The 57,671-nt window shown below is 45.2% G+C and carries 55 protein-coding genes (1 of these 55 running past the window's edge); 40 read left to right on the top strand and 15 right to left on the bottom strand.

The genetic code is table 11. The features are described 5' to 3' along the window. Nucleotides 1-635: the 3' portion of a carbohydrate ABC transporter permease gene (locus tag GRP75_RS01440; RefSeq protein ID WP_023990874.1), read on the top strand. Its footprint begins 190 nt before the window's first position; only the last 635 of its 825 coding nucleotides appear in the window; the start codon falls outside the window, past its left edge; the stop codon is at nucleotides 633-635. Between the two features lie 108 nt (nucleotides 636-743). On the opposite strand, the gene GRP75_RS01435 is transcribed toward GRP75_RS01440, so the two are convergent. The 3 genes from GRP75_RS01435 to GRP75_RS01425 all read right to left on the bottom strand — a co-directional run bounded on the left by GRP75_RS01435 (nucleotide 744) and on the right by GRP75_RS01425 (nucleotide 4,241). Then, a complete protein-coding gene (locus GRP75_RS01435; protein WP_160788422.1) occupies nucleotides 744-2,429 on the bottom strand; it encodes a DUF4179 domain-containing protein in 1,686 nt (561 codons plus the stop codon). Further along, nucleotides 2,389-2,949 carry an RNA polymerase sigma factor gene (locus GRP75_RS01430; protein ID WP_053326350.1) on the bottom strand — a complete coding sequence of 187 codons (561 nt, stop codon included), beginning with the start codon at nucleotides 2,947-2,949 and terminating at the stop codon, nucleotides 2,389-2,391. Before GRP75_RS01430 ends, GRP75_RS01435 begins: the two co-directional genes overlap by 41 nt. A 284-nt stretch (nucleotides 2,950-3,233) precedes the next feature. Then, on the bottom strand, nucleotides 3,234-4,241 hold the full coding sequence (locus GRP75_RS01425) for an acrylyl-CoA reductase family protein (protein WP_160788421.1): 1,008 nt from the start codon (nucleotides 4,239-4,241) through the stop codon (nucleotides 3,234-3,236). 357 nt (nucleotides 4,242-4,598) lie between these two features. Here GRP75_RS01425 and GRP75_RS01420 point away from each other — a divergent pair, with 357 nt between their 5' ends. From GRP75_RS01420 to GRP75_RS01410, 3 genes are all read left to right on the top strand, one after another. Continuing rightward, nucleotides 4,599-6,008 (top strand): MATE family efflux transporter, encoded by a 1,410-nt coding sequence (locus tag GRP75_RS01420; protein WP_075154902.1) that lies wholly within the window; start codon nucleotides 4,599-4,601, stop codon nucleotides 6,006-6,008. Between the two features lie 224 nt (nucleotides 6,009-6,232). Further along, entirely contained in the window at nucleotides 6,233-7,246 is a 1,014-nt protein-coding gene (locus tag GRP75_RS01415; protein WP_023990869.1) for a LacI family DNA-binding transcriptional regulator, read from the top strand. 9 nt (nucleotides 7,247-7,255) lie between these two features. Then, nucleotides 7,256-7,432: a hypothetical protein gene (locus GRP75_RS01410; protein ID WP_155765236.1), complete on the top strand. Its 177-nt coding sequence runs from the start codon at nucleotides 7,256-7,258 to the stop codon at nucleotides 7,430-7,432. Here GRP75_RS01410 and GRP75_RS01405 read toward each other — a convergent pair. Beyond that, complete coding sequence (locus GRP75_RS01405; protein WP_160788420.1) at nucleotides 7,429-8,385, bottom strand: sugar kinase; 957 nt, start codon at nucleotides 8,383-8,385, stop codon at nucleotides 7,429-7,431. The genes GRP75_RS01410 and GRP75_RS01405 overlap by 4 nt on opposite strands. A 340-nt stretch (nucleotides 8,386-8,725) precedes the next feature. Between GRP75_RS01405 and kduI the strand changes: the two genes are divergently transcribed. From kduI to GRP75_RS01365, 8 genes are all read left to right on the top strand, one after another. Then, the gene (kduI, locus tag GRP75_RS01400) at nucleotides 8,726-9,556 is read left to right on the top strand and encodes a 5-dehydro-4-deoxy-D-glucuronate isomerase (protein ID WP_023990866.1); all 831 of its coding nucleotides are present in this window, start codon (nucleotides 8,726-8,728) and stop codon (nucleotides 9,554-9,556) included. A 78-nt stretch (nucleotides 9,557-9,634) separates the two neighbouring features. Further along, a complete protein-coding gene (locus tag GRP75_RS01395) occupies nucleotides 9,635-10,279 on the top strand; it encodes a bifunctional 2-keto-4-hydroxyglutarate aldolase/2-keto-3-deoxy-6-phosphogluconate aldolase (RefSeq protein ID WP_025683172.1) in 645 nt (214 codons plus the stop codon). Nucleotides 10,280-10,328: 49 nt separating this feature from the next. Beyond that, nucleotides 10,329-11,105 (top strand): 2-dehydro-3-deoxy-D-gluconate 5-dehydrogenase KduD, encoded by a 777-nt coding sequence (gene kduD / locus GRP75_RS01390; protein ID WP_028540798.1) that lies wholly within the window; start codon nucleotides 10,329-10,331, stop codon nucleotides 11,103-11,105. A 247-nt stretch (nucleotides 11,106-11,352) separates the two neighbouring features. Then, entirely contained in the window at nucleotides 11,353-12,591 is a 1,239-nt protein-coding gene (locus GRP75_RS01385) for a CynX/NimT family MFS transporter (protein WP_160788419.1), read from the top strand. Then, the gene (locus tag GRP75_RS01380) at nucleotides 12,572-13,723 is read left to right on the top strand and encodes a winged helix-turn-helix domain-containing protein (protein ID WP_160788418.1); all 1,152 of its coding nucleotides are present in this window, start codon (nucleotides 12,572-12,574) and stop codon (nucleotides 13,721-13,723) included. Before GRP75_RS01385 ends, GRP75_RS01380 begins: the two co-directional genes overlap by 20 nt. A 92-nt stretch (nucleotides 13,724-13,815) precedes the next feature. Then, nucleotides 13,816-15,177, top strand: a complete 1,362-nt coding sequence (locus tag GRP75_RS01375) for an MFS transporter (RefSeq protein WP_160788417.1) — start codon at nucleotides 13,816-13,818, stop codon at nucleotides 15,175-15,177. Nucleotides 15,178-15,239: 62 nt separating this feature from the next. Then, nucleotides 15,240-15,830, top strand: a complete 591-nt coding sequence (locus GRP75_RS01370) for a GNAT family N-acetyltransferase (RefSeq protein WP_071558084.1) — start codon at nucleotides 15,240-15,242, stop codon at nucleotides 15,828-15,830. Nucleotides 15,831-16,143: 313 nt separating this feature from the next. Beyond that, complete coding sequence (locus GRP75_RS01365) at nucleotides 16,144-17,331, top strand: cation:proton antiporter (protein WP_068939041.1); 1,188 nt, start codon at nucleotides 16,144-16,146, stop codon at nucleotides 17,329-17,331. Between the two features lie 158 nt (nucleotides 17,332-17,489). Here the strand turns inward: GRP75_RS01365 and GRP75_RS01360 are convergent, their stop codons facing one another. Then, nucleotides 17,490-18,125: an NAD(P)-dependent oxidoreductase gene (locus GRP75_RS01360; protein ID WP_160788416.1), complete on the bottom strand. Its 636-nt coding sequence runs from the start codon at nucleotides 18,123-18,125 to the stop codon at nucleotides 17,490-17,492. 260 nt (nucleotides 18,126-18,385) lie between these two features. Between GRP75_RS01360 and GRP75_RS01355 the strand changes: the two genes are divergently transcribed. The 4 genes from GRP75_RS01355 to GRP75_RS01340 all read left to right on the top strand — a co-directional run bounded on the left by GRP75_RS01355 (nucleotide 18,386) and on the right by GRP75_RS01340 (nucleotide 23,581). After that, a complete protein-coding gene (locus tag GRP75_RS01355) occupies nucleotides 18,386-19,339 on the top strand; it encodes an alpha/beta hydrolase (RefSeq protein ID WP_160788415.1) in 954 nt (317 codons plus the stop codon). 206 nt (nucleotides 19,340-19,545) lie between these two features. Next, a complete protein-coding gene (locus tag GRP75_RS01350; RefSeq protein ID WP_023990856.1) occupies nucleotides 19,546-20,103 on the top strand; it encodes a glycerol-3-phosphate responsive antiterminator in 558 nt (185 codons plus the stop codon). A 56-nt stretch (nucleotides 20,104-20,159) separates the two neighbouring features. Beyond that, complete coding sequence (glpK, locus tag GRP75_RS01345) at nucleotides 20,160-21,650, top strand: glycerol kinase GlpK (protein ID WP_068939037.1); 1,491 nt, start codon at nucleotides 20,160-20,162, stop codon at nucleotides 21,648-21,650. Nucleotides 21,651-21,877: 227 nt separating this feature from the next. Beyond that, the gene (locus tag GRP75_RS01340) at nucleotides 21,878-23,581 is read left to right on the top strand and encodes a glycerol-3-phosphate dehydrogenase/oxidase (protein WP_160788465.1); all 1,704 of its coding nucleotides are present in this window, start codon (nucleotides 21,878-21,880) and stop codon (nucleotides 23,579-23,581) included. Between the two features lie 115 nt (nucleotides 23,582-23,696). Here the strand turns inward: GRP75_RS01340 and GRP75_RS01335 are convergent, their stop codons facing one another. Next, nucleotides 23,697-24,374, bottom strand: a complete 678-nt coding sequence (locus tag GRP75_RS01335) for a CidB/LrgB family autolysis modulator (RefSeq protein WP_075154895.1) — start codon at nucleotides 24,372-24,374, stop codon at nucleotides 23,697-23,699. Further along, nucleotides 24,371-24,742 (bottom strand): CidA/LrgA family protein, encoded by a 372-nt coding sequence (locus GRP75_RS01330; RefSeq protein ID WP_013312485.1) that lies wholly within the window; start codon nucleotides 24,740-24,742, stop codon nucleotides 24,371-24,373. Before GRP75_RS01330 ends, GRP75_RS01335 begins: the two co-directional genes overlap by 4 nt. Before the next feature lie 131 nt (nucleotides 24,743-24,873). Between GRP75_RS01330 and cidR the strand changes: the two genes are divergently transcribed. Further along, nucleotides 24,874-25,773, top strand: coding sequence for a cidABC operon transcriptional activator CidR (cidR, locus tag GRP75_RS01325; protein ID WP_023990853.1), 900 nt, complete (start codon nucleotides 24,874-24,876; stop codon nucleotides 25,771-25,773). Nucleotides 25,774-25,878: 105 nt separating this feature from the next. Here the strand turns inward: cidR and GRP75_RS01320 are convergent, their stop codons facing one another. Together GRP75_RS01320 and GRP75_RS01315 are read right to left on the bottom strand one after the other, a co-directional pair. Then, a complete protein-coding gene (locus tag GRP75_RS01320; protein WP_013312483.1) occupies nucleotides 25,879-26,052 on the bottom strand; it encodes an aspartyl-phosphate phosphatase Spo0E family protein in 174 nt (57 codons plus the stop codon). 134 nt (nucleotides 26,053-26,186) lie between these two features. Next, on the bottom strand, nucleotides 26,187-27,263 hold the full coding sequence (locus tag GRP75_RS01315; RefSeq protein ID WP_160788414.1) for a GGDEF domain-containing protein: 1,077 nt from the start codon (nucleotides 27,261-27,263) through the stop codon (nucleotides 26,187-26,189). Between the two features lie 168 nt (nucleotides 27,264-27,431). Here GRP75_RS01315 and GRP75_RS01310 point away from each other — a divergent pair, with 168 nt between their 5' ends. Genes GRP75_RS01310 through GRP75_RS01300 form a run of 3 tightly spaced genes read left to right on the top strand, consistent with a single transcriptional unit; the run spans nucleotide 27,432 to nucleotide 30,949 of the window. Continuing rightward, nucleotides 27,432-29,804 (top strand): ATP-dependent DNA helicase, encoded by a 2,373-nt coding sequence (locus tag GRP75_RS01310; RefSeq protein WP_160788464.1) that lies wholly within the window; start codon nucleotides 27,432-27,434, stop codon nucleotides 29,802-29,804. After that, complete coding sequence (locus tag GRP75_RS01305; RefSeq protein ID WP_013312480.1) at nucleotides 29,794-30,303, top strand: MarR family winged helix-turn-helix transcriptional regulator; 510 nt, start codon at nucleotides 29,794-29,796, stop codon at nucleotides 30,301-30,303. The genes GRP75_RS01310 and GRP75_RS01305 overlap by 11 nt, the downstream gene beginning before the upstream one ends. Nucleotides 30,304-30,340: 37 nt before the next feature. Beyond that, nucleotides 30,341-30,949, top strand: a complete 609-nt coding sequence (locus GRP75_RS01300; protein WP_160788413.1) for a pentapeptide repeat-containing protein — start codon at nucleotides 30,341-30,343, stop codon at nucleotides 30,947-30,949. A gap of 80 nt (nucleotides 30,950-31,029) precedes the next feature. Here the strand turns inward: GRP75_RS01300 and GRP75_RS01295 are convergent, their stop codons facing one another. Continuing rightward, nucleotides 31,030-31,623: a hypothetical protein gene (locus tag GRP75_RS01295; RefSeq protein WP_028540784.1), complete on the bottom strand. Its 594-nt coding sequence runs from the start codon at nucleotides 31,621-31,623 to the stop codon at nucleotides 31,030-31,032. 211 nt (nucleotides 31,624-31,834) lie between these two features. On the opposite strand from GRP75_RS01295, the gene GRP75_RS01290 reads away from it, so the two are divergent. Then, nucleotides 31,835-32,791: a nucleoside hydrolase gene (locus GRP75_RS01290; protein WP_013312477.1), complete on the top strand. Its 957-nt coding sequence runs from the start codon at nucleotides 31,835-31,837 to the stop codon at nucleotides 32,789-32,791. Nucleotides 32,792-32,930: 139 nt separating this feature from the next. Here GRP75_RS01290 and GRP75_RS01285 read toward each other — a convergent pair whose 3' ends face one another. Next, the gene (locus GRP75_RS01285; RefSeq protein WP_160788412.1) at nucleotides 32,931-34,115 is read right to left on the bottom strand and encodes a sensor histidine kinase; all 1,185 of its coding nucleotides are present in this window, start codon (nucleotides 34,113-34,115) and stop codon (nucleotides 32,931-32,933) included. Between the two features lie 372 nt (nucleotides 34,116-34,487). Between GRP75_RS01285 and GRP75_RS01280 the strand changes: the two genes are divergently transcribed. From GRP75_RS01280 to GRP75_RS29080, 12 genes are all read left to right on the top strand, one after another. After that, nucleotides 34,488-35,093 (top strand): hypothetical protein, encoded by a 606-nt coding sequence (locus tag GRP75_RS01280; RefSeq protein WP_160788411.1) that lies wholly within the window; start codon nucleotides 34,488-34,490, stop codon nucleotides 35,091-35,093. Beyond that, nucleotides 35,077-35,607, top strand: coding sequence for a hypothetical protein (locus GRP75_RS01275; RefSeq protein WP_075154891.1), 531 nt, complete (start codon nucleotides 35,077-35,079; stop codon nucleotides 35,605-35,607). The genes GRP75_RS01280 and GRP75_RS01275 overlap by 17 nt, the downstream gene beginning before the upstream one ends. Beyond that, nucleotides 35,604-35,981, top strand: a complete 378-nt coding sequence (locus GRP75_RS01270; protein WP_023990845.1) for a DUF4280 domain-containing protein — start codon at nucleotides 35,604-35,606, stop codon at nucleotides 35,979-35,981. Before GRP75_RS01275 ends, GRP75_RS01270 begins: the two co-directional genes overlap by 4 nt. Before the next feature lie 51 nt (nucleotides 35,982-36,032). Continuing rightward, entirely contained in the window at nucleotides 36,033-38,789 is a 2,757-nt protein-coding gene (locus GRP75_RS01265) for a C40 family peptidase (protein WP_160788410.1), read from the top strand. 89 nt (nucleotides 38,790-38,878) lie between these two features. Further along, the gene (locus tag GRP75_RS01260; RefSeq protein WP_160788409.1) at nucleotides 38,879-40,339 is read left to right on the top strand and encodes a discoidin domain-containing protein; all 1,461 of its coding nucleotides are present in this window, start codon (nucleotides 38,879-38,881) and stop codon (nucleotides 40,337-40,339) included. Further along, the gene (locus GRP75_RS01255; protein ID WP_071558087.1) at nucleotides 40,339-41,781 is read left to right on the top strand and encodes an NADase-type glycan-binding domain-containing protein; all 1,443 of its coding nucleotides are present in this window, start codon (nucleotides 40,339-40,341) and stop codon (nucleotides 41,779-41,781) included. Before GRP75_RS01260 ends, GRP75_RS01255 begins: the two co-directional genes overlap by 1 nt. A 24-nt stretch (nucleotides 41,782-41,805) precedes the next feature. Further along, nucleotides 41,806-42,996, top strand: coding sequence for a hypothetical protein (locus tag GRP75_RS01250; protein WP_160788408.1), 1,191 nt, complete (start codon nucleotides 41,806-41,808; stop codon nucleotides 42,994-42,996). A gap of 26 nt (nucleotides 42,997-43,022) precedes the next feature. Beyond that, on the top strand, nucleotides 43,023-44,210 hold the full coding sequence (locus GRP75_RS01245; protein WP_160788407.1) for a hypothetical protein: 1,188 nt from the start codon (nucleotides 43,023-43,025) through the stop codon (nucleotides 44,208-44,210). Then, complete coding sequence (locus GRP75_RS01240; protein WP_237448887.1) at nucleotides 44,207-45,358, top strand: hypothetical protein; 1,152 nt, start codon at nucleotides 44,207-44,209, stop codon at nucleotides 45,356-45,358. Before GRP75_RS01245 ends, GRP75_RS01240 begins: the two co-directional genes overlap by 4 nt. Before the next feature lie 17 nt (nucleotides 45,359-45,375). Continuing rightward, entirely contained in the window at nucleotides 45,376-47,403 is a 2,028-nt protein-coding gene (locus tag GRP75_RS01235) for a polysaccharide deacetylase family protein (RefSeq protein WP_160788406.1), read from the top strand. A gap of 21 nt (nucleotides 47,404-47,424) precedes the next feature. Beyond that, nucleotides 47,425-48,819 (top strand): hypothetical protein, encoded by a 1,395-nt coding sequence (locus GRP75_RS01230; RefSeq protein ID WP_023990840.1) that lies wholly within the window; start codon nucleotides 47,425-47,427, stop codon nucleotides 48,817-48,819. Between the two features lie 27 nt (nucleotides 48,820-48,846). Further along, complete coding sequence (locus GRP75_RS29080; RefSeq protein ID WP_023990839.1) at nucleotides 48,847-48,993, top strand: hypothetical protein; 147 nt, start codon at nucleotides 48,847-48,849, stop codon at nucleotides 48,991-48,993. Between the two features lie 64 nt (nucleotides 48,994-49,057). On the opposite strand, the gene GRP75_RS01225 is transcribed toward GRP75_RS29080, so the two are convergent. The 4 genes from GRP75_RS01225 to GRP75_RS01210 all read right to left on the bottom strand — a co-directional run bounded on the left by GRP75_RS01225 (nucleotide 49,058) and on the right by GRP75_RS01210 (nucleotide 51,232). Continuing rightward, nucleotides 49,058-49,402, bottom strand: coding sequence for a hypothetical protein (locus GRP75_RS01225; RefSeq protein ID WP_023990838.1), 345 nt, complete (start codon nucleotides 49,400-49,402; stop codon nucleotides 49,058-49,060). A 47-nt stretch (nucleotides 49,403-49,449) separates the two neighbouring features. Next, nucleotides 49,450-49,794 (bottom strand): hypothetical protein, encoded by a 345-nt coding sequence (locus tag GRP75_RS01220; protein WP_023990837.1) that lies wholly within the window; start codon nucleotides 49,792-49,794, stop codon nucleotides 49,450-49,452. 194 nt (nucleotides 49,795-49,988) lie between these two features. Continuing rightward, nucleotides 49,989-50,345, bottom strand: coding sequence for a hypothetical protein (locus GRP75_RS01215; protein ID WP_023990836.1), 357 nt, complete (start codon nucleotides 50,343-50,345; stop codon nucleotides 49,989-49,991). Between the two features lie 533 nt (nucleotides 50,346-50,878). Further along, the gene (locus GRP75_RS01210; RefSeq protein WP_023990835.1) at nucleotides 50,879-51,232 is read right to left on the bottom strand and encodes a hypothetical protein; all 354 of its coding nucleotides are present in this window, start codon (nucleotides 51,230-51,232) and stop codon (nucleotides 50,879-50,881) included. 80 nt (nucleotides 51,233-51,312) lie between these two features. On the opposite strand from GRP75_RS01210, the gene GRP75_RS01205 reads away from it, so the two are divergent. The 7 genes from GRP75_RS01205 (at nucleotide 51,313) to GRP75_RS01175 (ending at nucleotide 57,661) form a co-directional block, all read left to right on the top strand. Further along, nucleotides 51,313-52,776 carry a lipase family protein gene (locus tag GRP75_RS01205; protein ID WP_023990834.1) on the top strand — a complete coding sequence of 488 codons (1,464 nt, stop codon included), beginning with the start codon at nucleotides 51,313-51,315 and terminating at the stop codon, nucleotides 52,774-52,776. A 37-nt stretch (nucleotides 52,777-52,813) separates the two neighbouring features. Next, a complete protein-coding gene (locus GRP75_RS01200) occupies nucleotides 52,814-53,110 on the top strand; it encodes a WXG100 family type VII secretion target (protein WP_028540769.1) in 297 nt (98 codons plus the stop codon). A 384-nt stretch (nucleotides 53,111-53,494) separates the two neighbouring features. Further along, a complete protein-coding gene (locus tag GRP75_RS01195) occupies nucleotides 53,495-53,839 on the top strand; it encodes a hypothetical protein (RefSeq protein ID WP_023990832.1) in 345 nt (114 codons plus the stop codon). 175 nt (nucleotides 53,840-54,014) lie between these two features. Further along, entirely contained in the window at nucleotides 54,015-55,088 is a 1,074-nt protein-coding gene (locus GRP75_RS01190; protein WP_104497685.1) for an ABC transporter substrate-binding protein, read from the top strand. After that, the gene (locus GRP75_RS01185) at nucleotides 55,088-56,017 is read left to right on the top strand and encodes a nucleoside hydrolase (protein WP_160788405.1); all 930 of its coding nucleotides are present in this window, start codon (nucleotides 55,088-55,090) and stop codon (nucleotides 56,015-56,017) included. The genes GRP75_RS01190 and GRP75_RS01185 overlap by 1 nt, the downstream gene beginning before the upstream one ends. A gap of 27 nt (nucleotides 56,018-56,044) precedes the next feature. Then, nucleotides 56,045-56,866, top strand: coding sequence for an ABC transporter permease (locus tag GRP75_RS01180; protein ID WP_013312457.1), 822 nt, complete (start codon nucleotides 56,045-56,047; stop codon nucleotides 56,864-56,866). Between the two features lie 6 nt (nucleotides 56,867-56,872). After that, nucleotides 56,873-57,661, top strand: a complete 789-nt coding sequence (locus GRP75_RS01175; RefSeq protein WP_013312456.1) for an ABC transporter permease — start codon at nucleotides 56,873-56,875, stop codon at nucleotides 57,659-57,661. The last annotated feature ends 10 nt before the right edge of the window (nucleotides 57,662-57,671 follow it).

Genomic DNA, 57,671 nt, shown 5'->3' with positions numbered 1-57,671 from the left:
ACTTCTTCAGCGCTTTTCAGAACAGTGTGATGGTCACGACATCGACGGTCATACTCACTTTGCTAACCAATTCGATGGTCGCTTATGCGATTGCCCGTAATATGCAGCGACGCTTTTTTAAGGGATTATATTTTTACTTTGTGAGCGCCATGTTTATACCGTTCCCGATCATCATGCTGCCGATTGTAAAACTGGCCTCGGGCCTTCATATGACTAATCTGTTGGGTCTTATTATGCTGCATACGGTGTATGGTTTGGCGTTTAATGTCTTCGTGTATGTCGGTTATATTCGCTCCATTCCGGTGGCATTGGAAGAGGCAGCCACGGTAGATGGTGCGACGACATGGGGTACTTTTTGGCGCATTATATTCCCGCTGATGGCGCCGATTAGTGCTACGGTGGGAATTCTCACTTGTCTGTCCACATATAACGACTTCCTGCTGCCGCTCATTATTATCAGCGATGCAGAGCAGTATACACTGCCGCTCGTTCAGTATGTGTTCCAGGGGCAGTTCAATACCGACTTTAATCTGGCTTTTGCTTCGTACCTGATGGCCTTGCTGCCGATGATTATTGTCTATCTGATTGCACAAAAATGGATTATCAATGGCGTTACGCAAGGTTCTGTGAAGTAGGGCGGGAGTCAATCGTCTCAGGCAGACTGTGCCTTACTAGGAAAATAAAAAGGGGTTCCCTATACCACGGTTCACACAGGTATAGAGGACCCTCTTTTTATAACATTGCTATTTAGCTGCTTTGCTGTTGCTTGTCAGAGGCCGCAAGGGTATGGTTGTCTCTGCTTCTGGGTCGTCCGTTGTATAATAGAACATATAGATAGAAGCTTCCTTCCCTTTGAAGTTCTTGTAGACATCCACTGCCTTGTTATTGCCGTCTCCGGCGAAATTGGCTGTGATTGGCTTGCCGATAATCCGTTCTTTACCCAGGCCAATATGCGTCTGGTTGATCCCTCCAAAGTGAGCATCCTCGCTTTCGGTTTCTACGAATAAGTCCGATCCCTGTTTGTAGTAGGTCCACTTCACAGGATAGCCACCGATTTGCGTCGTTAGCGTCTGCTTTTGCTCAGAAATATCAGTTAAACGCTGTGGCGTTTTGTCATCCGAATGGGTCGTAACCTTGTATTTGCCTGTAAAAGTAACAGGAGTGTCCTTGGTAATCACAAGACTGGACGGTCGTTCAAAACGGATCGTGTTCAGATCGTGTTCCTGATCAGGTGAAGACCAACGACTACCCTCCAGCGTTGTGCCGTTCACAGAAAGAAAGTATTTTTGATAAGGTAACATGGCGAATTTCTTTTCGCTTCTGATCGTGACACGGATTTGTGTAGGTGTGACAATCATTTGTTCTAGCGTAAAATTTCGATTGCCGTTCTCCAATGGGGTGTTCAGCACGCTTTTAATCGTTCCGCTTTCCATTTTCTTCTTGCTTAGCTGCAGATCAAGGTTTATGGGTTCATTTATACTTTTCTCAGTTTGCGCATATTGCAGTTTGAAAGTAGTCTGTCCTTCCGGTATATCTGCTTTAGTAAAATACTGCTGGGCTGTGTATTCCCCATTCTCTCCGGGTGTACCAAAAGCTCCTCCAGGCTGAGGCCGCACAGGTTCTCCACCTTTGTAGGCAATGATTTGTGGATTGTCCCATTCCTTCGGCTTGGACGAATCGAAGGTAATTGCCGAGGACAGCATTAGCTTATCCTTCCCTTGTTCGAATACCTGTACCTTCAAATCTTGTAAGCCGTTACGATCCAGCTTGAACGTCTGCATCTGAGGCGATTTGATATCGAGTGGCAAATCCAGTTCCTGAACGCTGGTGAGCTCAATATGATCTACGGTCAGTCGCACGTTCTCTGTTTCTTGCTGCGGTGTCCAATCGCTTTCAAAGTAGCCGTTATAACGTTGGTTTTTCTCGTCCCATTGTTGAAAGCTATACTCGCCCGCACTGCTTTTCCCCGCAGCACTTTTAAGTGATACGTCTTTGACATTCCAAAACTCGTTGTCTGCGCGTTTTCCGACCTCCAAGCTGTACAGAATCACGGTCCGGTTCTCATCGACAATAGCGGTATGCAGCGTCAGCTTCACTCCGTCTCTGGTTACGGATTGCTCCAAGGGCTGTCCAAGGTCTTGATTTAGTGCCGTCTGAATGCCGCTTCTTCCGTGCAGCAGATCGCCCCAATTATAGTGGATGGCGGCATAGACGGGAACGGCAACGAGAAGTGCACTCAGAGAGGCGGCGATAGCTATTTTGCGCCAATTTCTGTGTCGGTGCGGAGTGAATGAATCGGAAGTGTCGGTTAGCGTAGGGGCAGTATGCCCTGTCTGTTCCATCCGGTTCCACATCTCATCGAAGTCAGGATAGGCCATTTCCGAATCATCATTTAACTTGCGCTTCAATGCCTTTTCTATGTTGTTCATAGTTCTCTCCTTCCATCTCGGGAATTTGTACACCTGCATCCCGCAGTATTTTCTCCATTAACTTTAGCCCTTTGTGAGTCCTCGATTTGACGGTTCCCAGCGGAATTTCTAGCAGTTTTGATATTTCCGCCAGCGTGAAATCATGCATATAGCGGAGTGTCAGCACAGCGCGGATTTTGGCTGGAAGACGATTCATATAAACGGCCCATTCCTCTGCCGATTCGCGTTCTTCCACCAGCCTGTCTACAGGCTTACCTTCCGCCCCGCTAAATAGATAGGGATTAGCCGATACCTTCAAATGCAGGCTTTTCTGGCGTTTAAGGTAATTCAGACAATGATTGACCGTAATCTTCATAATCCAGGCTTTTAGTTGTTCGATCTGTTCACGATTGCTGCGAAACAGGATGATAAACACTTCCTGTGTTAAATCCTCTGCATCGGATGCATTATGTACCATGTAGTAGCAGGTTCGGTATACATCTCGTTGATACAAATCAAACAACTCTCGATTACTCTCCAATGATGTGCTCTCCTTTCTCGTGCAGTTTATCTATATAACAACTGAGGTCCTCAAAAGGTTCATTTGGTTGCGAAAAGTAAACCGTCTGCTTCAAATGTACCATGATGTATCTATGTTGTTTGCTCATCTATGGATAAGGAAGTAGCAATAAACGAAAAGAAGCCTGTAAATCTCAAAAACTGCAGATTTACAGGCTTCTTACATTTTCCGAAGCTAGAGCTTACGGAATGAACATTCCTTCACGCGAAACCGCGTCAACGGATTAGCTTGCGGACCTACTCCGCTTAGTCAACCAGTCGTACTAGCGTTCTTCCTTGCGAGCGGGCTGCAAGGATGTCTTCGAGCGCGCTTGGCAGGTCAGCCAATCCGACTTCGCGCTCAACGAGCTGCTCCAGCTGTTCCGGCTTCCATTCGCTGCCGAGTCGCTTCCAGATCGCTATGCGGGTGTCGTATGGGCAGAAGACAGAGTCTATGCCCAGCAGACTTACGCCCCGCAAAATAAACGGCAGCACCGTCGTAGGCAGCTTGGTGCCTGCCGTCAGGCCGCTCACGGCTACAGAGCCGTTGTAGGCGATTTGGCTGAGTAGCGAAGCGAGCGGCTTTCCGCCTACAGGATCAACAGCCGCTTGCCAAAGCTGCTTGCTCAGCGGGCGGATGCTCTCCGCACCGTCGTAGACCTCCTCGCGGGAAATGACCTCGGCTGCTCCGAGCGCCTTGAGGTAATCGTGAGCATCAGCCTTGCCACTGCTGGCTACGACATGATAGCCTCTCTTGTTCAGCAGGGCAATGGCTGCCCCGCCTACGCCGCCCGTCGCTCCGGTGACGAGTACCTTGCCCTGCTCCGGAGTAACGCCGTTTTGCTCCAGCCGATATAACGACAGGGCTGCGGTGAATCCAGCTGTCCCGAATATCATCGCCTCTCTCGGCGTGAGTCCGTCTGGAAGTGGAACCACCCAGTCCGCAGGCACACGTGCATATTGGCTGAATCCCCCGAATTGAGACACACCCAGCCCGTATCCGGTAACGAGCACCGCTTGTCCTTCGCTAAAGCGGCTATCCTCCGAAGAGACGACGGTTCCCGAGCAATCTATGCCTGGTACGAACGGATAGGATTTGACAATATTTCCATCCTTGTGGGCAGCAAGCCCATCTTTATAATTGATGCTGGAATAAGCGACACGAATCAATACTTCTCCAGCAGGTAAACTGCTAGCTTCCAGAGAACGTACCTCTGCTTGAACTTCACCGTCCTGCGTCTGATCGACGACAAGAGCTTGAAATGATTGAGTCATCTGTAAAAGCCTCCTTTATTACCTTTTAACCCTATGAATGTCCTATATATTCCATCTTCAATTCACAAATTATGCTTAGGAAGCATACAACAATCTTCACAACCTGTCAGCGGCAATGCTCACAGGCTCGTATTCTATTATACTCTTTAGCTCATAATTACGTCGAAAAGACCAGATTCCTGGTATATTCTTGCAATATTCTGTTTCAATAAAGTTCGATAATCAATTATAAAGAGAGTGATAAATGAATTCTTACGCATTTTGCAAATCATTTTACGTAAACGGGATGTATTTTCAGAATGACTGTGCTAACATACCTTTTGATCGTTAAATAAATCTATGAAGAAAGGTGAATGAATGACAACCAGAGCACTAAAAAAAGGTTCGGTATTGTCCGAAGCTAAGGAACTGAATTTGTTCCGTTTAACATGGCCTATTTTCCTTGAATTGTTTCTGTTTATGCTAATGGGGAGCGTCGACACGTTCATGATCAGTTCTGTATCTGATAATGCAGTGTCGGGTGTGGGCGCGTCCAATCAAATTATTTCAATTGCCATCCTTGTACTGGAGGTTATCGGCAACGGCGCTGCTATCGTCGTAGCTCAATATATCGGTTCTAAGAAACTAGTCGAAGCGGCCCAGGTTACAGGTACGGCCATTACGTTGAATTTGATGGTAGGTCTTTTACTTAGCGTAATTTTTCTTGTATTTGGTACGCACATGTTGCAATGGCTGAATGTCCAGGGTGAGATTCTGGCTTACGCGGAGTCGTATATGAGCATCGTCGGGGGTGCCATTTTTCTTCAAGCATTGATTAATGCGCTGGCGGCGACCATTCGTACACATGGTTTTACCAAAGAAACGATGTATGTATCGGTTTTTATGAACGTGATCCACGTGGTCGGCAACTATGTTTTGATTTTTGGGCATTGGGGAATGCCTGCACTTGGAGTAGAGGGGGCTGCTATTTCTACAGTAGGTAGCCGCTTTATTTGTCTCTTGATCTTCTTCTGGCTGATGTACCGGGTCACTGAGGTTCGTGTCGAGTGGAAATATTACGTCCAACTGTCCCAAAAGTTTATCTCTAAGATATTGCGCATTGGTGTACCATCCGCGCTGGAGTCCATTATGTATCAGTCGTGTCAGCTCATTTTCACACTGTACGTGACTTATCTGGGCGCAGAAGCAATGGCGACACGTCAATATGCGAATAATATTTCAAGCTATATTTACTTGTTCAGTATGGCAGTCGGTATGGGTACGGCTATTGTGGTAGGAAGGCTCGTGGGAGCCAGACAGAAGGATACTGCCTATAAACGTGTACTGACCAGTGTGAAATGGGCGTTGCTCGTGACCGTGATTATTGATGCGGTGGTCATCTTTTTCCGTGTTCCCTTGCTTGGTTTGTTCACGGAAAATCCTGAAATTATTCGTTTGGGAGCACAGGTCATTTTACTTAGCATTCTGCTAGAAACTGGCCGGACAACGAATATCGTCATTATTAACTCGTTGCGTGCTGCTGGAGATGCGAAGTTCCCGGTCTTTATGGGTCTGATCTCCATGGTCTGCATGAGCTTGCCGCTTGGTTATCTGCTTGTGTTCAAGCTGGACATGGGGCTCGCCGGCGTGTGGCTGGCGATTGCTGCTGATGAATGGACTCGTGCTGTCATCATGTATGCCCGCTGGAAAAGCCGGTTATGGGAAAAACATGCGTTGGTCGAGCACGATACACCAGATCAGTCTGCAACGCCCGTTCCGGCACACTGATCCGAGCAGTATTTATGGTTACGTGGAGGCAGTTCAAGAGAACATCTTGAACTGCCTCTTTTTGCTGCTGGAGAACCATACTTCTACACGGTGGCACGATAGGCAACTTTGAAGTTCGACTTATATCATAATGGCATTCATAAATAGAAGTATGGTAAATTTACTAAAAAAAAGATATACTTTTGTTGCACTAACGCAGTACATGAAAGACAAGGAGTGTACCGATGAAGAAGCCGACGATTGAAGATGTTGCCCAGAAGGCAGGAGTGTCTAAAAGCACTGTCTCGCAATTTCTGAACAAACGATATAAATATATGAGCGACCAGACCAGAGACCGGATTGCCGAGGTTATTCAAGAGCTGAACTATCAGCCTAACGGGCTGGCCCGCAGCTTGAAGCAAAACCGGACGTTTATGGTCGGGGTCATTGTAGCCAACATTGACTATACCCTTTCGATCCAGTCCATCCGTGCGATTGAGGAGGAATTGCAGCGTTTTGGCATTCAGGTGATCATTTGCAACGCCGATGAAAACCCGGACAAGGAGGGCCAATATATTGAGATGCTCAAGGCTCGGCAGGTGGACGGCCTGATCATCTTCCCGACAGGCAAGCATGCAGATATTTACAACCAGCTCATTCGTGAAAAGTATCCGTTAGTGTTTTTGGACCGTTTGGTAGACGGGGTGAATACGCGCAGCCTGCTGCTGGATAACGAAATGGCGATTAAGCTGGCGATTCAGGAACTTGTGGCTCACAAACATGAGCGAATTGCGCTGATTACTTTGCCGCTTGGCTTGAATCGGATTACTCCACGGGTGGAGCGGCTCAGCGGATACAAAAAGGCGCTGGAGGAGCATGGCTTGCCATTTCGAGAAGAGTATATGCGCAGTGTGCCGAGAGAAGAAATCCAGCAGACACTGAAGGAGTTGTTCCAGCTGCCAGAGCCACCGACTGCGCTGTTGGCCGGGAATGATATTGTGCTAGCAGAAGCGCTGAAATATGTGAATGCCCGCCGTATACGCATTCCGGTGGAGTTGTCTATTATCGGGATTGACGATGCGGAGTTTGCCCATATTTACAATCCGCCGATTACGACTATTACGCAACCGATTGCGGATATGGGGAAGCAAGCGGCAAAGACGCTGCTGTCCAGCATTGAGGAGGGCGGCGAATCGGTTCCGATTATCTACCGATTTGTACCGGATATTAATCGGGGAGAATCCGTCAAAACGCTGTAGACGAGCAATGTGTCATATATTATAAAAATAGCCCGTATTCCTTTGTACGATCTGAGTATGCGTATGCTGCTCAGATCGTACAAACGCGAATACGGGCTATTGGAAGTTAAGGCTGACTTTGGATTCGGCCTTGTTGAGCTTGCGCTTATAGCGGTGAAGGTTATGCGGGGAATAAACCCGGACTAATTCGTGCTGGCACTGAGCAAAAAGGATTCCAGCTCGGCTCGTGTCGGATAGCCGTCCATATCTCCGGCTGACATGACGGCCAGTGCGCCGAGGGCATTTCCGCGTTTGACTGCTTCTGCCAGGGGCAAGCCCTCCAGCAGCGCGCTGATAACGCCTGCGGCAAATCCGTCACCGGCACCGACGGTATCCACGACATGCTCTACGCGGAAGCGTTTGACGTATCCCTCAGCATCTGCGGATTTGTAATATGCGCCTTCGGTTCCCAGCTTGATGATGACCAGCAAGGTGCCGCGATCGAGGTAGAACGAAGCGATATCCTCCGGTGAGGTGTAGCCTGTCAATATTTTACCTTCATGAATGCCGGGTAGAAGCCAGTCGCACCCCTCAGATGCTTCGTTAATCGCCTCCACCATCGTTTGCGTGTCAGGCCATAATTTGGGTCTGAGGTTCGGATCAAAGGATACGGTTTTGCCAGCCTTTTTCATAAATTGCCGCGCATGTCGTGCGAAATCACGGCACTCAGGGGAGAGGGCGACAGAAATACCTGTAAAATGCAGATGGCGAGCTCCGGAAAAGTAAGCCTCGTTAAAATCAGCGATGCTTAGTGTGGAGGCGGCGGAATGTTTGCGAAAGTATTCCACCTCTGGGTCCCCACTTGTAACTTTGGATTTAATCAGCATGCCGGTAGAGTGGTCTTTGGTAAACATGACGTTCTGGGTGTCGATCCCTTCTTGACGTAGCGCACTAGCAATGAACTTGCCGAACGTATCCTCGCCGAGTTTGGTCACGAGTCCCGCCCGTAGACCCAAACGCGCCAAACCGGCTGAAACATTCGTCTCTGCCCCGGCCAACGCTTTGGTGAATGAACGCACCTCATCCAGAGAGCCTGCTTCATTGGCATAAAACATGGCCATCGGTTCTCCGAAGGTAACAGCATCCAATGTTGCGGTCATTTGTATTCCTCCTTATGTTTAGTAAACTTAATCTGTAAGCGCATGCACCAACTGAATAAATTGAAATTATCACATAAATCGGTTTTTCACAATGATGAAGTTGATATATTTGCTAAAAACTTTTTGGGTAATATAGATAAAAAAATTCGATTCTGTTTATCAAAAGGTGAAAATCGTGTAAAACTTCGTGTGTATTAAGGGTTTTTCTAGGAATAGTGAAGTTTTGGGTTGACACCCTCTTAGATAATTATTACAATTCTAGCTAAGAAGTAGAGTTAGAAACCGCTTTTATAACAATTCCGTTGATAAAAAAGTTTATCTAAACAGGAGGAATGTTTTTATGGAAATGCGTTATTCAACTCATCCCGAACATGCCAAGCATTTTACGACTGAAGAGTTGCGTCAGCACTATCTGATCCAGGAACTGTTTGTACCTGAGGAGGTAAAGCTGGTCTATACGCATGAAGATCGTGTCATTATCGGGGGCATTTATCCCGTGAATAAATCTGTTGCACTGGAAGGTAACGATCAAATCAAAGCGGAAACTTTCCTGGAGCGCCGCGAACTGGGTATTTTTAATGTCGGGGGCAGCGGTACGGTCAAGGTGGACGGTGAAACTTACGAGCTGGCCACAAAAGACTGTCTCTACGTAGGTAAAGGTGGTAAGGAGTTGATCTTTGAAAGCGATTCCAGTGAAAAGCCTGCAAAATTTTATATCGTTTCGGCCCTGGCTCATACCACGTATCCGACGACAAAGCAGTCTTTTGCCGATGTACCGTCTGAAAGTCTGGGTTCGCAGGAAACAGCCAACAACCGTACGTTGCGTCGCTTTATCCATGATGAAGGCATTCAAAGTTGTCAATTGGTTATGGGGATGACAACGTTGGAGAACGGCAGTGTGTGGAACTCCATGCCGACACATGTTCATGACCGTCGTATGGAAGTGTATTTCTACTTTGAACTGGATGAGAATGCGAGAATGTTCCACCTGATGGGTGAACCGAACGAAACGCGCCATCTGGTGATGAAGAATGATGAAGCCGTTATTTCTCCACCTTGGTCTATCCACTGCGGTGCGGCTACGGGCAGCTATACCTTCATTTGGGGCATGGCCGGTGAAAATAAAACATACAAAGACATGGATCAGGTTGCCATGAGCGAGTTGCGTTAATCCGATCAGTGTATTGGAGCGTAGACCTGCAAGCGGCTGAGGTACATGGTCATCCCATTCGTGGAAAGGATCAGGAACATGACGAAAAAGAAAGTTTTGGAACATATCACTTCAGTAGGTGTCGTCGCAGTCATTCGGGGAAACACGGCGGAGGAAGCATATCTCATGTCTAAAGCCTGCATTGAAGGCGGCTTGGATAATATTGAGCTTACATTTACGACGCCGGATGCGGATCAGGTCATTCGAAGATTGAGAGACGAATTTAAAGATCGGGCAGTGATTGGTGCAGGAACAGTATTGGAGTCACTGACGGCGAGAATTGCTATTCTGGCCGGAGCAGAGTTTGTTGTGAGTCCTTCTTTTGAAGAAGAAACAGCGAAGCTATGCAATTTGTACGCGATTCCTTATATGCCCGGCTGTATGACGCTGAATGAGATTAAGGAAGCCATGAAATTGGGTAGCGATGTCGTGAAGTTGTTCCCAGGAAGTGCAATGGGAGCGGACTTTGTTAAGGCCGTCAGAGGTCCAATGCCTCATGTACAGATTATGCCAACCGGTGGCGTTGATCTGGACAATATGGAAACCTGGCTGCGTAATGGATGTGTAGCCGTGGGAATTGGGGGTAATTTGACGGCTCCAGCCAAGGAAGGTCGCTACGACTTGATCACAGAAAATGCAGCACGTTATGTAGCTAAATATAAGGAAGTACGCGCAGCGCTGTAGGCTTCAGGAAATATAGGTTTTTATACTAATTTGTGATGGAGGCGTAGACATGGGTCTGGACAATTTTTCATTGGATTTTTTCAGTCTAAAAGGTAAAACGGCGATTGTAACAGGAGGCAACAGTGGTTTGGGTCAAGGGTATTCCGTAGCTTTGGCCAAAGCGGGTGCAGACCTGTTCATTGTAGCTAACAATGACGATTATGAAGAAACAAGACGTCTGCTCGAACCTACAGGTGTGAAGGTTGTCTTTCATGAGGCGGATCTGACGCAAAAAGAATCCATTAAAAAAATTGTAGAAGAATGCGTCAATGAATTCGGTAAAATTGATATCCTTGTAAACAATGCAGGTACGATTCGTCGCGCCCCTCTGCTGGAGTATAAAGATGAGGATTGGGACGCTGTCATGGAGATCAACCTCAATGCCGTATATCATCTGAGCCAGGAAGTGGCAAAGGTAATGGTAGAGCAAAAAAGCGGGAAGATTATCAATGTCGCTTCTATGCTTGCTTTTCAGGGTGGCAAATTCGTTCCGCCGTATACAGCGAGCAAGCATGCGGTAGCTGGTTTGACCAAGGCATTTGCGAACGAGCTGGCGGTTCATAACGTTCAGATTAATGCGATTGCGCCGGGGTATATTGCTACGGCAAACACGGCTCCAATCCGTGCGGATGAAAGTCGCAATCAAGAAATCTTGTCGCGTATTCCTGCGGGTCGTTGGGGCGATCCGTCTGATTTGATGGGAGTTGTGGTTTTCCTCGCCAGTCAGGGTTCCGACTACATGAACGGTCATATCTTGGCGGTGGACGGCGGCTGGTTGGTACGTTAAGCAGCGCTGGTCGCATCGAAGTTTATGAACTGAAAGCTGCCTCCAAAGGAAACTATCCTTTCAGGCAGCTTTTATTTTTTCAATGAAGCTATATGGTGAACTTGAAGACTTGGGGCGCTGTGTCGATCCGTCCTATGCATATGGCACGAATGCCTTTATAATTTAATGAGATAAAAATTGCTAGGCTCCAGCCGTACACTTGGTTGGAGCCTTTGAGCATAATACAGATGGATTGGAGAATGGAGAGATGAGTTCACAGCAACACCAACGAGCTTTGGTATACAAATCTTTGTGGCATGCCGGTCCTTGGGTGCTTGCCGTAGGGATCATTCTGGTAGGTGCCAATCTGCGCGCCTCGATTACCTCGGTAGGACCTCTTATCGGTTTGATTAAGGATTCTTTACATATTTCGAATACACTGAGTGGCCTATTAACGACATTGCCGCTGCTGGCTTTTGCCCTGTTGTCGCCTTTTGTAGCAAAACTGTCGCGCCGCTTCGGGTCGTCTCTTGTTATTTTTGCAGCCTTGCTGTTGTTGACCGCAGGTATTGTGGTGCGCTCAACGCTGGGGGTGACCGCATTATTTGTCGGGACCGCCATGTTGGGACTGGCTATTGCCGTGTGTAATGTGTTACTGCCCAGTCTGATCAAAGAGGAGTTTCCTCGCAACAGCGGACTAATGACCGGCGTATACTCAGTATCCATGAATGTGGTCGCAGCAACCGCATCTGGCCTGAGTATACCGCTGGCTATAAATGGAGGTATGGGCTGGCGAGGTGCTTTGGGAATATGGGGGATTGTGGGTGTCGTAGGTATTTTACTCTGGGTGCCCCAGCTCCTTAAGGCACGCAAAACAGCCAATAAAGCGGCAGTGTCTGCCCGAACCGTGAATGTATATACATCGTCTTTGGCTTGGAAGGTGACGCTGTTTATGGGGCTGCAATCTGCTCTGTTCTATGTTCCTGCCGCCTGGTTTCCAGAAATGATGAGCGGACAGGGAATGGATTCAGAGACTGCGGGATGGATGCTGTCTGTGCTGCAGTTTTCGCAAATGCCATTTACCTTTATTGTGCCTATTTGGGCGGCACGGGTGAAGGATCAGCGGGTATTGGTTCTGATTATGGCTGCGCTGTATTTTATCGGTCTGGGTGGATTTCTGCTTGGAGCTACACAGTGGAGTGTGATTTGGGTCATTTGTATCGGTATAGCGGGTGGTTTTGCTTTCCCGTTAGTGATGATGTTCTTTAATTTGCGGACGCGGACACCGCAGCAGGCAGCAGAGCTGTCTGGTATGGCGCAATCTTTTGGTTATCTGTTAGCAGCAACAGGACCGACGCTGTTCGGTTATTTGCATGATGCGACACAAGGCTGGACAATTCCGCTGCTGCTGCTCTTGTGCCTGAGTGTTCTGCTTATGTTTATAGGGCTGGGTGCAGCCAAGAAACGATATGTCGGAGGCGAGGTGGATGATCAGACTGCAATTTGATGCAGACGGTTACAGTGTGATCTGTAATGCAGATCGTGTTATGTTGTTGGCTAAAGAGTTTGCGCTGTTGCGCTTTCTGTACGATAACAGGAATCAGGTGTTCACCCGGGAACAACTGCTGGATCGTGTGTGGCCGCTGGAGTATCCGGTGGAGCGTACGGTGGATGATCATATCTACAGATTGCGCAAAAAACTTAAGTCATGGGATGTGCTCCGTATTCATACGGTCAGAGGGTATGGCTACAGCTTGACCTTGACTGACGTGCGGTCACAGAATCATCCGTCCTTGCACGATCAGGAGGTGCAGGACGCCGTACATGGACTATTCCGGAAATACCAGCTGTTGGGGCAGGGGAATTCCATCGTAGCGCTGGCTGCCCAGCAGGAGCAGATGGGTTTTGAATTGTCTGTCTTTTATCAAATGTATACCCGTTTTGTACAGTCGGATGTGTCCTGGTTCTTGGAGCGGGAGGACTTTACACGCGCAGACCGATTGTATTGGATGCTGCTGCTATATATGTGCACAGCAGGGGTGACGGATGAGGGGCTTGCTCTATGTGAGTGTGCGCTTTCCAGCAGGCTGCTGTCCAGTGATCAGGAACGGGAATTACGCATTCTCAACATCCTGGAGGCTTATGTGGAAAATGGAAAACCTGAACGCGCACAGGAAGGTCTACCACTGACCTTGAGGGTCATGGAGCGGGATGATCTCAATAAATTTGTGATGCCTGTTGCACTGATGGAGATGTACATGCATCTGGCTTCCAATCATATGGAAAAGGCTGCGAAACTGTCTGATCGTCTGGAAGGCATGCTGTCGGAGGCTCCGTATTTACGCGAACTGGGCCGTTATCGCATGATGCGCGGACTTATGCTTTTACGTACTGGAGATGTGGGCAACGCCGAGCGGCTCATGGATGAAGGACTGGACACCCTTGATATGGCTAAACAGGAATTGCTAAAAATCAAAGCGATCTGCCAAATCCGCAGTTTTTTGAAGCTTTGCGGCTCCTATCCCATGCTGGAAGAGAAATATGCGGCTCAATATGATCGGCTTGACCGGGATAACAGTTTAACACTGCATCGTCCAGCGCTAAGGCGCTGGTTGGAACAAACACTTTCTGTCGTCTGATGTTTTTAGCTGTCTGATTTTCCTCTGATATAGACCCGCTAGAATGTTCTTATTGCTAAAGAAGCTGAAAATGAGAGCAGGGTGAGTAGATAATGAAGGAAAAGAAAGAACTGCAATCCACGCCTAGCATTTGGCGCAATGGCCGTTTTCGGCGGATGTTTGCGGCGCACACGGCTGCTTCCTTTGGCGATTGGTTTGATGCTATCGCCATTCAGGTGCTTGTTGCCTATCGCTGGGAAGCCGACCCTATGATGATTGCACTGATTCCGGTAGTGATGGCCCTACCGGGTCTGCTGCTGGGTTCCATCGCGGGCACGTTAGCCGACCGGGTACACAAGGCCAGGCTGATGATCGTATGCGATGCAGCTATTGCCTTATTGACGCTAGCAATTCTCGCCGTCCCGGGTCCGGTGTGGCTGCTGCCTTTGCTCGGTCTGCGCGCGGCCGCTGGCGTATTCCAAATGCCTTCACAGCAAGGCTTGACTCGCACGGTAGTCGCCAGCGACGACCTATTTCGGGCAACCTCGCTGAATGGGTTGGTCAATCAGGCCTCCAAAGTGGCAGGGCCATTACTGGGTGCTATGACCTTGACTGTGTTGTCCCCCCAGGCATGCATTATTCTCAATGCATTGCTGCGTCTCTGTTCCGGCCTGCTGCTGTGGCCGCTGCGCGGAATCGGTCCGGCGCTGGTCAGCGCAGACCAACAAGCTGTTGCAGCCGAGCAGCAAGGAAAGTCGGCTGCGCATACAGCGCCTGAGGCTGATGAAGCTAAGATGCGGGAGGAGCATGTCCGCGCATCTCGTTTTTTCAACCAATGGCGTGAGGGCTGGGCGTTCTTATGGCGCAGTCGAATGCTTTTGCATACGCTCATATTCGGACTTTTCGGCTTAATCGCCATTCTCATGATCGACTACCAGTTCCCTACATTGCTGCGAGTGCTCGCTCCAGGTAATGAATCGCTGCTTGGCTGGCTGGTTTCAGCCATTGGGGCTGGCGCCGTCGGCTGCATGCTTGTGCTTAATCGCTTGAATCGCATAAGCGCAGGCTGGGGGCTCGGTGGTGGATATGTGCTGGTTGGCGGAGCTATTGCTGCTTTAGGCTGGGCGCAACCTGGAACTGGATTGCCCGTACTGCTTATGATCGGGGCCGTGCTGGGCGTGGGCAACGGCCTGTACATTATCACCCAGAACTATATATTACAAGCCAAAACCCCTGCTGATATGGTAGGACGCGTCTTTGGTATCCAAAGTACCGTGATTGGAGCAATCATGGTCGTTTCACCGCTTGCCGGAGGAGTATTGATCCGAATAGCAGGGGCGGGCACGGCTTTTGTCTGGATCGGAATGACTGTTGGAATCCTGGGTTTGACGGGACTGTTGCTTCAATCTGTAATTTGGCGCGAGTCCCTCGCCGATTCTAGCCTGACTACGGAGCAAAATGCAGACCTTGCGTAGTCGATCTTGCGCAATAATTTGCTTTGATTTTCGTCATTTATATTTTTAGCATGGGAGAGATCATGATGACTCAACAAACTTCATCCTCAGAGCCTGTGGCACGGTTACTTGAAGGATCACGGGTATACTTGCGTCCCGTTAACGTAGAGGACACCGAGCTATACTATAATACATTGTTCGATCAGGATGTGCGGCGGCTGACAGGCACACAACGCAGCTTTACCAAGGATCAAATTGCCCGTTATATTGAAGCTAAAGGACAGGATGCCTCAAGCCTGCTTCTGTTGATTGCGCTTCGCGAAGATGATCGTGTCATTGGGGATATAGCCCTGCAGGATATGGACAGCTTGAACCGCAGCGCCAACATCCGTATTGCAATCAATGAGCAGGGAAATCAGGGGAAAGGCTACGGCACCGAAGCGCTTGTACTCATGCTGGGTTACGGATTTGGTATCTGTAATCTGCATCGGATTGAGCTGAATGTATTTGATTTTAATGAACGTGCCATTCGTTGCTATGAAAAAGTAGGCTTTCAGCGTGAAGGTGTACAACGGGATGCTTTATTCTACAATCATGAATACCATGATTCGATTCTGATGAGTATGCTGGACCACGAATACCGCGACCGCTATGTGAAAAAAGCAGAAAGTTAATTCAACACGTTTACACGGGTTTACAGAAGAGATATAATTAAAGGATAAAGTTGCTTGTTTGCGCAAGTATGACCGACAACATCAAATGAATATATGAATTACCGGAGGAGCCTGTCACCAAGGCTCCTTTATGTCTTTTTTAGGGGAACCTGTGCTGTATCTCGGGTTCCCCTTTTTATTTTGCGAGTTGTCCGTTAAGGTCAGACACATATTTTGCACGTTTGTTTTACACTTTATGATTATCAGTTTTCTTCAATATCGTGAATTATGCGCAGATGAGTTCAAGGATTAAACCAAAGGAGGTTATCAGCCTATGCAATTTATACTATATCTTCTGCTGATTCTGTTGTTCACAAAAGTCGCGGGTCATGTGTCTGTCAGACTCGGTCAACCAGCAGTGCTGGGAAAGCTGATCGCAGGAATTGTGCTGGGCCCAGCCGTATTGGGATGGGTTCAGAATGATTCGTTGATTCATAATATGTCTGAAATCGGCGTGCTGCTGCTGATGTTCATTGCTGGATTGGAGACGGATCTGGATCAACTTCGACGTAACTGGAAGCCTGCCGTAGCTGTGGCGGTTGGAGGTATTATTTTACCGCTAATTTGCGGTTTTGGTGTAGGGGAAGCCTTTGGATTCTCGGTGCATGAAGGCTGGTTTCTAGGAATTATTCTGAGTGCTACCTCTGTAAGCATTACGGTACAGGTACTCAAGGATATGAATAAGCTGAATACCCGGGAAGGCTCGACTATTCTGGGTGCGGCAGTGCTGGATGATGTGCTTGTCGTGGTGCTACTAGCGGTAGTAATGAGTATATTCGGTATGGGTGGAGAAACTTCGCTGGGGCTTCTTGTTGGCAAAAAGCTAGTTTTCTTCGTGGTAGCTATTCTGGGTGGCTGGTTCGTTGTTCCATGGATTATGAAAATACTTGCTCCACTCAAGGTGACTGAAGCAGTCATCACGACTGCGTTGATTATTTGCTTTGGGTTTGCGTATTTTGCGGATATGTTGGGGATGGCAGGTATTATCGGGGCTTTTGCGGCCGGGATTGCCATTGCACAAACCAGCTTTAAGCACGTCGTAGAAGAAAAGGTGGAGCCCATCGCTTATTCCATCTTTGTTCCTGTATTTTTTGTCAGCATCGGATTAAATGTTTCCTTTGAGGGAGTAGGGCAGCAGCTCGGATTTGTTGTTGTTTTGACACTGATTGCGCTGGTGACAAAGCTAATCGGGGGAGGTCTCGGGGCGCGGCTGACGGGCTTCGATAACCGTTCTGCCCTTGCGATCGGCTCCGGGATGATATCTCGCGGCGAGGTTGCACTTATTATTGCAGCTACCGGTCTACAGACGGGTCTGTTGGCACAGCAATATTTTACATCGGTGATCATTGCCATCATTCTGACGACCTTGGCTTCGCCTCCGATTCTCAAGCTGTGTTTTAGCGATAAGAGGGAGAGTTCCGCTCACGATATAGAAAAGAAGGTCAGTACTGACAAGTCATAACGAGAGTATCAACAGGTCATAACAAAAAGACCCTTCGGGTTCAGCTTCTCATAGCGTGCATGGAAAGTCTGATTTAGAGTAAAGCGGACTTTCCATGCAGCATAAGAAAATGGGCGAAGGGTCTCTTTTATGCTATAAACGCTGCAAGAATAGAAAAATTAAGACTCGGACACCACTGTGAAACGTTGGTTTAGATGTTGCGGTTTTTCGATTTCGTCCACTACGGCAACTGCATAATCTTCATAGCTGACATAGCTTGCACCTTTGGAATTAACCAACAGAGTGTCTTTTCCCACTTGGTAAGAGCCTGTACGTTTGCCCAGTGCAAATTCAGCGGAAGGACTAATGAAAGTCCAATTCAGGTCGCGGGTACCACGCAGAATTTCCAGGTTTTTTCCTTGGTTATTTGCTGTAGGGTATACGAAATCCGGGAAGCCAGGAGTATCTTTTACCAAAAGTGTTTGGGATTCATCAGTGAACAAGCTGCCTGCACCACCTACGACAATTAGGCGAGTACCGGATGCATTACGCAGGGCTTCAATCAGTACGTTACCTGCATCGACATGCAGATGCTCTTGTCCGAGTGGAGCGGCAAAAGCATTAACGACTACGTCAAAACCTTTCAGATCATCTGTTTTCAGATCAAAAACGTCTTTTTGTACTACAGTAGCACGGCTTTCCGTTACTTTAGCCAAGTCACGGACGATGGCGGTTACTTCATGTCCTCTGTCTAATGCTTCTTTTACGATATTACTTCCTGCTTTACCGGTTGCACCAATAACTGCAATTTTCATAATAGATAGCCTCCTATAAATATGATTTGGATGATTCATTAGTTTGATCGTAAGTGTACCTGGTACATTTACGAACTTTAATATGTAACTATTATAGTTACAATATAAAATAAAAGTCAAGCTCTTCTGTTGGGCAAACTAAAGTCCTCCGATTGGAAAGAGAGGAACTCGTTTAAATATATAAGGTGAAACTGAATGAGCCAACTTAAGCCATATTGGATAAATGTAGACCACAGATAAGAAAGGAAGAGTGAAACGATATGAGTAAAAAAGTACAGCTTGAACCCGCAGCACAGAAATTTGCAGATGATAATGCCAAGCCTCCGTTTCTATATGATTTGGGTCCTGAAAAAGGACGTGAAACGGTCAATGAGGTTCAATCCGGTCCAGCAGACAAACCCGCCGCAGATGTAGAAGATCTGTCTATTCCAGGTGGGCCTGGCGGTGAGGTGAAGGTCAGAATTGTTCGTCCACAACAGGTGACAAGCGATCTCCCGGTCATTGTATATATTCATGGAGCAGGCTGGGTATTCGGTAATGCCCATACGCATGATCGTCTGATTCGTGAATTGGCAGTCGGCTCACAGGCAGCCGTTGTATTCCCGGAATACAGCTTGTCACCTGAAGCTAAATATCCGACGGCGATTGAGGAAATTTACGCGGTCGTTCAATGGGTGGCACAGCATGGGCGCGAGCATGGATTGAAGCCCGATACGCTGACGATAGCCGGAGACAGTGTCGGCGGTAACATGACCGCGGCCGTAACGCTGCTGGCCAAAGAACGCAGTGGTCCTTCCATCCGGCAGCAGTTGTTATTTTATCCGGTGACGGACGCTTCCTTTGATACGGAATCATACCAGGAGTTCGCCACAGGATATTTCCTGAGCCGCGAAGGAATGCAATGGTTTTGGGATCAATATACGACGGATCCCAACGAACGAGCGCAGATCACGGCGTCCCCGTTACGTGCCACCACAGAACAGCTCAAAGGGCTACCGCGTGCGCTGGTCATTACAGGCGAGGCCGATGTGCTGCGCGATGAAGGTGAGGCCTATGCGAACAAGCTGCGTGAAGCGGGGGTAGATGTGACCGCTGCACGTTTTCAGGGCATCATCCACGACTTTGTGATGCTGAATCCATTGTCGGAAACAGCAGCCAAGCGCGGTGCGATCACGCTCGCTACCTCATGGCTGCGCCAAGGGTTTGAAGGCTAGTACACTATAGAGCATTTTAAGGGTGCCGTCGTGTGATTTGATCCAGTTTTTTGAACGATTAGGCTGTCTTCTTCCTGCTGACATCTATTGCAGGGAAGGCAGCCTTTATACATATCTGCAATGAAACCGCTTCACCTTCGTCGAACAGAGTGATAATATAAAATTTGAACGAGTTTGACCGACATTCAGCTTTAAGGGGGATATCCATGCCATTTCAGGGACAACGCATTTTACCTGCAGCTAAGCATATGAAGCAGCTGGAGGGTATTTTGGACAGCTCTTATGAGTATGCGGTTTTTCTGGATACGCATGTAGCGCAGCTGCGCAACCTGTACCAGATGGCTAGGAGTCGCAGCAAGCAAATGCTTCTGCATGCCGACCTGGTGCAAGGCTTGAAGAATGACGAGTATGCGGCTGAATATTTGTGTCAGGAAATTAAGCCGTTTGGGATTATTTCGACCCGATCCGGGGTGATTGCAACCGCTAAAAAGAAAGGGATTCTTGCTGTACAGCGGGTGTTCCTGCTCGATACGATTGCGCTGGAAAAAAGCTACGCGCTGGTGGAAAAAACACGACCTGATTATATTGAGGTGCTGCCCGGTGTTGTTCCACCTATGATTAAGGAAGTCAGCGAACGCACGGGCATTCCCATTTTGGCGGGCGGACTTATTCGCACCCCAGAGGATGTGGAAGCGGCGTTGGCTGCGGGAGCCACAGCAGTTACGACCTCCAATAAACAACTGTTCGAGCATTATAAGCAATAGCTTTTATTTGAATCAAGTGGGCATCATAACATTATAAGCAAGGAGATCGGGAAGTGATGGAGCAATACATTCTTGCCTTGGATCAGGGCACAACCAGTTCGCGGGCCATCTTGTTTGATCGGCAGGGAAAAGTGGTATACAAGGCACAACGGGAGTTCCCACAGTATTTTCCCCAGCCGGGGTGGGTAGAGCAAAACGCAAATGAAATATGGAGCTCTATTTTGGCCGTCATCGCCTCCTGCCTGTCGGAATCAGGTGTGAAAGCCAGCCAAATTGCCGGGATTGGTATTACGAATCAACGGGAAACCGTAGTGGTGTGGGATAAACATACAGGTCTGCCTGTATATCATGCGTTGGTATGGCAGTCACGGCAAACAGCCGGGATTTGCGAGGAATTGAAAAGCCGTGGATTTGATCGTATTTTTCATAGCAAAACGGGACTACTCATTGATCCCTACTTTTCTGGGACTAAGGTCAAATGGATACTCGACAACGTCGAAGGAGCACGAGCTCAAGCGGAGCGCGGGGATTTGCTGTTTGGTACGATTGATACCTGGCTAATCTGGAGATTGTCCGGTGGTAAAGCACATGTAACGGACTACTCCAATGCGGCCCGCACACTCATGTACAACATTTATGAGCTAAAATGGGATGAGGAGCTGCTGGATATTCTCGGCGTTCCTGCGTCTATGCTACCAGAGGTGAAATCATCTTCTGAGATATATGCGCATACGGTGGATTATCACTTTTTTGGGCAGGAAATTCCTATTGCCGGAGCGGCGGGCGATCAGCAAGCAGCTCTGTTCGGTCAGGGATGCTTTGACAAGGGCATGATTAAAAATACATACGGTACGGGATGCTTTATGCTGATGAATACCGGAGATGAACCCTGTGACTCGGAACATGGACTGATTACGACCATTGCATGGGGGCTGAATGGTCAGGTAAAGTATGCGCTGGAGGGCAGCATTTTTGTAGCGGGATCTGCTATTCAGTGGTTGCGTGACGGGCTGCGCATGTTCCGCGAGGCCACAGATAGTGAAGCGTATGCGGCGCGTGTGACCTCGACGGAAGGGGTATATTTTGTCCCGGCCTTTGTAGGTCTAGGCAGCCCGTATTGGGACAGTGACGTGCGCGGCGCGACATTTGGTTTGACGCGGGGAACAACCAAGGAGCACTTTATACGAGCGGTACTGGAATCGCTGGCCTACCAGACTAAAGATGTCCTAACTGCCATGGCGAGCGATTCGGGTGTACCTGTGCGCTCATTGCGTGTAGATGGAGGTGCAGTGATGAACGAGTTCCTGATGCAGTTCCAGAGCGATATTCTCGATCTGCCTGTAGAACGACCTGCTGTGAACGAGACAACTGCACTCGGTGCGGCGTATTTAGCAGGGCTGGCAGTTGGGTTTTGGAGCAGTCTGGATGAAGTCCGGGGATATGCGCAGAGTGATCATACCTTTACTCCGTCCATGAGTGAGGACATGCGGACTGAGCTTTATGGTGGTTGGAAAAAGGCAGTTCATGCCGCAATGGCGTTCAAGTAGAGACGGTTATGCGATAGAAGGCAGCCATCTGGCAACAGGCAGATTTCCCTTTTCATAGCGTACCGTGTGTGCTACGATATAGATAAGTTAATACTCGTCAGGAGACTTGGAGAGACCATGAACCGCTCGGCATCCGCCGCAGCGATGTTCGTGGTCTTTTTTTGTACCTTATGATGATTCATTTGCAGATGGCATCGTGAATATATACAAAGCTGGAGGGATAAATGATGGGAGAACAGGGATTTGCTGCGCAGGAGAGAACCGCTGTTTTGGAACGTATGGGACATGAGCATTTGGATATTTTAATCATTGGCGGCGGCATTACAGGGGCGGGTATTGCGCTGGATGCGGCGGATCGTGGTTTGAAGACAGCATTGGTGGAGATGCAGGATTTCGCAGCGGGTACGTCCAGTCGCTCGACCAAGCTAGTGCATGGTGGTCTTCGTTATTTGAAGCAGTTTGAAGTTAAGATGGTAGCCGAGGTCGGGAAGGAGCGGGCAATCGTATTCGAAAATGGTCCACATGTGACCATACCCGAGCGTATGCTACTTCCTTTTCACAAGGGCGGCACGTTTAACGCATTCACCACCTCTGTCGGGCTGCTGGTATATGATTTCCTTGCTGGTGTTAAGCGTAGTGAGCGCCGCCGCATGCTGGACATCCAAGCTACACTAGAGCGCGAGCCTTTGCTGAAGCGTGATGGACTGAAGGGAAGCGGCAGCTATGTAGAGTACCGCACAGATGACGCTCGCCTGACGATTGAGGTCATGAAGGAAGCTGTTACACGAGGGGCGCTGGCGGTGAACTATGCCAAGGCTGACAAGCTGCTGTATGACGAAGGACGAATAAGCGGTGCAAGCGTAACGGACCGGGTAACGGGAAAACCATACGAAATTCGAGCTTCGCTGGTTATTAATGCAGCCGGACCATGGGTAGACACGTTACGGGAAATGGATCGCTCCAAAGAGGGCAAGGTGCTTCGCCTGACGAAAGGTATTCACCTGGTGTTCGATGCTGAGCGCTTTCCGCTTAAACAGGCAGTGTACTTCGATACACCGGATGGACGCATGGTATTTGCCATCCCACGTGATGGAAAAACCTATGCAGGTACGACCGACACGGTGTATGAGGGGGATACGGCGCATCCCCGGATGACCGCCGAAGATCGGGCCTATGTGCTTCAAGCGATCAACGGAATGTTTCCGGATGTAAAGCTGACTGTTGCGGATGTAGAATCCAGTTGGGCAGGGGTACGGCCGCTCATTTATGAAGACGGTAAAAGCCCTTCGGAAATTTCACGCAAGGACGAAATTTGGGAATCCCGTTCAGGTCTGATCACGATTGCAGGCGGCAAGCTGACGGGCTACCGGAAAATGTCCGAACTCGTCGTGGATCGTGCGGTACAGGAGCTGGGGCGCTTGCATGGGCAGAGCTTCCGGGCATGCCGCACCAGACATATCCCGATTTCGGGTGGCAGCGTAGGAGGCTCAGCGGGCTGGGACGCGTACGTAGGTAAGCAAACCGCAGCAGGTGTTGCGCTCGGCCTGTCGCCGGATATAGCTAGAGCATGGGCTACCCGCTATGGCTCCAACACAGAGCGATTGTTTGCCATAGCGGCACAGAGCATGAAGGAGGCTACCGAGAAGGAAGCGGCGCTGCCTGTGGAAGTGCGTGCCCCGCTCCTGTATGCGATGGAACAGGAAATGACAGTGACACCGTCTGATTTTTTTATACGCCGAACTGGGGCTCTGTTCTTCCAGATTGACGAGGTGAAGCGCTGGAAACAGCCCGCCATCGCATGGATGTCCGAACATGCAGGCTGGAGCGCCGCGCAAGAACGACAATATACGGCTGAGCTGGATGCTTACCTGTATGAAGCTGTAACGCCTGTAGAGGTAGAGGTGAAACCCGGTGACGTTAAAGCTATTTGAGGCCGCGAGGGATATATATCCTTGAGCCATCCATTGCTTTGAGACATGGACTGAAAGCAAAGAAGCAGCGATTCTTCATAACAAGAGAATCGCTGCTTCTTTGTATACAGATGGCTTACAGCATCAAGTGGAACAGGAACGGGGCAGCCGCCAAGGTAAAGAGAGCGGCGAGCACCATCGAGATGCTGGATATCGTCCCCGTCAGCGAACTGAACTCGAATGCTTTGGAAGTGCCTGTACCATGAGCACCGGTACCGAGCAGCACCCCACGTGAGACTTCATTTTCGATACGGAACAGTTTTACAATCATCGGACCGATAATAAGACCGCTCAATCCGGTCAGAATAACGAATACAGCCGTGACCGTCGGATTGCCGCCAATCGTTTGCGATACATTCATCGCAATGGGCGTCGTAATGGAGCGAGGAATCAGGCTGCTCAGCAGCGAAGAATTCAGGTGCATCCACTTAGCAAGCGCCATGGAGGACAACACGGCTACAACAGACCCAGACAGCACGCTAAGCACGATTTGGGTCGCGTGTTTTTTTAACACAGGGAAATATCGGTACAAAGGGACAGCAAATGCAATCGTAGCTGGCTGTAGCAGCATGGACAGCAAGTGAGCGCCCGAATTATAAGAACGGTAGTTCACACCCGTCAGCGTCAAAATCAAAATGATAACAATAGGTGTAATGAGCAATGGAGAAAAATACACCTTGGGTAGTGTGCGGTACATGCGTTTGGCCATCCAGTAAATAGCGAGTGTCAATACAATACATAGAAGACCGGTCATGATGATTTATGCTCCTTTCGTTTACCAAGCAGACTGGCGACCATACCTGTGCAGGCCATCACCAGAAAGGTGCCGAGCAACACGACCAGCATAATGCTCATACCATCGTGTTCCAGCATCGGCCAATAATTCATAACGCCGACAGCGGAGGGGATAAAAAATAATAGCAGCTCGGCCAGCAACCAATTTGCACCAACTTCAATCCAGCTTAGCCGGACCAAGCCGGTTTGCAGCAGAATAAAAAGGATCAGCATACCAATGATACTACCGGGTACAGGCAGGTGGAGCCAAGAGACTACCGCGTTCAGGATGAGCGAAAAGGCCATCAGGACGGCGATCTGGAGGACACCGCGTATGAAGCTTTTCATATATAATGGCTCCTATCTTTGAGATCGGTTATTTTCAAACTGTAATGAAATTTTACATCACAAGCTTTCATGAGTAAAATGCATATAAAGAATGTAATCTATTCCGTTTGTCTATGGGAGAAGGTGTAGCTTTGGATATCCGACATTTACAATACTTTTTGGAAGTCGCGCGGTTGCGTAGCTTTACAAAGGCAGCCCAGAGCATGTTTATTACCCAGCCGACGATCAGTAAGACGATTAAAAGTCTGGAAGATGAATTGGGGGTCGCTTTGTTCGACCGAATTGGCAAAAGAATCGAACTGACGGACGCGGGAAAGGTAATTGAGCTTCAAGCACAAGCGATTGTAAAGTCCTTTCAGAGCCTGTCCTCGGAGCTGAGTGATTTGATGAACCTGAAAAAGGGACATATCCGTATTGGCCTGCCCCCTATGGTCGGATCGAGCTTTTTCCCGCGTGTCATTGGAGAATTCCATAAGGCATATCCTGATGTGACTATTCAATTATTTGAGGACGGAGCGAAGAAAGTGGAACAGGACGTAGAAGCCGGGGCATTGGATATCGGGGTGATTGTGCTGCCTGCGGTTGGAGATATGTTTGAGACATTTCTGTTTGTAGAGGAAAAGCTGAATTTGCTCGTTCATCCTACGCATGCACTGGCAGAGTGCAAGGAGGTACCATTATCTGCGTTGGCGGAGGAGGCGTTTGTACTGTTCCGTGAGGATTTTACGCTGCATGACCGTATCATTGCGGAATGTGTTCGTGCTGGCTTTCAACCGCGTGTAGTCTACGAAAGCTCACAATGGGATCTGATTAGCGAAATGGTTGCTGCAAACCTGGGAGTAGCACTGTTGCCGGAGGCTATATGCCGAGATCTGGATTCCGAGCGCTTGCGTGTTCTTCCATTGGTGGACCCCGTCATCCCTTGGCATTTGGGGATGATCTGGCGGAACGATCGTTATCTGTCCTTTGCCGCCAGAGAATGGATATCGTTCACACAACAATTGTTGCGGACGGAATATGGCGGAAAATAGTCAGTCAACAAGAAGGTGAGTACGATGCAGAGGTGCACCGAAGGAGGACGAATACTGCTTACATCATAAAAAAGCTGCCCTGAGGGGCAGCGATGTAGCTTGCTTCTATGAGTGTGTTTGGTTTATTGCACGCTTGGTGTGAAGGTACTTGTCCATAATACGGTCAAGTCTGGAGGATTTGTCCAATACACGTTCATCTTTTAATCCGTGTAAGTCAGCCATGCGATTCAGTTCACGGCGTTCTTTTTCCATGAGTTTTTCCAATTGTTCGAGGTTCACAAAGCCCACCCCCCATGTCGATTGTAAGGCATGTCTCCACTAGCGGCAGAAGTTTTTTTGATAACGATGTTATTTCCATTTTACCACTTTTTATTAACAATAATCCAGCTTTCCTGACATTTAGCGACTAATATTTATGGTTTTGCCAGTTTCACCTGATTGCGTCCTGAACGCTTAGCTTCATATAATGCCTCATCTGACTTTTCCAGTAAGTGCCTCGATGCAATGACAGGTGAACTGCCTGCTCCAATGGATACGGTTAGAGAGATCGAGGTTCCGTCATTCAAAAGAAAACGTTCATTTTCCACAGCTTTCCGAATCTTTTCGGCAAAGCTTGCTGCTTTCTGACTATCACAATTTCCAATCAGAATGGCAAATTCCTCTCCGCCTTTACGGGAGGGGTACGCCCTCGTTGTAGATTCCCGGATTAACAGCATTCCTAATTGGCTTAAGACGGTATCTCCGTTCAAATGACCATACGTATCATTAATATTTTTAAAGTGGTCAATATCCAGCATAACGAGTCCAAAGGGTTGTTTTGTAGTCTTGGAAGTATGAAAGACCTCATCGAATAGCGCATCGAAAGCACGTGGACTGTAGAGTCCGGTTAAATGATCCCGATTTGCAGCTTCTTCCAGTAGATGAACAGCCCGTTCTGTTTTTTTGATATAGGACATCATAAAATAAGTGAACAGGCCGCCAAGCAACTTAATAGTTGTGATTATTATCATAGATTCATTATCAGGAGGGTTAACTACAAAGAAAGTAGATAACAGCGACACTACAGCAGCTCCAAGTACGGCCGACATCCACTTGCGGAGTGTTAGGCTTTTTTCTCGAATAAAGATAAGTGAAATGCCCAGTGTCATGAAACAATTGACGGCAGCAGTCAGAGAAACATCTGTCCAACCACCTGTGATGTAAATACGGTACAGGCTTATGATCAAGGTGGTCAGCAGACCGGATACCGATCCTCCCATATAAACAGATATGATAATCGCCAATTGGCGCAGATCGACCACAAAGTGCCCACGGACCCATAAACCGGTCATCATTAACAGAATGCCAAACAGACCCAGCATTAAACCGTTCATTACCCGATAAATGAATATATGTTTTTTTAGGTAACGTTCATATTTCCGGAAAAATAAATTTCCAAAGAATAAGAAGCTTGTTAATAACGCAAAATTGTTAATTAATTCTTTTAACATATCCCTATCCTTTATGCTGTAATGAGAGTTGTAGTATCGTGGGGAATAAAGCAAAAGGCCTCGTTTCTATATTTCGGTAAAAAGTAGGCATGAGTGAATACCAATCGACCACAAACGATTCTTATGTCCCTTACGTTTCGTTTATCTACGTGGTACAGTGAAAGGACTATGACCGGAACGGGTGATCGTATGAAGGAACCAATTCACATATCGGTGCGTCCACTTGTGGAATATGTGCATCGGAGCGGCAGCATTCATAGCGGCTTTCGCTCGAATAGCAGTATGCTCGAAGGAACTCGCGTGCATCAGGTTATCCAGAAAGGTTACAAGGAGCATGACCGCAAAGAGGTACATTTACGTACAGAAATTTCGTATAAGGACGAATTGTTTATCATTGAAGGCCGCTGTGACGGACTGATTGAGCTGGATGGCGTATGGACAGTTGATGAAATTAAATCGATCTCTTTGCCCCTCGAAGATATTCAGGGTGACGGTCAACCCGTACACTGGGCACAAGCATTTCTGTATGCCTATATGATTGCTCGTGAGGAACAACATCATTCCATGCAGGTCCAGCTTACTTATGTACAGGCACACAGTGAAGACATTCGCCGATTTAGGCGCGAGCTATCCTTTGCTGAGCTAGAAGCTTTCGCACAAGAGATGATTGCTGGTTATGCACCGTATGCATTCCTGCTGAGAGCACATGCGGAAAAGCGGGATGCCAGCATTGCTATGTTGAACTTTCCCTTTGACACGTATCGTTCGGGTCAGCGAACTCTTGCGGGTTCGGTGTACAAGACGATTGCCGAAGGGGTTAACCTGTTTGCCAAAGCACCTACAGGTATTGGTAAAACGGTATCCACCTTGTTTCCTGCGATCAAGGCTATCGGTGAGGGCCAGGTTAGGCGAGTATATTATGTGACGGCTCGTACCACGACTCGGGCAGCAGCCGAAGAAGCTTACGCTAGAATGCAGGCCCAAGGGCTGCACATGCATGTGGTGACTTTGACTGCGAAGGATAAAATTTGCTTTAAGGATGAAAATGATTGTGATGCTGGATCATGCAGCATGTGCGAGGGCTATTACGACCGGATCAACGGTGCGGTATCCGATATTTTGGCGAATGAGACGTTAATGACCCGGGCGGTGATTGAGCATTATGCGCGCAAGCATAAGGTATGTCCCTTTGAATTTTCGCTGGATGTGGCGTATGCCTCGGATGGTATAATCAGTGATTATAATTATGTTTTCGATCCACGGATTTCTTTGAAAAGATTGCTGGAGGAGCACAAGCGAAAAGGTGTCGTACTGGTGGATGAGGCGCATAATCTGGTAGAACGCGGTCGGGACATGTTTTCGGCGGAAATTTTGAAATCTTCTTTTTTAGAACTGAAACGAGAATTTAAGTTGCTAAGCCCAGAGATTGCTGCGGCTGCGAGTGCAGTGAACGCACATATGATTACGCTGCGCAAGCAATATGCAGATACAGGAAAAGCAGTGGAGACAGTAGCACCGCAAGAGGTGCTGGAGCTGTTGGCGCCTTTTGTGGAAGCAGCTGAACGTGAACTGGTGACGGGGGGCAGTACAAGCCACGCAAGCGGTGAGGGTACGGCTTATGCATTGCTTCTAGATACGTATTTTACCGCTCAGAATATGCTGCGCATTGCTGCTTTATACGATGAACGATACGTTACATATGTGGAAGCGGGGCGCAGTGAAGTGAGGGTCAAGCTGTTCTGCCTCGATCCTTCTCACTTGCTGGGACAAGCTATTAAGGGCTACCGCTCAGCCATTTATTTTTCCGCAACGTTGACACCGCTTGCTTATTACCGGGACATGCTCGGAGCAAACGAGGAAGATTATACGTTACAGGTTCCTTCCCCCTTCCATCAGGAGCAGTGGGATGTACGTCTGCTGCCGCTCTCCATCCGTTATCGGGATCGTGAGCGTTCCAAAGGGGCGATTGCGGATATGCTGGCTGCATTGGTTGTAGAACGGAAAGGAAATATCCTTGTATTTTTCCCGTCCTATCCATATCTGCGTGAGGTATATGAGGAGTTCATGCTTCGGGACGTGTCCGCAAATACGTTGGTACAAAGTCCGGGGATGACCGAACCAGAGCGGGATCGATTTCTAGAGGCTTTCCAGCCTGGGCAAGAGCACACCTTGCTTGGCTTTGCCGTACTGGGTGGTGTGTTTGCTGAAGGTGTCGATTTACCTGGGGATCGCTTAAATGGGGTAGTGGTCGTCGGCGTCGGCTTGCCGCAAATTGGAGCAGAGCGGGATGTGCTGCGGGATTATTTTTCCGAACAGGGACGGAATGGTTTCAACTATGCGTATGTATATCCAGGGATGAACAAGGTTCTTCAGGCAGGTGGCAGACTTATTCGCACAGAGCACGACGAAGGATTGTTGGTCCTGGTAGATGATCGTTTTGCCAAGGAACCGTATGCTTCTTTGCTGCCAGACGAATGGAAAAGCTACCGTCTGACGGAACAAGCGGGATTAAGGAAGGAATGGATAGACTATGAACTTTAATTTTCATAATGACTCCATACGCGGGGTGCTGCGTAGCTTTGGACATGAAGATGCCGAAGTGGATAATATAGAGACTTTTGTGACATTTGCACGCTTGGCTAACGGTATTTTCAGAGAAATGGATACCGATTTTAGCAAGTTGGGGGCTTCTCAGGGCCGGATTATTGTTCTTAGCCTGTTGCATTGCCATTCGCCACATCGCATGACACCATCAGAGTTGGCGGAAAAAGCTGATGTGACGCGTGGAACCATGACGGGGCTGATCGACGGATTAGAGCGAGATGGCATGATTGAACGTGTGGCTCATGAGAGTGACGGGCGGATGGTGACTGTCGGATTAAAGGAGGCAGGACGAGAGCTGTTAAGTAAGATAGTCCCTTATTATACGAAGTTGATTCGGTCGTGTATGTCTGAGTTTACGCCGCAGGATCATAAGATGATGAAGGGTTTACTGGGAAAAATGAAAGGCGGTTTTGAGCGGTCCTTGCCGAAATGCTGAATTCCTAATATAAGGAATAAGGAATAGGAGAGAGAACATGTTCTTTTATACAGATGAGGTCTATGAAGCCCGTGATTTTGGATCAATGGATGCCAGAGAAGGCGAGTGGAGAAATTGCGAGTTTACCCGATGTCGCTTTCGGGGTGTGGAGATGAATGAGTCCCTCGTGGAGGGCTGTACTTTTGTGGACTGTGATTTTACCGGAGCCATTCTGAATGCATCTCACTACAAGGAGTCGGCTTTTACCAATTGTTTGTTCACCAGCGCCAATCTGTTTGTAGTCCGGTTTGATAACTGCAAGCTAGTAGGTTCAGATTTTGCAGGGGCGAATATGGATGGTATCACAATTACGGGCGGAGACTGGTCTTATACGAATTTGCGTCATGCAGATTTAAGAAAACAAGATTTGCGAAAAATACGATTCAAGGAAGCTGACTTATCCGAATGCAATTTGGAAAAAGCAGATTTGCGGGAGGCGGATCTTACCCGAGTAAGACTGCACAATGCCCATCTTCAAGGAACAGACCTGCGCGGTGCGAAAATGGATGGTGTGAATTTTAAAGATCTGGACATCACTGGAGCCAAGCTGGATATCGAGCAGGCAGTAGCGGTAGCTCGCTCCTATGGAGCCAAGGTGGAAGGCTAAAAAGCACGGGATACAGGAGCTGTCTCGATCTGCAGTACCCCGTGTGGGTGAAATGGATGGTTGACTTGAATTTGAAGGACTTAATCTTTAGTGGATGCCGGCAGTAGTGGAATTGCTGCTTCCGGGTCCCGGTTTGGCAAATGATCAACTCCCACAGGCTCTAGCGGCTGCTGTGGAACCGTCCAGTTGCGCGCGATATCTGCCGCAGTTCGCTGCTCCAGCAAGCGCTTGGCCACTTCATAACATTGATCGACATGCCGATTACCAATGGTTCGCATAGCAGTAAAGCCAATTGCCGCGGCTAGCCCTTGCCCCAGAAGGGGGACAAACTTGCTAACCTGCTTGGTAGCGATACGAATGCCCATTTTTTTCAAAATCTGCACGATGACTTCACGGGTAATGAGTCGCCCGATCAGCTTGCTGCCAATCGAGGTGATAAAACCATACACCATGGATTTTGTTTCTGCGTCCAGACCTTCCAGCTGCTTCTCAGATAATCCGAATTTTCCATTAATAGCTGGCAGTAGCTGCATCAAAATGCCAACATCAGCAAGAACGTCAGCCCCTGGAACTGGAACTAATACCGCCCCACCTGAAGCCGCAGCCCTTTTCGTCACCATGGATTTACATTCTTTACGGATCTGCTCCAACTCTTCTATTGTTCGGGCTGTCATATGCATCTCTCCTTCATACGCTTCCGATTAGGACCCACGATTCTACCCTGTTATTACACACATTTCTACCTTTCTTAAGCATGGAGTAAGCAAAAAATCGCTGATTCACGCACTATCCCACATTTACTCCTGTGAAGCGATCAGGCATAATGAAGGATGGTTGCCGATAAGAACAAGCCTGTTTTACGGGGATAAAGGAAGGAAGAGACAGATGAGTCAGACAAACGTTTATTTTAATCATGATGGTGGAGTGGATGATCTAGTATCCCTTTTTATGCTGCTTCAGATGGAGCAGGTTCATTTGACCGGAGTATCGGTGATTCCAGCAGATGGTTACCTGGAGCCTGCGACGGATGCCAGTCGTAAAATTATTGATCGTTTTGGACAAAATAAAGGGCCTGTGGAAGTCGCAAAGTCTAATTCACGCGGTAAAAATCCGTTTCCTGCCGCTTGGCGTTTACATTCCTTCTATGTGGATGCATTACCCGTACTGAATGAATCGGGGCGTATGGAAGCACCGCTTTCATCCCTGCCAGCTCATCAGCATCTGATCGAAAAGGTACGCGGAGCTGAAGGTAAGACGCTGTTACTATTCACTGGACCGCTAACCGATCTGGCGCGAGCGCTGGATGAAGCACCGGATATTGAAGCAAAGATTGAAAAGCTGGTATGGATGGGTGGCACCTTTGAAAAAGGGAATGTAGAAGAGCCGGAGCATGACGGCACAGCAGAGTGGAATGTGTTCTGGGACCCAGAAGCGGCATATCGGGTGTGGCAAAGCGGCATTACGATTGATCTGGTAGCGCTGGAAAGCACAAGCAAAGTGCCATTAACTCCAGCAGTACGCAATCGTTGGGCTGCGGAGCGCCGATATGAAGGCGTGGATTTCTTGGGTAATTGCTATGCTGGATGTCCGCCGCTCGTCTATAGCGAAACGAACTCAACCTACTACTTGTGGGATGTACTGACCACTGCATCCGTAGGACGCCCGGACATTGTCAAGAAAAAGACGGTGCATTGCAGCGTTATCGCAGAAGGACCAAGTCAGGGCAGAACGGTGGAACAGGCAGATGGACGTCCTGTGAACCTGGTATATGATACAGATCCAGAGGCCTTTTTTACGTATATGGCGGATTTGGCAAAGCTGGCTGCTCCCAAACGTTACTAAGTCTGGCTATGCATAAGCGTGCGGCTTAGAGCAACCATACTGCCTAGTAGCACGTAATCCATAACATAAAGCCCGTGACGTTATGCGTCACGGGCTTCTATTGCATGATGTCTCTATATATCACAAGCTAATCTCTGTTTCAGGCAGACTCCTGGTATATTTTCAGGGTGAACTGGAGTGTTATCTCCGTCCCCCTACCAGGTTCACTGCTCCCTGTCATCTTACCGTTCATTCGTTTTAATAGATGTTTGGTAATCTGCCAACCCAAGCCTGGATTACCATATGAGGGGGAGTACCCACGGTCATGTTCAAGCCACAATTTCAATTTATTCGGAGATATACCGATTCCAGTATCCTTCACCTTTAATTCCAGTTCAACCTCAGGTGCATCGGTCACAGATCGGGTGGTTGCAGATAAAGTGACGGCTCCTGTGCTTGTAAACTTCACTGCATTATCTACCAAATTAATCAGCATACGGCGAATTTTAGCCTCATCCCCGATAAAAATAGGCGAGCTGGTGAGATTCCAGTCGAGCTTCAACTCTAGATTCCGTCGCGCAGCTACCTCTGTATACAGACTCAATACATTTTCCATCATCGTTCTCAGATCAAACGGATCTTCAATATCATCGATCTGCCTGGACTCTATATTGCTGTAATCCAAAATATTACTCAACAACGTCATAAGCGAGCGACTGCTCGACTCCATGATGCTCATATATTGCTGTTGTTCCTCTGTTAACTCCGTCGTCAGCATGAGGTCGGTGGCTCCCCATATTTCGGTTAGCGAAAACCGAATTTTATTACTCAGGGAAGAGATCAAATCCAGCTTGCTCAGGGCAGAGATCTCAGCATCTATCTTTTCTTTCTCCAGTTCCACCACATAACCCAGAAATACAGCCATAGCCTGTAGGGCCTTCAATTCGGATTCTGTCAAATGTACAGATGGCGCGTCCAAGATACAAATGGTTCCGTAAGCCTGACCATTTTTCATGCGAATAGGGATTCCTGTAAATGAGTGGTTTCCCATGGTTTTAGTCACATCTAAATCGCAAGTGTGCGGGTGAATAGTCGTTTCTGAAATCGTGAGGTGATCTGCAGGATGGTCCAACACCAGACTGCAATAGCTAAGCTCAAAAGGGAGCACATCCCCTTTCTTAACGAGTATCTCTTCCCGGTTAAATGAATCAACGATTACATTCGTAATCCCATCATTAGCGGCAATGAAAATGGTATTTACATGCAAAATATCACTCAACACATCAATGACATGCGCGGTAGCCTCTTGAATACTATTATAAAAACCTGTAGGTGAAGTAGTCATGTATCTCCAATCCTGATGCAAAGTGGTGGTTATCCAAAAACTTTAGCAGTTTGTGTATCCCATTCCCGATCCTCTGAATGTGTTTTTGGAGCGTATCATTAATTATACATGATTATTTCATTATAAACCGATCTTTCTACTTCCATTTACCTATTCGCTTGCGCAAACCTTCATTTTTTAGGTCTAATGCTAGCCTTTCTGGGAAGGTTTTTGTTTGTATTATTACACATTCACGAAAATATATGATTATTTTCATTCTTTTTTCATAAATTCATATGTAATCTCATGATATGAAAATTGTGTAATAAAATAGGAGGATAGAACCAGTAATATCATGTAAATATTCTATATAATAGGTTCAGAGGTGGAATTATGAGTAGACAGGAAGCCCTACAACACTTCCTTAAGACCTATGCAGAAGATGTATTGAACCAGAAATTACATCAAGCAGCGTCTTTGTATGAACAAATAAAAGAAGAGCTCATCTCTTCCTTTATTCAATCCTTTCAATCGATCTGCCTGCAAGCCCATTCTGCAGAAGTGGCCAAGACGAGGATCGGATACATTACCTATTCTATGAGGCGCACGTATCTGATGGATCGTAACTATAACTATGTCGTCGAAGCCTATGATAAAAATTGGTTCTTTGATCCTCAACCTTGTTATGGAATCTATGATGCAGGCTGGGCATTCAGCTTTTTAGCAGAATTGGAGGATGAATTGAATCAGCTTCGAAAACCCTATATGAATAAGATTTTTCAGCCTGATGTGGAGCGATTTGTACTCCAGGCTACAGGGGAATTCCATCAATATATTCTGAAATTAGCGAAAGATGCTATTCAGCAGGCTGTACATTTACCTGAATTCAAGGCGTTGAAATGTGAGGACGATTTGGAAGTAAGAATAGGGGAGTATAAAGGAATCAGTGAGGTGGTGTATTCAACAGCTTATGGAGTACTACATGATTCAACAGGATAATCGTATTACGGAGTATATGTATCCAGTAGAGACAAATCGCAGGCAGTTGTTGGAATGGGCAGAAAGCCCATCATGTGCCGATGAAGAATCTATTTTACAATTTTATGTATCAGGTGATGCGGACTATATTGATTTTATAGAGCATCGGGTATCCATCGTTTCGGAACAACTAAAGGAAATCTTTGATATATATCAATCCGGATTAAGCTGGAAGTTGGTTGTTTTTGCCGATATGCAGCGAATGCAGCAAACAAGGTATTGGCTGGCAAATCCACCTAGCCTGATGTGTTTATCACCATGTAGTGAATATCATAGGGACGGTACACTGAAGAAAATCATTCTAGATGAATATGCAGTGGAGAATCATAAAATATTCAGGGTTCAGGATGCCAATCATCATATCATTGTAGACCTCGATGTGGCTGAATGTATTTTGAAGTTCAATCTGGCAGGCTTGAAATTACAAAAGGTTGATACAGAGGGGCCAATTATACAAAGGAGAGTCCAAGAATGAGTGAGAGCTATGTAGTGGATGGGGCACAGATACATTGCAGCTATGGAAGTCATACGGGAAGATTTAGTGTTTCAGCTAACAGAGGGATTAGTATTGGCGACAAACTGCAAGGGAATATTCAGGATTTTCACCCGCAGACGCATATCTCTTCTTTCGGAATGTGCCGTAGTATGCATAATCCTACAGTTTCTTCTGCTAACAAAGGAAATTCCGGAAAAATCATTCCGCAGCCCTGCAAACCGAGCGTTTCTATGCCTTGGTTGAATGGAAAAAAGGATGTATACGTAGATCAATCTCCGGCTCTTATGAGCTGCTCCACGAACTTATGCATGTGGTGTGGAAAAATCTCGTTCACCACAGACGGGCAGGAATAGTTAACAGATTGTAGGATTTGCATCACATGAAAAGCAAACGGGGGGAGTAAGATGGGACTGGCAGGAACTGTGCTGACTTATGGAAATATTAGAGTGAATGCACCGTATGAAATTATCAGGCTGCTTGATTTTGAATTGACACAGAAGATAAATGAGCACGGCAAGGTGTACATCACTGCTCTCATACCGGATGAGGATCATGCAAAGTATGATGGATTAGCTTACGATGAAGATGTGCTAGAGGTATATGAGACGGATAAAGAGCGAGGGACAGTTAGCATCTTTAAAGGAATTGTCACCAATATTAGAATTGCATTCAAAAATGGCGTATATCACATGTACATAGAGGCTGCCTCTTTTACATATCTGATGGATCAACAACGGAAAAATCGTTCGTTTCAAAATAGCAACTTGACGTATTATCAACTGTTCCGCGAACTTATAGATGCCTATCCACACGGGGATTTTATTGACCTGACGGACAGCGATCAAAAGCTGGGTGGCTTTACTATCCAGTATGGGGAGAGTGATTGGGAGTTTCTAAAAAGAATGGCCTCTCGTCTGCAAGCTGGACTCATTGCCGAGATCACATCCGTGTTCCCGAGACTATGGTTAGGTACCTCGAAAGAACAGGTGAAAGGTGAACTGCGTAGCATTAACTTTTCCCTCCAAAAAACAAAGTCAGGTCCAGAATATACATATGCTGAAGTGGAGGATACGAAGCGTTTTGAACTTGGAGATGTCGTCGTGTTTCAACGAAAGCATTGGGTTATTAATCAGATTCATGCAGAGATGAAGCAAGGCATCATGACATATGGCTACGTTCTCGTTCCGGAAGCAGGTATTCCGAGGGAGGTTATACATAACCCGTTAATCAAAGGTACCTCTATTGAAGGGAAAGTCATAGAGTTAGATGGTGAAAACGAATCCGTTAAACTGCACTTGTCCGTGGATTCTATGCAGTCCAAAGTTGAGGGGTGCTGGTTTTCTTACCCCACCATGTATACCAGTGATGGAATCGGTTGGCATTGCATGCCCGAGCTAGGGGACCATGTTCATTTGTATTTTCCATCCAACAAAGAAAAGGAAGCTCGTGTGGTTCAATCCCTACGTAAGAGAGACTTCAAAGGAGATGAAATCAGCAAGCCGTCAAGAAAGCTGTTTCATACCAAAACTCAAAAAGTGGCGAGATTCGACGACAAAGAAGTGGCACTTTCCACCCAAAAAGAAAAGATACTTGTACGCTTAAATCCAGCTTCCGGTATTCACGTGTATAGTCATCACGATCTTACCTTTCACGCTGATACAGACTTGGTGCTGCATGGCAAAAAGGTACAGATGACCGCTACTCGCGAAATATCTCTGACGTGCAAAACCAGCTATATCCGAACCGATGGAACACTTCATATTAAGGTTAGTAAGTTCATGAAAAATCAGGTACCTGATGCCGAACTGAAAGCTTATAAATCCCTGATTCAAGAATTGAAGGGAAAAGGGTATCCGCAATGGGTGCAGAATTTGCTGCTTCAATTTAAAACGGACTACTACAAAGCCGTGGCAGCCGGGGACAAAAAAGGGGCCAAGGAAGCAGCGGCCAAGGCCAAGCAATTGCGTCAGCAGGTGGCAGAAATAGATCGTATGCCTGCCTGGGCCAGAGCGCAAATGCATGAATACACGTCCCAGTGGTGGGAAGCGCATGGAGCCAACGACAAAGCCAAGCAAAAGCAGATGCATCTTCTCGCGAACCAAATGCGTGACAACGTGCTAATCAACGAGCTGATTCGTGGTCATTCAGCCAAATCCTATCTAGATGCGAATCGGCTGGAGGAGCTGTCCGGACAATACGCAGATGCGGCCCATAAGCTGACCATCGCCGATCAAAAGGCTATTGCTAAGGAAGCTGCCGCCTTGCGGAGTAAGTATGGCGTGAACAGCCTGCTTGCCAGAGATAATTTGAACAAGCTTGCCAAGAAGTATCCAGACAGCTTCTCGTACAAGCTTCCAGCTACAGGCGATTGGGATAAGGAGGTTAACGCCGCACTGCATGATTTTGCGAAAAAATACGGTCTGGAGAATAAGGGCTATGGTCGTGATGTGCTCGCAGTGTACCTGCATCAAGTAGCCAATGGTATCCTTCCATGGCCTAAGGTTAGCAAGGCTGCAACGCCAACAATTCCAGCAACGACAACAACGAAAACGGAACCGGGCAAGAAGCCGCCGACTACTCCTGAAAAGCCAGCGAAGGAGGAACCAAAGCCTACTCCATCCAACAGTTCTGCCGAGGAAAAAAGGAAAGCAATTGTAGAATTCGCTAAGAAGTTTTTAGGCAAGATTCCTTACTGTATGGATACTAAAATTACAACGATGAAGCTGGACCCCAACAATCCACCTATTTATATGGACTGTTCTGATTTTAGTTCCTCGGTGTACTTTACCATATTAAATGTGCGTATAGGCGGTACTACAAGAGACCAAATCAATCGGGGGACAGAGGTTGACCACCAAAGTTTACGCTCTAAGGGGGATTATAAAAACCTGAAGTTAGGTGACCTAATATTATTTGATTGGAAAAAAAGAACGGGGAGACAACCGAATCATGTAGGCATGTATATCGGGAACGGGGAATTTATTCACGAGCATGGTAACGCAACTAAGCCTAGTGAAATGGATTCAGATAAAAAGCCTTCTCATAATGTAACGATAGATAAATTAAGCAAAGATTGGAAGGGGTCTTACGGTCGTATATATACAAACGTAATAGCAGTTAGGCGTATTATCCAAGACGATGGATCCATTAAAAATAAGTAGGGATAAGGAAGTACAGAATCGTATAAAGGAACTGAGCCAACCCGCTTAATGAGGAAACTTTATAGAGAGTGTAGAAGAGAGGAGAAATCATGCGTTGTATAAAAGTAGTTTTGATTATTGTTTTTTCAGTGCTGATATCTGCATGTACAGCAACCATAGGAGAGGACAATACATCTTCGCAGTCCCCCAATAAACTATCAAGTAATGAAGTTAAGGTCAATCAGGATGCTGCAAAGGGGAATGGAAAGCAAGCAAGCTGGCTTTTGAATGGTCAGGAAGGCGTAGAAGATCGAGTTCAATTCTTAACCAATTTAGATGATCCTACTGGAGAAACTAATATCCGTATCGACGACCTGATTGACACCATGCAAACTCGGGAAGAACGTCTAAAATATCGTGGCTCACAAGTATATGTTGGGGAAATAACAAGTGACGGCAGTCGTATGTCGATTATCAGAGATGTTTATGGGGAGCAACCAGAGGAGATGCTCATTATTGAAGTGTACGATCTGGATGCGGGAGAAAAAGAACGAGAGTTTAAATTGCCGCCAACGGCTCAATATCCTGTGATCTCTTCTGATTTAAGCAAATATCTATACGTAATGGACGGACGTTTGTATTTATATAATGCAATAAGTAAAAAAACTACAGAATTGAAGACTAACAAAGGCAAAGCGGATGTTAGTAATATTGCTCAGGGAGTGTTTTCACCGGATAACACCAAGTTATGTTTTGTTGATGATCAGACAGGGATCGTAATGCTTGATCTATCCGGTGATAGTGGTACGAAGCTTCTGCTTGCAGGCACTGATGTCTCGAGTATTATGCAATGGGATCAGGAGAACCGACTTATTTATACCACTTATAAAAAAGATAATACTTTCATAAACGATATTTATTCACTAGATATACACACTGGAAAAGTACAGTTTATAACTAAAAATGAGGGCGATTTTATTTTATCCCCAGATCAAAAAAAATTGGTTCTGGCAGATGATGAGGTTGTAAAAATGTTCATGATTGATGTAGCTAGTGGAAAAAAAGAAGATATTTCGTCCATTGTAAGTGGTGAAGGAACCTGGGTAGTTCCAATACAGTGGATCGAAACAAAAACCAATTATATGAAATATAGCAACAAGGTCAAAGTGAAAAAGGTTACGGCCTCTTCCACACTTCCTAATCAGAGTAACTATTCTTTTAATGTGAACAATTTAACGGACGATAATAATTTAACCCCTTGGTGTGAAGGAACGAAGGGAGGCGGAGTAGGAGAAGCGGTAACTATGGATTTGGGTTCAATTCAAGAGGTCAGAGGTATGGAGATGGTTGACGGTATTATACGAGTTAACAATAAGTATTTAGACGTGAATACAATCCAAAAAATGAAACTTGATTTTTCGGATGGACAATCTGTGGTGCTTGAGAATAATGACACCCGCTTCAAGTTCGATGAACCCATACGGACATCTTTCGTTAAAATTACTATTCTAAAAGTGAAAAATGGCACAGATTTCCCCAATACTTGTATAGGTGAGCTGAAGTTATTGTGATGAGCAGTAGAAAGCGAAATAAAACTGCGGTGTGGATAAGTAAAATTGCGTTATTCGTCATAATCTTTTCCATGCTATGTGGCTGTATACAATCGAACGAGAGCCGAAAAGTAGGACAGGAGCGGAATGAAACTCATGCTTCTGTCTCTCAGTCCGAGAAACTTCCTCCAACAAAAAGGGCTGTAAATTGGTTGCTCTTTGAAGCGGAAAATGGAAACATGCCTATAGATTATCTCGCTGATATGGATGATCCTACAGGTAATACCTATATTGATTTAGATGACATTATAGGTAAATTACATGCAAGTGAAGGTGAAGCGTATCCTGAAAATGAGTTGTATCTGGCTGGTTTCTCGGATGATGGCAAACATATCGCTTTATGTAGAGAATCGCAGGATTTGGATTATTTAATCATTAAAATCTTTGATCTGTCTACCACAAAGAAAATAACTGAATTTAAGGTGCCGAATAGGGACTACGCCGTTATGTCTCCTGACTTTCGGAAGTGTGTTTACACAGAGGATGCTGCCTTTTTTTATTATATAAATCAGATGCAGAAAACGAAAGCATTAGGACATTTAAACGATGGCCACTATCTCGTTCTTCCCGTGTTCTCACCTGACAGTAACCAATTTGCCCTTGTCAATAGTAACCATAATATATTGATCTATGACTTGTCCAAGAACAAGCTAATCCAACAAATCAAGTCAGGATTAGACGGCATACAGATTGAACAGTGGCTTTATAACGATAATTTACTGCTCTCTTCTTACGATCTTGATAAGACGTATTTGCTCAATATCAGAACAGGAGAGAAGAGGTTATTAATGAAAGCCACAAACTCTCCTGTTATAACCTCGGATAATCACAGGGTTGCTTATTTGAACTCGAAGGGTGAAATGCAACAACGAGACATCCCAACAGGTCTGCCTATAAAATACTCCAATGTATTCCATAGGATAGGCTATAACGTGTCCCCTACACAATGGATACAAACTACAACGGATTTGATGAAATATCGGAAAAGCATTCCGGCACAGAAAATTGTTGCTTCATCTACACTTCCAGATCAGGCAGGGAACTCCTATGCTGCCCGTAACATCATGGATGGAGATGCGAGCACAGCCTGGTGCGAAGGGGTTAAGGGAGACGGGATCGGGGAGTGGATCAAAATTGATTTCGGCTCTATGCAAGAACTGAAGGGGTTTGAGCTTATTAATGGTTTAGCTAAGTCATCCAAAGCTTTCCAAGCAAATAATAGAGTTAAACGAATGAAACTAGAGTTTTCAAACGGGCAGACCATGATGATAGATAATGATTTTATAAGAAACGAATTTCTTGATAACCCCATTCATACCTCTTTCGTGAAAATAACGATTGAGGCCGTAGAGCGAGGAAGCAAATATAACGATACCTGTATGTCAGAGATACGATTCTTTTAGTATTCGTAAAAAAGGAGAAGACATATGAAATGGAAAGAGCCAACGTTTGGTGCAACCCCTATGTTGAGAGCTTTAACAACTGCTAATGCACACAGGAAAGCACAGGCATTTGATCTTGCAGCAGAACAGAAAAAACAAAAACTAAATTACCCAGACTGGGCCCAGACCTGGATGCGTAAATACAAAGAAGATTGGTATATTGCTCAAGTCAATGGTGACGAGGTAGGTATGCGTAAAGCGCAAAAACTGGCAGAAGGACTTCGAAGCAAATTACGCGAAATGGCCACATTCCCCAAGTGGGCTCAAGAGCAAATGCAAAAAGAAACCGTTGGTTGGATGACTGCGGAGGCAAGTGGAGATATCAAGGAAAAGCTGGCTGCCGAGAAGGCGGGACGAGCTATACGCGAGAAGCTAGGTCTGATTGATACGAGTACTAAAGCACCACCAGAAGTACCCGTTACCACCGAATCGAAAGATGAACCTACAAAAACGAACGTAAAGACTCCGGCTGGAAAATGGATACCTGCTGAATTTCAATATAACGGTAGTTCTGAAGCTGAAAAAACATTCAAAAGACGCTCATTAAATTTCACCAAAATGAAATGGAATCAGGAAAAGTTGCATGGTTTATGGGAAGCTACAAAGAAGATACAAGAAACATATGATATTCAGATTGATCCCCGTTTTTTGTTAGCAATTATTGTTCAAGAAGGAACTGGAAGTTTTAACACTAGTAGTACAAATAGGGCGGCTGATGGTGAGCATGGTGCTGAAACTAATTATGCCAAAGATTTGATGAAAGCCAATAGCCTGATATTCGGGAAAATATTAGGATATATATATTATGGTCAGGAATTTAGGCAAGCAGTAGTAAAAAACAATAAATTGAGTGGTATTACAGGCAAAGGAGATATTTTCCAATACTGTAATTGGTTCACGCCGATTCTTAGAATGAAATCTAAGCGAGTTGAATGTGGCATATACGCTAGCGATAACCGTTGGGGTGAGAGTGTGCGGAAAATATACAATACCTTTAGTGGGAATGAAGCTTCTAACTATGAACAATATTTGTTGAGTCTTGATAAAAGTGTAACTCAGAAAATTGCTGCATCCGAAGGTATTAAGCTTCCTAATTTTAAATTTAAACCTACCCAAAATGGTAACGATAGCAGAAAAAATGATACGAATGAGTGGAGTATCGTCGGTGAAAGATAAATCACAATTCGAAATGAGGAAAAGAAGTGTACAAACCAAGTTACGGTTATTGCATTATAATGCTTATAATGATTTTTGGAGTAACTGCGTGCGGTTCTACAAGTATCAATAATTATAAAAGTGAGAAAACAGTTAGCGTCAAAGACGAGAGCACATGGAACTATCGAAGTGAAAAAGTCGAAAAAGCCCAGAATATTGCTTCTGCCGATCCGGAGTCCCTTCAGGACGACGACTTTGAGGTCTCATATCGATCACATAAGATTGATAAGAATACGGATATTAAAGAACTTATCCATAAGTGGGGTTACAGTGAAGGATTTGAAGCTAACAATAGAGGATATAATAGTGGGAATGGAACATATAGAAGATGGAGTCTGTCCTATCCTAACTATGAGGAGCCAGAAATAAGATTTGTAGTTTTATCTAAGATTGAACTTGAAGGGGAGGAACTGGTGGATGGTGAAAGCTATTTAGTAGCCGTGAGTTTGGAGAATCCCAAGTTTAAAACAAAAAGAGGCTTGAAGATCGGTGATACCCTTGGCAAAGTACTACAGCTCTATGGCAAACCGAGTATTGTAACAAATGGGAGTCTGCTTTATTCCAAGAATGGCTTACATTTGAGGATTCAGTGGGATACTGAAACGGAAAAAGTAAATAATATCTTCATAGAATATAATATGGAGAAATCCATAGAACAGCAACGTAGTGCTGATTATGTAGAAGAGGATGCTCAGCCCGACCCTGATCTAGAACCATATACTATTCAAAGGGAACAATCATTTACTACCATTCTTAATGGATGGGGAGAAGTAAAGTTTATATCCACTTTAAAAGATGAGGATACGAATGATCTGATTCAAGCAAAGTTTTTTTTGGAAGTTAACAGTGACAAAAATGTGGAAAACAAGATCCTGTACGAATTCCCCGAATTTTATGGTAACAACGGTAAAATGATTGATAGGATCAAAGCAGTAAGTTTTAAGGATTTGAATCAGGATGGACGTACGGATATTGTTATTATTGCTGATTATATCACCGGAGTTAATGCACACGGGATAGAAACTCTACCTATCGCGGGGATTTACTTTCAGAAAAAGGACAAAACGTACACTACCCTGCCTGAGTTGGATAAGAGTATCGATCAAACTGGACATAACCGAACACTTCAAAATGTCATTCAATACGTAAGCAAACAACGTATAAACGTTCAATGAACAACGTGAAAAGGGAGTTTTTTGAAATCAACTTTATAAAACAAAATAAAATACTATTTTTAATATTGTTATTTAGTCTGCTATTGAATGGATGTTCTGAACAACCTACGAATGAGAAGCAGCAAGCAGTTGATCCCATCAAACCTAGCACTCAAATGATAGAGAAAAAAGCTGTGACTGAACCAGAGTCTGCTGCTCAAAAACAAGATCGGAATAGCAATATTGTGAATCCGATTAATAAAAGAAATGAAAATTACGCCATAGATTCTAACACATTAGATCAGTTTATAAAGAAAATCCAACCCCCAAATGAGCAGCTTCAGAAAATATTAAAAGAAGATTTGGACCATGATGGAAAGCCGGATTACGTGCTTGCTTTTGGATTAGAAAAAGAGAAAATTGACGCCATATTTGTAGTCCGGGAGGATGCTGGTTATCACATCATTGATAAATTAAAGGACCCAGTTATGGTTGTGCATCTTAATAAAGATGTGAAGATCATGAAGTTGGATCAAACAGAACAAAAATTTATCGTGGTATATTCCACTAGCGAAGTGAATGAGGCAGAAGGCTTCTCTATATTTGCTTTGTACCATAACCAAATTAATAACCTGAATTACAGTTATCCAGAAGCAACAGGGCAAGGGAGCAGGAAGCTAGAGGACATTAATAAAGATGGTGTTTTTGAGGATGTGAGTTACTACCGCTTTCAGGATACTCAGCAACATACGATAATGACTTATCAAAAATTCAACAGGACCGGACCAGAAAAAACAAAAGTACTATATGAGAATGAAAACGAAAAATTTGCATACCCCACGGTTCCCAAAGATATTATTCAAAATTATTTGGAAGATCATTATCTTATGAATCGCTTCTTGATACACTTGCCTGAAATGGCGGAATTCACAGCTTTGTCAGAAAACCCGAAAAATAATTTTTTTGAAGATATCATAGATTTTTCCGCTATGGACTATACGGGATTAGATCTGAATATAAAAGAGATTGCTAATAAGGCTGATCAGCGGGCATTTTTGGTAAAGAGTAACTCAGAAGAAAAGGAATCAAACCAAGGACTTGTATTTACATTAGAAAAACAGTCAGGCAAGTGGAGGATTATGAGCATAGAATTAAACGATAAATCGTAGAGAGTGTGATATCCAGCATGAGTTACTTCAAGGGCGGTCGTATATGTTTCGTCCTGTTATTGTTATTTTCCTTCGTGGTACTGAACGGATGTACGGAGGGAAATGATTCTTCAAAAGCAGCAACAAATAATGCGCTTGTTCTCCAAAATGAAGCCGAAACGATTTCCTATTCGAAAAAGTTGGAGGTGTTAGTTCAAAAACTTCGAATAATCAACGATGAAAATATGGATTCTGATGTCAGACAAAATAAGCTTCAGAACTTCACACAGGATCTTAATTTGTTGTTAAACGAACCAGAAAGTGTAGGGATGAAGGACGGAGAATTAGTAGAAAAGTTCGATAACAATCTCACTATCTTAACAAAATCGTTTCAGTTAAAAAGTGGGCAGCTAAACGTTAGGGTTGTGAATTATAGAGCACCTAAAACGCTGACAGGTACGATCGGAGATAAATACACATTTATTCAGTGGTGGAGTATGAAGCAACTTGTGCACGCCCAGATGATTGAGGATGGCGGGCCAGAATTGGCTACAGATTTTGTGGTTCGAGATTCAGAGCACGGAATGCAGTTGTGGTTAGGGGGATATGTTTCCATATATCATCCAGATCCCGTATTCGTTGCTTTATGGGAGTTGTCTGGACAAAAGTGGACGCAGAAAAGCATAAATGTAGGTAAGATGAAGCTCCCAGATACGTGGGAACTGAACAAGGATATGAATGAGCCTATTATTATCGAGAGTCGACAACATGATAGCATGAGTATCGGAGTTTTAGACCACGACGATGGTTTCTTAATAAACAGTGATGATTCTGAACAGAACTTTATCATTGAGTTCTCCAAAAGCGGGGAAGTCCGTATTGATTCTGAACATAGCATCAGCTCAAATACTCATATTGAACAGCAAAGCTACGAACTCATTCAAGCGAAATATTCGGAACATGGAATCGTGATTAAATATCCTCAAATTACAAAGCTCAAGGATACTGCAAAGCAAAAATCTTTAAACCAAATTCTTAAGACCGAAGCGGTAAAAGGATTACACGAACATGTCGATTCTGGTACTGAAGCTCATGTAGAGATTGATTATGAAATTAAACGGCAAAGTGAACGGTTCTTGAGTGTTCAATATACGGGTGTTTGTTATGTGAAGGACGCAGCCTATCCTAATCATATTTTCTATACGACCAACTTGGATATGAAGCAGGCTTCAATATTAAGATTGAGTGATCTGGTGAAGATCGATAAACCTTTTATTGATCTTATAAAAAGCGGGAAATTCTCAGCTGTAGAGCCAGAACAAAAAGATTTACTTGGTAATCTTACTCAAGATGATTTGATTCTAGCATTAGCAAGCGCGGATGTACCCGAAGGATCGCCTGTGGAAGCAGGAATAGAATCATTTAGTTACCTCACAAGTGATTCATTAGGAATTAGTATTCCTGTGGCTCATGCAGTAGGGGACCATGCAGAGTATGAGATTCGTCTTGCGCAAATTCCAGATAATATCAAGCAAAATAAGGAACTATGGAGTGAGTTAAGTTTAGTTGTGGATCAGTCTGTTTCCGATGTTGGTGGTGGGAAATTGGATACTGACCAATATGAAGTTGCAGAGTCGCAGTCTTTTCAAACTACTCTCGAAGGCTTTGGGAAAGTAAGGTTTGTATCCACATATGGGTATCCGGAAGGTCTTCGTAAATTTTTTTTCTTCCTATTGGATGACCAAGGACATATTCTATATCCATTCCCTGATTTCTACGGGAACCGTGAGTGGGTTGCACGTTACGGAGGAGTAGAAGCAGTGGCCTTCAAGGATGTGAATAAGGATGGATTGAAGGATGTTATCATCATTGCCAATGTTGACAACGGGATTCATGGACCTGGTAGAGTTGATGAGTTCCCTATGGCCAGCATATATTTTCAGAAAAAAAATAAAACCTTTACCACGCTCCCTGCATTAGATCAGGCTCTCAACGATCAGGGACATAATCAAACCATTAAAGATGTCATTCAATACGTAAGCAAACAACGGATAAACGTAAACTAACCGACATAGAGGAGCGGTAACATGGGATATCCAATCATCAAGTATAATGGAACGGTTTTATCTCTTAAAAATCCGAAAGTTAAAGTTGTACAGAAAATGAATGAGCATGTGAAAGTCTTTTTGACAGGTGTGTTAACGGGTGCCCAAATGGAAGAGTACACAGATCATATGGAGGCAGGGGCGAAGTTAGTCGTTTCTTATGTGAATGATGATCAAAAGCAGAGTGTATTATTTAGGGGATTAGTCACGCAGTTCAGAATCAAGTTGGTGTCCAATGTAGCCTATTTGGTTGTCGAGGCCCTCTCCTATACAAGCCAGCTGGATGAAGTGCTTCATAGACAATCCTTTCAAAATGTGAAGATGAAGGTGCAGGCATTACTTGAACATGTACTCAAATCCTATCCCAAAGCCAATTGTACGAGCCGCTTAAAAGATCAGCTTTTACAGGAATTTACGATGCAATTCGACGAAACGGACTGGTCGTTTCTAAAACGTATAGCGTCTCGGCTTGGTTGGGGACTAATACCTGATCCGATTGGAGAAAAACCTCAGTTTTATTTTGGATTACCGGATGGTGTCAATCAAGGGGAGCTAAAGCAATATAACTACTCGATGACCAGAAAAACCAAACCAGGAGCCAGCAAGGATGACAATCTTTTATATTATAAAGTGCAAACGACAGGGGCTAGAGATGTCCTGCTGCAAATTGGGGCGGAGGTTAAATTTAAAGGGAAAGCTTTATACGTCCTGCAGTCTGTTGCGTTTATACGACATAGTGCTTTGTGGCATGAATATGTGCTGACTACAGCGGATGGAATGAAACAGGATTTGATTGTAAATGAAAGCATTCGTGGTATCTCGTTAAAATCGAAGGTTATTGGAATCGAGCAGGATCATGTGAAGGTTTTCTTTTATGAAATGGATAAGGTCAAGCCGAATGTCAAGGAAACCTACGCTTTCCCAACGGCTACATTTTATACATCGGAAGGGAATACAGGATGGTACTGCATGCCGGAGCTATTTGATTTTGTAGACATTTACTTTCCGACCGCTAAAGAAAAGGACGCCATTGTAACTCACTCGATCCGCAAGAGATCCAAAGGGGGCGACTTTATTCAGGACCCGTCCACGAAGATCTTTATGACCAAGTACCGCAAAGCTATTATTTTTGAGAAAAATGAAATTTTAATCACGGGGAACGACGATGAAGTGGTGATTCGACTGTTGGATGACCACGGCATCGAATTGCGGAGTAAAAAGGACATCCGTGTTAAGGCTGATGGAAATTTGGTATTCAATGCGGGGAACACAATTCAGGTCACCGCGAAGGATGCTATCGGTTTAAAATGTAAAACGAGTTTGGTAGAAATGGATGGTAACATCAAAATGACTGGAGAAAAGATAAAGACGCAATAACTAATCCATCGTGAGAGGGTAAAGAATATGGCTAAAGTAACTACAGGAGCAATCGTGAATGAGAAACCGCCTACCCAAGAAGATATGATTCAAGAATGGAAACGTAAAATTAGCAAAGGAGAATATCCTTTTATTCATGTAACTAAGCATAGCACCAAAGGTGAAGAGCGCTAAATATGACTAACGACGACTGGAAGAGGCCCCTAAGGGGCCTTTTCTGCAATCATGGTTCAATATTCTAATTCTTTTTAGGATTCCTACTATCGATGAACCAAGCAGGTCCTAATACATCTAGGACTTCTTTTTTTTCAAAATCGTAAGCGATGGATATCGAGTGATCTTCATGTCCTTTTATATAGCCGATTAGATAAATCGTGTTATTAACATAGCTACCTATATAGTCATAACTCTTAAATATGAAATCTGCCCTATAGTATTCCTTAATGTACTCTTTTCCAATAGGTATGCCTGTCCGAACGATTTCTTCCTTTTTGGCATTCGATGCGTACTGCATGTAATAGAAAACTCCTATCAGAATGACAAGTGATATAAAGACAAAAAGCCATAGTTGTTTCTTTTTCAAGTTGAAGTATTCTCCTTAAAATTGAGCTAAATATGCTATACGCTTTCTTAGGAATAAGGTGCATTCTTATCTATGACCTTACTATCAATAAACCAATCCGGTCCCGTAACATTGACGATTTCTTTTGAGTCCAAGTCATAGGATATCCTAATTAAGTCTGTATCGTTTCCTTTTATATAGCCGTAAAGATGTACTCTTGAAAAGACACTGTTTTCTTCAATATTGTAATTTTTTAATACGAAATCCGTATTATAGTGAGTTTTAATATATTTGATACTGACAGTAGTAGCAGACTCCACTATCTCTTCCTCTTGAGCGGTAGAAAAACCACAACCGCCCAGAATGGTTAATATTATGATGAGAACTGTGCAACATTTAAGGATTGTGTTCATTTACGCAACATTCCCCTAACATGCTATTTATAATTTAATGTGAACTACAACCCGAATGCAGTGAACAATGACTTGGTTCTTATTTTTGTTGCAAATATCTTTTAGTAACAGGAAGTATTATAATGATACTATTTCCTCATATTAGGAAAAAATCATCTGTTAGAGGGCTGATTATTTGGATACTGGACTTGACTTTAGAATGGAAAAATAATCTTTTTGGGATAGCGGTTGTCAATGAACCAATCTGGTCCGGTTACACTAGACACTTCTTTCTTTTTAAAATCGTAAGCGATAGATATCGATTGGCCTTCATGCCCTTTTATATAACCGATTAGATGAACCGTGTTATTAACATAGCTACCTATATAGTCATAACTCTTAAATATGAAATCTGCCCTATAGTATTTCTTGATGTACTCTTTTCCAATAGGTATGCCTGTCCGAACGATTTCTTCTTTTTTGGCATTCGATGCATACTGTATGTAATAGAAGACCCCTACCAGAATGACAAGTAATATAAAGACAAAAAGCCATAATTGTTTCTTTTTCAAGTTGAATTAATCTCCTTAGAATTGGGAGTGAATATGCTACACGCTTTCTTAGGAATAACGAGCATCCTCATCTATAACCCTACTATTAATAAACCAATAACAAACCAACCCGGTCCAGAAACGTTGATCACTTCTTTAGTTTAATAAGTGTAGTGAATGGTGATTTTGCTGTTCTCGTGACCTCTAATATAGCGTAGTTTGTAGTGGATAAGGTTGATGCCGATGGGAGTTGCGACATCTATAACTCTTTTTCTTGAGGTACTGAGAAACCGAATCCTGTCAGAATAAGCGGCGTCATAGAAATATTAGACACAACTTAAAAGGTATGTTCATTTACGTAATCTTCTCCTAACATACAGCTATAAAGTCCTAATCGTTATTAGGTAAGAACTATCACCAAAAATACAATCCTCTCCGACTTTGTTCTCATTTCTGTTCCGATTGATACTCGAAATAAATATAATACATTATAATGATATTGCTTCCTGAGAATGGAAGAGTGAACTTATTTACTGAATAAAGCGAATCTTATTTTATGGAACAGATACGTCCTTCTTGGGATCCTGACTATCGATGAACCAATCCGGTCCAGTTACGTAGAGTACCTTTTTTTTCTTATAGTCGTAATTTAGTGAGATTATCTGACCTTCATGTCCTTTTATATAGCCACGAAGATAAACGGTAGAGTTAACATAGCCGCCAATATAGTCGTAATTTTTGTATATAAACTCGGCATTATAATGTTTCCTAATGTATTCTTTTCCAATAGGTATGCCAGATTGGACGTATTCTTCTTTTTGTACATTCGCCGTATATTGCATGTAATAAAAGATTCCAACAAGGATTGAAACCAAGGTAAGAGCAGAAAGCCAAATTTTCTTTTTCAATTTTCTTTTCTCCTTTAATGGAAATAATGACTTTTTATAACTTTATAATATCTCAGCTATTTAGACAAGGTGGGGAAAAATTGAATTACGTTAAAGATGAAACTTACTGGATCATATCGAATGAAGCTTACGAATTGAATATTGATCCAAAGACTTATAGAAATAATAACATTCCTGGTTGGAGGGTTGCTGATTTAGACGAGAAACTATTACATGACACGAACGGTTCTGGATTTGATGCGACCGTTTTTCACAATGAGAATAGCAATCAGGTGATTATAGGATATAGGGGAACTGAACCAGGGGGAAGACCAATATGGAGTAGAGCGATGGACATAGGAACGGATATTAGCGATGTTGTGGGCGGACGAGCGAAAAATTTAAATCAAGTTCACGATTATTATGTAAATAATCAAGAAGAGATAAAAAAGCTCCCCCCACAGGTACAAAGTTCATTTCATCAGTATGAGTCACAGTATCAGGATAATCAATTTACAAAAGCCCAAACACTGTATGACGAAGTGAAGAAGAAGTACCCCGCTGCTGAAATTTCTACGACAGGCCATTCTTTAGGCGGTGCAGAAGCAGAATATATTGCAGTGAAAAATGGTTTATCATCCGTGAGTTTTGCTGCTCCGGGTATTGTACATTTATTGCCTGAAGATCTTCAAAAGAGGGTGAAAGCAGGAGAATTCAAGAAGACTAATGTGGCTTTTGCCCATCCCGGAGATAGCGTTGGTGGGGGAGCTACTAAAGCTAATCAACATGTGGGGGAAACGTATCATATTGGGAGTGATTATAAGACTGCCAATGCGGCCAAGTTTACTATTCCTGTTTCAGTTCCACTTAAAAAAAATAATGAATTAAGAGATCTTATTTTTGGTCCTCAATGGTCCCCAATTGTTTTTGTCCCGGTTACGCTGCCTATGATGCAGCAAGATGCATTCACCAAATTCTATAATTCTGTATTAGGTGGAGAGAACACTCATAGCATGGGAAACTTTACGTTTGATGAAAATGGCAATATTAGCAATCCACTGTACACCATGGACGGTCAATTGGTGGAAGGCAATCCACGGGTGCAGGCGTACGAGCAAATGCTGGCCGCGCGAGCAGAACTCAAGGAAGTCATGGGCGACCTGGTTGAACGCTACGGTGGACAAATGGGTGCTTTCGGGCAGTTTGCTGCTACTACACTGGGAGTGAATCTGATGGGAGAAGGACAGCAAAATGGTCGCACCCATGGTGGGGCATATTTTGTGGGCAACAAAAATGGGGGCACAATTCAATTAACACCTGAGGAGCTAAAGCATGCGGCTAACCAGATGCGTTCCAGCCTGCATGGGTTCTCTAGCGATACCCGAGCATCCATCCAGTTATTTCAGGCTCATATCGGGACAAGTGAAAGTCAGTCTTTGACCCCAATTGCGCATAGTGCAACGGCAACGCTAGATCGGATTAATCGCTGGTATCAGGAATCAATTACGGAGATAGCAGAATATATAGATCGCAAGGGTCAGGAATTCACGATGGTGGATCAGTAAAAGATCAGCTGTAAGAACACAACAGGGGGCAAAAGAGATGGGCAGAATATCTTTGAGTCTGGGGGATCTGCGAAGGGCTGTACAGCAATGCGAACAGCTAAAGCAAAGACTTCAGCATCAGGAGCAGCAGATGAGAAATATATATGGTCGTCTGCAAGACTGGAGGGGCGAATCGGCTGCTGAATTAACACGTAAAATGGAGACGTTTCTCCAAGGCACAACTGTACGAATACAGGAATTGGACGATCATAAAGAGCAGTTGAAACGTTATATTCGGAAAATGGAAGAAGCTGATCGGCGTGAGGAGAGACGCAAACGGGCTGCACAATGGTGATGTAGAGCTCAACCATTAAGTCAGCTACATAACATATAAAAACCGTACAATCGCTAGGGGACTCCCGCGGGGTACGGTTAATTGCGTTTAAATAAAACTACATATATAGTAGAAGAAAAAAATATTCTCCCAGAGTGGTAACGATAACGACTTTGTAGTCTACTTTAATTTTCCTGCGGGGAATATAGCAGTGTTCGGAAACTTAAGGGTTAGACGAAAAAGTGTAAAAATGTTGAAAAGCTACAAAGTTCGACATATTGTTCGCTTTTTCGCATCATATGTTATTAGATTAGGGATTTTTGTTTGCTATTTATCGTATATTTATGTATAATCTATCGTGTTGAAAGATTGATTGTACGTAATATGCTGATGAGGGTGGGTTCATTGACGCTGCTCGACAGTAACGAAAGCAAGAAGCGGATGTGCCAGATTTACAATGAAGTTTCAAAGGAACTGTTCGGCTTCGGGACCACGCTGCTGCGGGCCACCGTTGAGAACAACATTGTTACCTTTGTGGCGAAGCACCGGCGTTCTCCACGCTCGGCGGCATTGGAAGTGGAAGCCCCCGGCTTGAAGCTGGAAGTGGATTTCCGAATGTCCATGCTGTACAAGAAGAGACTTCGTGAGAAGCTGATTGAGGATATGGAGCTCGATATAGAAGCTTTACTGCGCGATTATGATGCAGCAACGCAGTGGGCAATTACGAACATCATACTGAAAGAATCCTAATAAAATTGGATATTCGGCTTTTCGCTTCGGATCTATCTGAGGGGAGAACCTGTTATAACGCGCAGCGGGATCAACTTATTCTTTGTTTACGAAGAAAAGTATTCTTGTTTTACAAGAGTACTTTTCTTTTTTGTGTCATAAGGTGTGCAGAATAAAAAAACAGGGGGAGTTTCATATGAAAAAATGGTTTAAAGGATTTATGGCTGTGACCTTGGCATCTGTGGTACTGGCAGGTTGCGGCAGCAATGCTACTGGCGGTCAGACAGATGGAAAAGATGGCTCAGCTGATGGGAAAAAGAAACTAGTTATTTCAACATGGGGCTTTTCCGAGGACTTTTTTAACAAAGAAGTGTACGAGCCTTTTGAAAAGGAACATAACGTTGACATCGTGGTCGAAATTGGAAATAACGCAGAACGGTTGAACAAAATCAGTCAAGGAAGCACAGACGTCGATCTGATTTATCTGTCTGATTATTATGCTCAACAGGGAATCCAACAGGGATTGTTTGAGAAGCTGGATCGCAGCAAGGTGCCGAACCTGAACCAAATTTATGATATTGCCAAAGCGCCGCTGGGTGAGGAGTATGGTCCTGCTTATACGGTCGGGCGTCTCGGTATTGCCTATAATCCGGAGCTGGTGAAAAAGAATGTGACCTCTTGGGCTGACCTGTGGGGCAATGAGTTCAAAGGGAACGTGACTCTGCCGAACATTACGGCGACTGCCGGACCAATGATGGTAGATGCAGCCTCCAAAGTAGCGGGTAGTAAGGAGTTTAATGAAGACCAAGCCTTCGGAAAACTGAAAGAGCTGAGTCCGAATATCGTTAAGTTTTATAGTAAAACGTCCGAGTTCGTGAACATGTTTAGTCAACAAGAAATTGCGGGCGGTCCGATCATGGAAATGTACTTCAAAGATTTGCAGGCGGCTGTGCCAGGAGCGAAATTTGTAGCTCCTAGTGAAGGTGCTTACGCAGTAATGAACACGATTAATGTAGTGAAAGGCTCCGACCAGAAGGAGCTGGCTGAGGAATTTATCAACTGGCAGCTGAGCAAGGAAGTTCAAGAAAAATCTGCCAAGGCAAAGGTTGATTCCCCGGTGAATACGCAGGTGGTACTATCCGGTGCGGATACAGAGGGAATTACGTACGGTGCGGATGTAGTGAACAAGCTGACCAAGCTGGATATGAAGTTCGTTAACGATCATATCAAGGCATGGACAGATCGCTGGAACCGGGAAGTTGCACAATAATGAAAAAGGTCATATTAGATGTAGATACGGGCATTGATGATGCGTTGGGTATTTTACTAGCGGCCAAAAGTGGTCAGCTGGATATCCAAGCGATTACTACAGTATGCGGTAATGTTTCACTTAAACAAGCAACATTGAACACATGCAAAATCCTCGACCTTTTGGATAGACCGGATATTCCGGTTTATCGGGGGGCAGAGGCTCCCTTAATACGTAAAGGTCTGCACGAGCACCGTGTCCATGGAGAAGACGGCATTGGAGGTGCATTGAGTGGAGTAGTACCAGCCATGTCTGCGTCCGAAGGTTTTGCACCGGATATCATCATTGATACCGTGATGGCTCACCCGGGGGAAGTGACGCTCATTTGCACCGGCCCACTCACCAATCTGGCACTGGCGCTGCTCAAGTGTCCCGAGCTGACGGATCACGTCAATGAGGTCATTTTTATGGGCGGTGTTATTCACGGATGCGGCAATATTACACCTGTAGCGGAGTACAACATGTATGCTGATCCTGAAGCCGCACGAATCGTATTTCATGCAGGATTTGGCCGGTTGATACAGGTGGGACTGGATGTAACACGGAAGGCTCTGCTGACTGCGGATCATATTGCTCGTCTGACCCGCCCAGCAATTCGTAATTATGTAGCTGAAAGCACGGCCGTTTATACCAAGCGTTATGAAGAACGCAACGGGGTAAAAGCGTGTGCGCTTCATGACCCGCTTGCCGTGGGTGTCGCGTTGAATTCGAGGTTAGTAAATACCTCGCTGTTGTATGTCGACGTGGAAACCTCGAGTCGCATATGTGATGGACAAACAGTGGGCGATGTACAGAACCGCCTCAATCATAGCCCTAATATGAATGTGTGCGAACAGGTGGACAGCGAAGCTTTTCTGGAGCAGTTTATCCAGGTGCTGAATAAGGAATAACATTTTGATAACCGCAAGGAGCTACCCATGAAGAAAACATACTTGTATTGGCTGCTGCTGCCAGGTCTGCTCTTTCTGGCGGTGTTCATGGTCATTCCGATTGTGTTGACGATCGGTTCGACCTTCGTACAGAACAGCTCATTCACCCTAGAAGGCTATCTCCATTTCTTCAAGGACCCTTATTTTCTGAAAATATTGCTGACTACGCTGGAAGTCAGTGTCGTAACGACACTCGTGTGCGTATTACTCGGCTTCCCGACGGCTTATTATATTTCGCAAAAGGCCCCGCGTCGTAAAGGGATTTTGCTAGCGCTGGCTATCTTTCCCTTGTTGACGAGTCCGGTGGTGCGGTCATTCAGCTGGATGGTCATTCTGGGACGCAAGGGGCTGTTAAATAACGTGCTCATCGGTTTAGGACTCGTGGATGAACCGCTGAATATTTTATACACCCCGGCAGCGATGATTATTGGTCTGGTTCATTTGTTTTTACCACTGATGATTATTTCACTGATTGGTGTACTCGAAAATATCGACGGTGATCTTGTTCATGCTGCTCAGAGCCTCGGGGCTTCTAGATTCAGCGCATTTCGTAAAATCGTATTTCCGCTGTCTGTGCCGGGCCTGATCATTGGAAGCATTCTCGTTTTCGTAGGCAGTCTGACTGCATATACGACACCAGCACTACTTGGAGGAAAACAGCGGGTTATCGCTACATTTTTGTATCAGAACGCGATGACGCTAAACGACTGGTTTTTAGCTTCTGTTATTGCAACAATTATGATTGTTATTACATTTATCGTGGTCGGTCTCTTAAATAAGGCGGCCCATAAACTCAATCCGAAGGGGTAGGTGGATATGCGGGAGAAACATTACGGACTAGGCTTCTTTAGCCTGCTGGTCTTCATCTTTCTGCTCGGTCCGCTGTTGATCATATCGGTCACTTCTTTCGAGCCGGGCACGGTATTAAAATTCCCTCCGCAGGGCTTTTCTTTGCGCTGGTATGAAAATATTTTTGAAGTGGATTTGTTTATGTCCACGTTCAAAACGTCCATTGTCGTTTCTCTGCTAGGCAACATCTTGGCACTGCTGATCGGTATGCCTGCCGCCTATGCACTTAGTCGTTTTTCGTTTCGCGGGAAGGATGCGCTGAATGCTTTGTTCCTTTCCCCGTTGCTTATACCGGGTATTGTTCTTGGTTTTACACTGCTGCGCTATCTGATCATTGTTTACCATTTACCAGTATATGCTGGACTATTGATCGGACATACGGTGATTATGCTGCCGTTCATTATTAGAGTCATTGCATCCAGTTTGTCTAACTTTGATTTTGCGATTGAGGAAGCAGCGCTTAGTTTAGGGGCTGGACGGCTGGAAACCTTTTTCAAGGTGGTTCTGCCCAACATCCGCTCAGGTATTATTGCGGCTATCCTGATTGCCTTTCTGGAATCATTCAACAATGTCGACATTTCCGTCTTTATGACAGGACCGGGCTTCAGCACCCTGCCCATTCAAATGCTGACTTACGTCGAAAATTATTTTGACCCGACGATTGCGGCGATTTCGGTTATGCTGATGATTTTGACCGGTATCCTGATGTTCTTGATTGAACGACTGATGGGATTGTCTTACTTCACTAAAAGGTAATGGAGGCTTC

The sequence above is a fragment of the Paenibacillus sp. OT2-17 genome (assembly GCF_009827695.1).
In the GTDB taxonomy this organism is placed as follows: domain Bacteria; phylum Bacillota; class Bacilli; order Paenibacillales; family Paenibacillaceae; genus Paenibacillus; species Paenibacillus polymyxa_B.
The sequence above is the reverse complement of the archived record's forward strand: the minus strand, read 5'-3'. Positions and strand labels throughout refer to the sequence as shown.

What these genes read in the sequence shown, in the direction of transcription:
- GRP75_RS01435 (WP_160788422.1), bottom strand. Translation starts at nt 2,429, where the DNA reads ATGAACAACATAGAAAAGGCATTGAAGCGCAAGTTAAATGATGATTCG.
- GRP75_RS01425 (WP_160788421.1), bottom strand. Translation starts at nt 4,241, where the DNA reads ATGACTCAATCATTTCAAGCTCTTGTCGTCGATCAGACGCAGGACGGT.
- GRP75_RS01420 (WP_075154902.1), top strand. Translation starts at nt 4,599, where the DNA reads ATGACAACCAGAGCACTAAAAAAAGGTTCGGTATTGTCCGAAGCTAAG.
- GRP75_RS01415 (WP_023990869.1), top strand. Translation starts at nt 6,233, where the DNA reads ATGAAGAAGCCGACGATTGAAGATGTTGCCCAGAAGGCAGGAGTGTCT.
- GRP75_RS01405 (WP_160788420.1), bottom strand. Translation starts at nt 8,385, where the DNA reads ATGACCGCAACATTGGATGCTGTTACCTTCGGAGAACCGATGGCCATG.
- kduI (WP_023990866.1), top strand. Translation starts at nt 8,726, where the DNA reads ATGGAAATGCGTTATTCAACTCATCCCGAACATGCCAAGCATTTTACG.
- GRP75_RS01395 (WP_025683172.1), top strand. Translation starts at nt 9,635, where the DNA reads ATGACGAAAAAGAAAGTTTTGGAACATATCACTTCAGTAGGTGTCGTC.
- kduD (WP_028540798.1), top strand. Translation starts at nt 10,329, where the DNA reads ATGGGTCTGGACAATTTTTCATTGGATTTTTTCAGTCTAAAAGGTAAA.
- GRP75_RS01385 (WP_160788419.1), top strand. Translation starts at nt 11,353, where the DNA reads ATGAGTTCACAGCAACACCAACGAGCTTTGGTATACAAATCTTTGTGG.
- GRP75_RS01380 (WP_160788418.1), top strand. Translation starts at nt 12,572, where the DNA reads ATGATCAGACTGCAATTTGATGCAGACGGTTACAGTGTGATCTGTAAT.
- GRP75_RS01375 (WP_160788417.1), top strand. Translation starts at nt 13,816, where the DNA reads ATGAAGGAAAAGAAAGAACTGCAATCCACGCCTAGCATTTGGCGCAAT.
- GRP75_RS01370 (WP_071558084.1), top strand. Translation starts at nt 15,240, where the DNA reads ATGATGACTCAACAAACTTCATCCTCAGAGCCTGTGGCACGGTTACTT.
- GRP75_RS01365 (WP_068939041.1), top strand. Translation starts at nt 16,144, where the DNA reads ATGCAATTTATACTATATCTTCTGCTGATTCTGTTGTTCACAAAAGTC.
- GRP75_RS01360 (WP_160788416.1), bottom strand. Translation starts at nt 18,125, where the DNA reads ATGAAAATTGCAGTTATTGGTGCAACCGGTAAAGCAGGAAGTAATATC.
- GRP75_RS01355 (WP_160788415.1), top strand. Translation starts at nt 18,386, where the DNA reads ATGAGTAAAAAAGTACAGCTTGAACCCGCAGCACAGAAATTTGCAGAT.
- GRP75_RS01350 (WP_023990856.1), top strand. Translation starts at nt 19,546, where the DNA reads ATGCCATTTCAGGGACAACGCATTTTACCTGCAGCTAAGCATATGAAG.
- glpK (WP_068939037.1), top strand. Translation starts at nt 20,160, where the DNA reads ATGGAGCAATACATTCTTGCCTTGGATCAGGGCACAACCAGTTCGCGG.
- GRP75_RS01340 (WP_160788465.1), top strand. Translation starts at nt 21,878, where the DNA reads ATGGGAGAACAGGGATTTGCTGCGCAGGAGAGAACCGCTGTTTTGGAA.
- GRP75_RS01335 (WP_075154895.1), bottom strand. Translation starts at nt 24,374, where the DNA reads ATGACCGGTCTTCTATGTATTGTATTGACACTCGCTATTTACTGGATG.
- GRP75_RS01330 (WP_013312485.1), bottom strand. Translation starts at nt 24,742, where the DNA reads ATGAAAAGCTTCATACGCGGTGTCCTCCAGATCGCCGTCCTGATGGCC.
- GRP75_RS01315 (WP_160788414.1), bottom strand. Translation starts at nt 27,263, where the DNA reads ATGTTAAAAGAATTAATTAACAATTTTGCGTTATTAACAAGCTTCTTA.
- GRP75_RS01310 (WP_160788464.1), top strand. Translation starts at nt 27,432, where the DNA reads ATGACCGGAACGGGTGATCGTATGAAGGAACCAATTCACATATCGGTG.
- GRP75_RS01305 (WP_013312480.1), top strand. Translation starts at nt 29,794, where the DNA reads ATGAACTTTAATTTTCATAATGACTCCATACGCGGGGTGCTGCGTAGC.
- GRP75_RS01300 (WP_160788413.1), top strand. Translation starts at nt 30,341, where the DNA reads ATGTTCTTTTATACAGATGAGGTCTATGAAGCCCGTGATTTTGGATCA.
- GRP75_RS01295 (WP_028540784.1), bottom strand. Translation starts at nt 31,623, where the DNA reads ATGACAGCCCGAACAATAGAAGAGTTGGAGCAGATCCGTAAAGAATGT.
- GRP75_RS01290 (WP_013312477.1), top strand. Translation starts at nt 31,835, where the DNA reads ATGAGTCAGACAAACGTTTATTTTAATCATGATGGTGGAGTGGATGAT.
- GRP75_RS01285 (WP_160788412.1), bottom strand. Translation starts at nt 34,115, where the DNA reads ATGACTACTTCACCTACAGGTTTTTATAATAGTATTCAAGAGGCTACC.
- GRP75_RS01280 (WP_160788411.1), top strand. Translation starts at nt 34,488, where the DNA reads ATGAGTAGACAGGAAGCCCTACAACACTTCCTTAAGACCTATGCAGAA.
- GRP75_RS01275 (WP_075154891.1), top strand. Translation starts at nt 35,077, where the DNA reads ATGATTCAACAGGATAATCGTATTACGGAGTATATGTATCCAGTAGAG.
- GRP75_RS01270 (WP_023990845.1), top strand. Translation starts at nt 35,604, where the DNA reads ATGAGTGAGAGCTATGTAGTGGATGGGGCACAGATACATTGCAGCTAT.
- GRP75_RS01265 (WP_160788410.1), top strand. Translation starts at nt 36,033, where the DNA reads ATGGGACTGGCAGGAACTGTGCTGACTTATGGAAATATTAGAGTGAAT.
- GRP75_RS01260 (WP_160788409.1), top strand. Translation starts at nt 38,879, where the DNA reads ATGCGTTGTATAAAAGTAGTTTTGATTATTGTTTTTTCAGTGCTGATA.
- GRP75_RS01255 (WP_071558087.1), top strand. Translation starts at nt 40,339, where the DNA reads ATGAGCAGTAGAAAGCGAAATAAAACTGCGGTGTGGATAAGTAAAATT.
- GRP75_RS01250 (WP_160788408.1), top strand. Translation starts at nt 41,806, where the DNA reads ATGAAATGGAAAGAGCCAACGTTTGGTGCAACCCCTATGTTGAGAGCT.
- GRP75_RS01240 (WP_237448887.1), top strand. Translation starts at nt 44,207, where the DNA reads ATGAACAACGTGAAAAGGGAGTTTTTTGAAATCAACTTTATAAAACAA.
- GRP75_RS01235 (WP_160788406.1), top strand. Translation starts at nt 45,376, where the DNA reads ATGAGTTACTTCAAGGGCGGTCGTATATGTTTCGTCCTGTTATTGTTA.
- GRP75_RS01230 (WP_023990840.1), top strand. Translation starts at nt 47,425, where the DNA reads ATGGGATATCCAATCATCAAGTATAATGGAACGGTTTTATCTCTTAAA.
- GRP75_RS29080 (WP_023990839.1), top strand. Translation starts at nt 48,847, where the DNA reads ATGGCTAAAGTAACTACAGGAGCAATCGTGAATGAGAAACCGCCTACC.
- GRP75_RS01220 (WP_023990837.1), bottom strand. Translation starts at nt 49,794, where the DNA reads ATGAACACAATCCTTAAATGTTGCACAGTTCTCATCATAATATTAACC.
- GRP75_RS01200 (WP_028540769.1), top strand. Translation starts at nt 52,814, where the DNA reads ATGGGCAGAATATCTTTGAGTCTGGGGGATCTGCGAAGGGCTGTACAG.
- GRP75_RS01190 (WP_104497685.1), top strand. Translation starts at nt 54,015, where the DNA reads ATGAAAAAATGGTTTAAAGGATTTATGGCTGTGACCTTGGCATCTGTG.
- GRP75_RS01185 (WP_160788405.1), top strand. Translation starts at nt 55,088, where the DNA reads ATGAAAAAGGTCATATTAGATGTAGATACGGGCATTGATGATGCGTTG.
- GRP75_RS01180 (WP_013312457.1), top strand. Translation starts at nt 56,045, where the DNA reads ATGAAGAAAACATACTTGTATTGGCTGCTGCTGCCAGGTCTGCTCTTT.
- GRP75_RS01175 (WP_013312456.1), top strand. Translation starts at nt 56,873, where the DNA reads ATGCGGGAGAAACATTACGGACTAGGCTTCTTTAGCCTGCTGGTCTTC.